Consider the following 56,307-nt stretch of genomic DNA (forward strand, 5'->3'; position numbering starts at 1 on the left):
TGCATCACCAAGACCCGCGCCCTGTCGCCGAACACCAAGATCGAAGTGCTGGTGCCGGACTTCCGCGGCCGCCTGGAAAAGGCGCTGAACATCTTCGCCGACGGCTTGCCGGACGTGATGAACCACAACCTGGAAACCGTGCCGCGCCTGTACAAGGAAGCGCGTCCGGGCGCTGACTACAAGCATTCGCTGGTGCTGCTGCGCGACTTCAAGAAGCTGTACCCGAACGCGGTCACCAAGTCGGGCATCATGGTCGGCCTGGGCGAGAACGACGAAGAGATCCTGCAAGTGATGCGCGACATGCGCGAGCACGACATCGACATGCTGACCATCGGCCAGTACCTGGCGCCGTCGAACTCGCACCTGCCGGTGCGCCGCTACGTGCACCCGGACCAATTTAAAAAGTTCGAGGAAGCGGCCTATGAGATGGGCTTCGTGCATGCGGCCGTCGGCGCGATGGTGCGCTCGTCGTACCACGCGGACCAGCAGGCGCATAACGCGGGTGTGGCAGCCTGACCAGCCGCAGTGCCGTCGAGCGGTGGGTTCGAGAACCCACCCTACCGGCTGAAACGCATGACGTAGGGTGGGTTCTCGAACCCACCATTGCATTCACGACCCTGAACGAAAATGGCCTCCGAGGAGGCCATTTTTCATGGGGCAGCTGCTTTTACTTCTGCTTGCGGCGGCGTGCCGCACCTGCACCCAGCAGGCCCAGGCCGAGCAAGGCCAGCGATGCCGGCTCCGGCACTTCACCCACCGCAGCAATGCCGACACCGCGTTCCGATTCCAGTGCGCCCTTGCCCAGGCTCAGGATGCCGATGCCGGTGCGGGTGTTGTAGTTCCAGTCGGCGCTGACGTAGCCGTAGCTGCCGCTGCGCGTCATGAAGCCGAGGTAGCGGTCGTTGAAGGATGCTTCCCAGCCGCTGGCCGCCCAGCCTTCGTACAGGGCATAGGCCCAGCCGTTCGGGTCGGTATTTTCGCCGATGCTGCCGTCGCCGATGATGTCGCCCCGGTTGAACAGCTTGAGCGCATTGCCTTCGGTGGTGGCAAAGATGCCGCCGCCGAGCAGGGCCAGGCTCAGATCGTCGCTCGAGCAGTCGGGGTCGAGGTCGATCCCGCCGCCGTTGGGGAACAGGCTGACGGTTTCAACCGCACCGCAGTCGCCGTAGTCGGCCTGGGCACGGCCCTGCATGATGCTGGTGTCCACCGTGAACGTGACCGGCGCCGCGCTGGCAGCAACGCTGGCCAGGGCGAGCATGGAAGCAAGAAGTGTCTTTTTCAGCATGATAGATATCCCTGGTAGTTGTTGTATCTATCGGCTGAGCAATGTTTGTGCCAGTTAAATAAAACTTAACGAAAACAAACACTTAGCATTTACAACCAGAAGTCGTTATCCGCCACTGTAAAGTTTGGCGACAATTTCCCTTGTCAGTTCTGGGGCACGCCGCTTCACTTCAGCTTTGCCGGCCCCTGGAACGCACCCTGGATCTCGCCCGCCGCTTGCTGCACCCGTTCGATTTCCTGCATGTCGGCGCCGCCTGGCCGGGTCGGCACGATGCGCGGCGTGATCAGGACGATGGTCTCGGTCGAGGTGCCGGAGTGCTCGTTGTTCGAGAACAGCTTGCCGACCACGGGCACGTCGCCCAGCAGCGGCACGCCGATGCGGCGCTGGCCCGCGGTCGCCTTGATCAGGCCACCGATCAGGATGGATTGCCCGTTGTCGGCCACCAGCTGGGTGTTCACCTCGGTGGTCTTCTTCGACGGGATGCCGCCCAGCAGGGTGCCCGAGCTGACTTCCGGCCGCACGCGCAGGGCGATGCGGCCATCGGCGTCGACCGAGGGCGTCACGCGCAGGATCACGCCGGTCTCCAGGAACTCGATGGTTTCGCTGGTGACGTTGTTGATGGTGGTGGTCACGCGGTAGCCCAGCTTGTCCCCGATATTCGTCGTCGCTTCCTGGTTTTCCAGGGTCAGCAGCTTCGGCGTGGCCAGGGTGCGTACCCGGCCCTTGTTGTTCAGCGCGTTCAGGAAGACGTCGACATTGTTGTTCACGAAGTTGAACACCAGCCCGGGCGTGGTGCGCTCGAGCAGGCGGCTGGTGCCGATGCGGTTCACGCCGTCGCCGCTGAAGACCTTGTTCCACTCGATGCCGAAGTTCTCGTTCTCGTCGAGCGTGATCTCGAGGATCTTCGCCTCGATCATGATCTGCTGCGGCTGGGTGTCGATCTCGCGCAGCAGCGCCACGATGCGCGCCATGCCTTCCGGCGTGTCTTCCACCACCAGGGTGCGCCGCGAGGGCAGCACGGTGACCTTGCCGCCGCGGCTGACGTGCTTGGACAGGATGTCGGCCACCAGCTGCGGCTCCGAATACAGCACCTTCAGCGCGCGCACTTCCATGTTGGCGGAGACGGGCGCGCCGGCCGCGGCGCCGTCGGCCGGGTTCACGATCATGTAGCCGTTCTCGCGCGTGAGCACCTGGTAGCCGCCCGCCTCGGCGATCGCGAAGATCGCCTGGCGCGGCGTCATGTCGTACAGGCTGACGGCCACGTTGCCGGTGACGCCCTTGCCGAGCATGATGTTGACGCGCTCGTGGCGCGAGATCATCTCGAACAGCTCGGCGATCGGGGTGTCGCGGAACACAAAGGAGGTCGGCGCACCGAGCGGCGCCACCGTCGACGAGACCGCGGTGGCCGGCTGGGCCGGCGTTTGCGCCGGCGTGCGTTGCGCTGCGGCGTGCGCGGGGTTCGCAGCCAGGGCGGCGGCGCCCAGCAGAACGGCCATGGTGTGTGTGATGTGCTTCATTTGCGGCTCTCGTCCAGCAGCAGGACGCTGGTCACGCCACGCTTTTTCAGCGTGACGCCGCGTTCCTCCACCTTGATCAGTTGATAGTCGCCGAACCACTCGCCGCTGGCGAGGATCTGGCCATTGATGTTTGCCAGCGCGCGGCCGGGCGTGACCATCACGGCGCGCAGCTGGGGCGCTGGCGGCGGCGCGGGTTCCTGCGCCGGCTCGGCGGCGTCCGGCGCCTGTACCACCCGTGCCGCGGGCGCCGGGCGTGCGAACGGATCGCGCAGCGGCTGGGCTTGCGCCACATCCAGCAACGGCGGCAAGCAGGCGATAGCGATCACGAAAAGGAAGCGTTTCACGGCGCGTTCTCCTGGGTCTGGTAAGCCGCGATGCGGATGCGGATGGCTACCTGGCCGGGCGCGGTGCCGGTGCGCATGTCGAAGCCGGCGATCGACAGGTTCGGCTGCGAACGCTCGATCGCGTTCATCCAGGCCAGCAGGGCGCCATACGGGCCGCTGGCGTCGACGTCGAAGCCCAGGCGCACGAAGCCGAGCGCCATCTCGTCGGGCGCCGGCGCGACGCCGTGCACGGTCACGCCCTGTTCGCGCGCCAGCGCACCGAGGCTGCCGACCAGGCGCACCTGGGCTTGGGCCGAGGTTTGTGCCGACGTTTGTGCCGATGCGTTGCCTGGCCCGGCGCCCAGCCGCTTCTCCAGTTGCCGGCTGTCGGCGGCCAGCTGGGCCAACTGGGCGGCGAGCAGGCGCGGATCGCCGGCCGCCTGCGCCAGCTGCGCCTGTTCGGCGCGTACCGCGCGCAGGGCCGTCAGCGGCGCGCGCAGCGCATAGAACCAGAGCGCGGCGCCGGCGATCAGCAGCAGGCCGGCGCCGGCCAGGTGCAGCTGGCGCGCCGGCAGCGCGGCGGCCTTGCGGATCCAGTCGGGATTCATGGCGCCTCCTGGCGTTTGACGAGCGATGCGGAAGCGCTGAAGCCGACGGCGCCGCCCTCTTCTTCCGCGGCGGTACTGCTGTTCAGGAAGCGCACCTCCGACAGCGCCGGGTCGGCGGCGAGGGCGGCGAGGAAGGCCGTCATCGCCGCGTCGTCGAGCGCGCCGCCGGTGATCTCGACCTGGGTGCCGAGGCGCCAGGCCTGGGGCGTGCCGGTCTGCAGCGCGCGTGCCTGCACCGTGCCCGGCGGCAGCGGCGACGGCGGCGCCTGCAGGGTTTCCTGGGTGCGCGCCAGGCGCAAGGTCTGGAACCAGACCCGCTCGTTCAGGGCATGGTCGAGCACCTGCGCCAGCGCCGCCACTTCGCCGGTGCCGCGCAGGCCGGCCAGCGCATCCAGGTTCTCGGCCAGCGCATCCTTGCGTGCCTGCGCACCCGTGAGCTGGGTGCGCATGGCGCCGGCCTGCAGCGAAGCGGCGCGCTCCTGTTCCAGGCGCGGCGTTTCCACCGCCAGGCGCCAGTGCAAAAAGGCGCTGGCGCCGCCGCCCACGAGCAGCAGCGCCGCCAGCGCCGCGCCATAGGCGGCCAGGGTACGGCGCACGCGCAGGCCTTCGCGCCAGCTGCGCGGGATCATGTCGATATCAGCCACGGGCGCCTCCCCGCAGCGCCAGGCCGGCGGCCAGGGCGATGGCGTGCGCCTCGCCCACCGCCGCCCCCGGCGCGCCATGGAAAGCCTTGAACGGATCGAGCAGCTCGACCGGCAGGCGCACCAGTTCGCCGATGCGCTCGCCGATGTGGCGGTAGCGCGCCACGCTGCCGTTCAGGTAGACGCGGCTGATGCTGCTGCCGCGCGTGCGCGACGCCACGTACACCTGGGTGCGCACCAGCTCCTCGGCCAGCGCCGCGAATTCCTGGTACAGGATCTCGCGCACGGTACGGCCGATGTCGGGCTGGGCGCCGCCGCCCTGGGGAGCGCCGGCCGGGGTGCCGATGCCGTGCTCGCGCAGCAGCGCCAGCGCCACCTCGTTGTCCAGCCCCAGCGCGCGCGACAGGCGCTCGACCAGCTGCTGCTCGCCGAAGTCGATCTCGCGGTCGAGCATCAGGCGCCGGCCCCAGATCACGGTCAGATAGCTCTTGCTGGCGCCGAAGTTAATCAGGAGGACCGACTGGTCGAAGTCTTCCTGCATTGCCGCCAGCAGGCGCGCGATCGCGGCCGGGCCGATGTCGAGCGCCACCGGCTCCAGGCCGGCGCCGCGCAGGGTGTCCAGGTAGGCCAGCACGTTCTTCGACGCCGCCACCGCCGCCAGCACCTGGCGTTCCGATCCCGCCGCCTCCACGCTGCGCACCTGGTAGTAATCGACCACCGATTCGGCGGCGGCCGCACCGAGCTGCTCGCGCACGGCCTTGGCTACCGCCTGCCCTTCGTTCTGCCCGTTCGGCACGTGCACCGTCAGCGGCAGGATCCGCACTTCGCTCGGCGCCAGCACCGACACCACGCGCCGTCCGGCAAACGGCGCGGCGTGCAGGGCGTCGCGCACGAAGCGCTTCAGGCGCGGCGCATCGGCCAGCAGCTGCGCACGCTCCACCGGGTAGGGCAGCGAGACGGCTGCGCGCACGCCTGGCCCTGCCGGCGACGGCATGGCCTGCAGCAGGTTCAGGCGCTGGGCCGCGAAGTCGAGGCCGATCGGCGCCGGCGCCGCGGCGCCGCGCTCCTTCAGCGATGCGAGCCAGGCCTTCATGCGTTGCCGCCTTCCGTGCTGCTGCGGATCGCGTTGCCGCCGGCGTGCTTGGCCGCGTACAGCAACTCGTCGGCTGCCTTGTAGGCGGCGTCGAAAAGGAGGCCCTGCGCCGGCAGGCGCACCAGGCCCAGGCTGACGGTCGGCGCCAAACCCGGAGCGATATCCGAAGCGAAACCCGCGAGCAGCGTGCCGTCCGCCACCTTGGCCAGCGCCGCTTCGATGCGCGCCGGCGTGCCGGCGCCGTACATCAGCAGCGCGAATTCGTCGCCGCCCAGGCGCGCCAGGTATTCGGCCTCGCCGTCGAGGTGGGCAAAGGCGGCCTGCACCGCGCGCAGGACCGCGTCGCCGCAGCCGTGGCCGTGGTTGTCGTTGATGGCCTTGAAGCGGTCGATGTCGAACAGGGCGAACCAGCTGTCGGCGCCCAGCGCACGGTGGCGCGCCAGCGCGTGCTCGAAGTCGCGTTCGATGTGGCGCCGGTTCCAGGCGCCGGTCAGGTGGTCGCGGTTGGCCAGCTCGGTTAGCTCGCGCTGGGCTTGCTCCAGGTGAAAGCGCAGCGCCAGGTCGTGCTTGCGCAGCTGCAGGGCGCGCGCCACCAGGGCCAGCGAGATCACCGCGGCCACCAGCATCAGGCATTGCAGCACCCACAGGTCGAGCGCGGCGAAGCGGTAGCGGCCCAGCCAGGTCGAGACCGTGAACATCAGGTAGATGGCGCCGGTGGTCGCCGCCGCTTCGCGCAGGCCCCAGGGCACGACCGGCACCAGCATGATCAGCACCGCTACGCTCAGGAGCAGCATGGCGTGCAGCTGGCCCGAGCGCTGCGCCAGCAGCACCAGCGAGGAACCGCAGACCACCAGCAGCAGCGTCGCCAGCAGATACAGGGCGCGCAGCTGCTCGACCTTCGCGCTCGACAGGTAGACGTGCAGGGCCAGCAGGCACAGCAGCGAATAGGTGTAGGTGTAGGCGCTGCCGAGGTCGAACGCGGCCGACATGGCGGCGGCCAGGCCTAGGAACAGCAGGGCGACCAGGCTGAGCAGGGCCACGCCGCGCCGGGTTTCGCGGGTGATGACGGGGGCAGCATAGGCGCGCAGCTCCGGCGCCCCGAAATCGAGGCAGGACCAGGCGCTGGCGACGTTGCCGGCGAGGGTGAAGGCAGGTGTATTCATGGCCAGTGGTGTGGATCAGGTACAGCGCTTGTAATAGCGCAGGGACAGTTCGGGCTTGTTCGAACCGTCGAAGCTGATGAAGGGGACGTTCGACAGCGCTGTCGGTTTCAGCAGCAGGCCGTAGTTGGTCTTGGCATTGCTGGCCCAGCCCTGCACCAGGGTGTCGATGCGCAAGGTGTAGGTGCCGTTGTAGGCGCCGCTGCCCGGATCGATGACGACGCTGGCGGCAGGCGTTTCCACGTAGTCGCCGCCCGGAGTCGCCCAGGGCGTGGCATCGCCGCGCGGGCTGGTCCAGCTTGCGTTCTTGGTCCACTCGCGGGTGAGGCGGTGCACCGACAGCAGGCGGCCCGGCTGGCTGTTGTTGCCCGATTTTTTGGTGAGCTTGAGGTCGGCCTGGATGATCGAGGCGCGGTCCAGTTCCGGCGACAGCTTGAACAGTATTAGCGGATGCGCCGCGTCCTCGGTGGCGGTGAGGGTGTCGGCGTTCGCCAGGTTGACCGTGCCGTTCTTGACGATGGTGGTGTCCTCGTCGCCCTTGCCGATGAAGGTCGCCGCCTTCGGGTTGTCCAGGTCGATCATCTGCATGGCGCGCGTGAGCGCCACTACCGACTTGCGCTCAGTGGTGGCGGTGATGCTGACGGTGAGGATGCCCTTGCTTTCCCTAGCGCTGCCGACGGTGACGCTGCCGCCGGGGAGTTTCAAGGTGCCGTAGGCGGCTTCGTCGTCGTCGCAATCGTCGACCGAGCCGCGCCATTTGGCCACTTGCAGACCGCTGGCGGCGAGGTAGCGCGCCACCTCGACGTCGTACTGGGCATCGACAGTGGACACGTTCATGCTGCCTTCGCGCGCCATCGTATACGCGAGCGCGCCGATCACGGCCAGCGTCAGTGCCACGGGCAGCAGCAGAATGCCGCGCTGGGGCATGGCGGCCGTCACAGGTCGGACCCCATACGCACGCTGGCGGCGGTGCTGGTGCTGGCGCTGCCGCGCGCCAGGTCCAGGCGCACGGTCAGCAGCGGCTGGCCGGCTTCGGTACTGGACGCGGTGAGGGAAAAGCTGTTCACCGATTCAGCCAACACATAGCTGTCCTTGCCTTGCTGCTCGACCAGCATGCCGTCGGCCACGCTGTAGACGGCTGGTTTCAGCCATTCGCTGCTGGGTTTGTCGGTCAGGGCGGGACCGGCGGCGGTGCTGCGGATGCGCGCGGCGATGCGGTCGAGGGCGAAGTCGGCGTCGCGTTCCAGCGCCACCTGGTCGGCGGCCACGCGCGCGGCGGCGCCGGCGCTTTGCAGCATCGGCCCCAAAGGCGCCAGCACCAGTGCGCCGATGGCCAGCCCGAGCAGCAGTTCGGCCAGGCTCAGGCCGCGCGCACGCAGGAGGCGCCGGGTCACCGCGCCACCATCGTGGTGAAAGAATAGCCCTTGTCGGAACTGAGGGCGATATGCAGCATGGCCGCCTCGCGCCGGTTCTGGGCGCTGCCGGAAGTCAGGAACACGGTGTTCGTACCAGTCTGCTCGCACAGCGAAATGACGAGCTGGCGCGTGACGCCGGCGCAGGCGGCATCGGCGGGCAATGCGTAGCTGGCCGCATTGTCCTGCGCGGCAGCCAGCCACAGCGTCTGGTAGGGTTCGGCCAGGATCGCTTCCATCGTGTTCTTCATGCAGCGCAGTTCGCGTGCCTTGTCGACGCTGGCGGCCGATACCATCAGGCCGTTCGTCAGCGCGTCCATCATCGGCACCGCGCAGATCGCCAGCACGAGTACGGCGACCATGACTTCCATGAACGAGAAGCCATGCTGGCGCAGGCGCGCCGTCACAGGCTCACCCGCCCGGTGACCGGCGCCACGCGCACCACGCGTTCGGCATTGCCGTAGCGGATGGTGATGCGGGCTTCTTCCTTCAGCGGGGAGATATCCTTGGTACCCAGCAGCAGGCCGAGCGGCAGGCCGAGTATCTTGGCGGGGGCGATATCGACCGGCACGCCGTCCGGACCGAAATAGGCGCCGTTGGTCACCGCGCCGCTCTGGTACTTGAATACGGAACTGACGACGGTTGCCAGCGGCATGCCGTCCCTGGAAAAATTGAACTGGTAATCGCGCTTGTCGATGGGGTGGGCCGCCGTGGTGCCGCTGCCGGAAGCTGCCGGCTGGTAGACGCGTAGGGCCTGGCTGGCGGCATCGACGACGACGATCTGGTAGGTACCGGTGCGCACCGCCTCTCGTTGGGCGAAGCGCACGGCCTGGGCGATGTCGCCGGCGGCCGCGTCAGCGGCAAAGTCGGCCTGCGGATCGGCCTTGGGAACGACGATGGCGGCCGCGACGCCGAGAATGGCAACGACCACCAGCATCTCGGCCAAGGTAACACCTGCATACCGAAGGGCAGGGCAAACCGTCACCATGGCCCGGCTGTGTTTATTTTGCCGACAAGGCAGTCGTGCCGTCACGTGCCATGTTGCTGCTGTTGATCTGCAGCGTGCCAGTGTCGTTGACGAAGCGCCAGCCAACGGTGGCCGCGCCAGGCGTCGGCGTTGCCGTCGCTGCCGTGGCGACGACAACCGCATTCGAGCCGGTGATCGGCTCGGACGGGATCGCGCGAATGTACGGGCCAAAGCTGTAGCCGGCGGCGGCAGTTGCGCAGGTGTGGCCACTCAGGCTGCTGTACTTGGTCAACTGGTCGGTGAAGGTGGTGGCGTTGTTGTCCGCCGTCGAGCCACCGCCACTATCCGGGCAGGTTGGTGCGGTGCTACCGGTCACCGGCGCCTTCGATGGATAACGGCCGTTGTGCTGGACACGGTAGAGTTCAATCGCCGAGCGCATCGTAGTCAGGTTGGCCAGGGCGGCCGATTCCTGGGCATCGCCCGAGGTATTCGAAAACTGCGGAATCGCAATCGCCGCCAGGATGGCGATGATGATCACGACGATCAGGAGCTCGATGAGCGTGAAGCCTTTGGCGGCGTATTGGCGAATGATAGTGGTCATTTTAGTAAGTGGATGGGTTAAGGAGCGTTTGCTTAACGGCAAATTCTTAACGTGTGGCAACGAAGAGTAACATGAACGGCAAGCATTTTAATTGCCACCGCGCATTAACTTTTGCAAATTGTTGCTTTTCAGTGAACCGCGCGTGACATTTTGAAAATCGGCAGGATGATCGAGGTCACAATCGTCCCCACCAGCACGCCCATCACCATCAGCATCACCGGTTCGGCCATCTTCGCCAGGCGGTTCAGCTGGCGCGTCAGGTCGCGTTCGTAGAAGTCGGCGACACGCGCCATCACCTTGCCCAGCGAGCCGGTGGCTTCGCCGGTGTCGATCATCTGCTTCACGCTGCTGGGAATCAGCGGGCTGTCGCGAAAGCCGGCGGCAATGCCCCGCCCTTCGGTCACCTGCACCTCGAGCTCGCCCAAAAAGCGTTGGAACTCGGCGTTCGGGATCACGTTGCGGCAGGCGCCCAGCGTGTCGAGGATGGTCACGCCGCGTTCGAGCGAAATGCCCATCACGCGCATCAGGCGCGTCAGGTAAATCTTGATGAAGATGTCTTTTACGTAGGGCAGGCGCAGCTTGGCGCGGTCGAGCCAGAGGCGCGCGTCCGGGCGGCGCAGGGCCACCAGCGCCGCGCCGGCCAGGCCGAGGACAAGCACGCCGAAGACCACGCCATGCTGGATCAGGAAGTTACTGGCGCCAATAAAAATCTTGGTGGTGAACGGCAGCTCGGCGTAGATCGAGCCGAACATCACCGAGAATTTCGGGAACACGACCACCAGGATGAACAGCACCACGAGCACCGAAAACACGATCAGGAAACCGGGATAGGACAGCGCCGATACGATGGTGCTGCGCAGCCTTTCCTGTTTCTCGTCCATGTCGACCAGCTGTTCGAGCACCTCGGGCAGGAAGCCGCCGGCCTCGCTGGCGCCGATCAAATTGATGTAGGTGGACGGGAACAACTCCGGGTGCTTGGCCAGCGCCTCGGAAAAACGCTCGCCGCCGACGATGTCGTCCGCCACCTGGCCGATGATGGCCTTCAGGCGCGGCTTGTCGCTCTGCTCGTGCAGCGCGCGCAGGGCGTCGTGCAGGGCGACGCCGGTTTCCAGCAGCAGCACCAGGCGTTCGGTGAAGAGCACGCGGTCGGCGCTGCCGATGCGGGCTTCGCCGCCAAAGGCAAAGGCGGCGCGCTTCGGCGCCGGTGCCGAAGCCGATGCCGGCGTTGACGAAGATGCGGCCTCCGCGTCATCCCATTCGATTGCCATCCTTGGCTCCCTTTACAGCGAATGCACGACGCGTGCGATTTCCTCGGGCGTGGTGTCGCCGCCAAAGGCGCGCTCCATGCCGTCGGCGTACAGATCGCGGTGACCCTTGCCGGCCACGTGCTGGACTAGCGCATCCTTGCTGGCATTCGCCACGATCATGCGCTGCAAATCCGAACCCACTTCCAGCAGTTCGTAGATGCCCAGGCGCCCCTTGTAGCCCGAGTCGTAGCAGGACGGGCAGCCGCGGCCCTTTTGCAGCTTGAGGTTGCCCTCGCCCTTCCAGCCGTAGGCCAGGGCCGCGCCGGGCGGCACCAGGTAGCCGGTCTTGCAGGCCGGGCAGATGCGGCGCACCAGGCGCTGCGCCATCACGCCGATCAGCGCCGACGACAGCAGGTAGGGCTCGACGCCCATCTCCACCAGGCGCGCCACCGCACCCAGGGTGTCGTTGGTGTGCAGGGTGGTGAGCACCAGGTGCCCGGTCAGCGCCGCCTGCACCGCGATCTCCGCGGTCTGGCGGTCGCGGATTTCGCCGACCATGATGATGTCCGGGTCCTGGCGCAGCACGTGCTTCAGGATCTTCGGGAAGGTCAGGCCGATGGCATCGTTCACCTGGTTCTGGTTGATGATGTCCAGCTGGTACTCGACCGGGTCCTCGATCGTGACGATGTTCTTCTCGATGCTCTTCAGGTAGTTGATCGCCGCGTACAGGGACGTGGTCTTGCCGCTGCCGGTGGGGCCGGTGACCAGGATCAGCCCGTGGCTGCGCCCGAGCAGGCGCTTGAAGGTCTCGACCGTGCCGCGCTCCATGCCCAGCTTGTCCACGTCCAGGATCGACTGGTTTTTATCCAGCACGCGCAGCACCACCTTTTCGCCGTAGATGCCGGGCAGCGAAGAGAAGCGCAGGTCGACCGTGCGGCCCTGGGTCATCACCTGGATGCGGCCGTCCTGCGGCAGGCGCCGCTCGGCGATGTCGAGGTGGGCCATCACCTTCAAACGCGAGACGATGGCCGGATGCAGTTCCACGCGCGGCGACATCACTTCGTACAGGATGCCGTCGATACGCAGGCGGATGCGCGACTTGTTGCGCGAAATCTCGATGTGGATGTCGCTGGCGTTGTCGTGGATGGCGCGCTGGATCACGGCGTTGACCATGTTGATGACGGGGCTGGCGCCGGCCATCTGGTCGATCTGCGTGTAGTCGTCCGGGATCTGGCTGTCCACCAGTTCCAGGTCGTTCGCCTCGCTGTGGATAAAGTCCGGCATGGTGCCGCCGTAGGCATCGTCGCGCACGCGGTTGATGTCCGCCGGCGGCGCCATCGCCACGCGGATGCGGCAACCGGTGCGGGCGCGAATCTCGTCGATGCTGTGCACCGCCTGCGGTTCGCCCGTGGCCAGCGTCAGCGTGTTCTCGACCACGAACAGCGGAATCACGTTCAGGCGCTTGGCCACGTCGCGTTCCAGCAGCGAGACGGCCACCGGGTCGTACAGGCCGGCGCGCAGGCTGACAAAAGGCAAGTCGAGCTGCTCGGCCAGGGCCTGGAACAGCGCCGCTTCGGTAAGCCACTTCTTCTCGACCATGATCAGGCCCATGCGCTTGCCGGTCTGCTCCTGCAGGCGCGCCGCTTCCGCCACCTGGGCGGCGGTGACGACGCCGCGTTCGACCAGGATATCGCCCAGCTTCGGCTGGCCGGCGCCGCGCGGCGCTTTCGATGGCGCCTGCGGTGCGTCGTACAGCGCCACCTTGTCGGACACGCCGGTCACGTTCAGGATGTCGAGCAGCAGCGGGCTCGGATAAGCCAGCTTCAGCCAGCCGCCGAGTGCGCCCAGGCGGCTGGCGGCGCGCGTCATCATTTCCAGCGCGCGGCCCGAGAGCAGCGCCACCTTGCCCAGGTCGAGCACGATGCTGACCTGGTGCTGGGCGATGCATTCGTTGATGGCGTTGTCCACCGCATCCACGGCGTCGGCGGCCACCAGCGCCATCGACGGCGCCAGGTAGGTCATCGAGCCGATGCGGCTGCGGGTGACGGCATCGCTCATGCCTTATGCCGCCTGCTGTGGTAAATCGCGTGCGATGTTGAAGCGCGCGATCCATTCAGGCTCGGCGGCGCAGACTTCCTCGAATACCTTGATGATGGTCGGGTCGAGCTGGCTGCCGGCCACGCGTGCGATTTCCGCCATCGCCACTTCGTGGCTGCGGCCGGCGCGGTAGGCGCGCGAGCTGGTGATCGAGTCGTAGGTGTCGGCCACGGCGATGATGCGCGCATGCAGCGGAATGTCGTTGCCCTTCAGGCCATGCGGGTAGCCGGTGCCGTCGTACTTTTCCTGGTGGTGGCGCGCGCCCGGCACCGCGCCCTTCAGGCGGTCGATGTGGCGCAGGATTTCGTAGCTGCGCTCGGGGTGCACCTTGATGAAGGTGAACTCGTCGCTTGTTAAGCGGCCCGGCTTGCACAGCACCGCGTCGGGGATGCCGATCTTGCCGACGTCGTGCAGCAGCGAGCCCCAGAACAGGTCGTCGGTGTCGCGCGTGCCGAGGTTCATCGCCTTGCCGATTTCCATGGTGATGTAGTGCACGCGTTCGGAGTGGCCGCGCGTGTACGGGTCCTTCGCTTCCACCGCTTCGATCAGGGCGTTCGCCATCTGGTCGTTGAACTTCTGGGTTTCGGCCAGCATGCCGTACATCTTGGAGAGGCCCGACAGCTGGTTGGCCAGCAGCTCGCCGAGTTTACGGTCGCTGTTCGAAAAGTCGGGTTTTGCCAGGTGGTTCGCCAGCACCAGGATCGCCACCACGCTGCGGTCGTGGATCACCGGGCAGCACAGCAGTTTAAAAGGCAGGTCGGTGAAGATGTAGGCGCGGCGCGGGTCGTTCACGTCGTTGATGACGATCGGGGCGCGTGCCGAATGGGTAAAGCGGTACAAGTCGCCGCGCATCTCGACCAGCACCAGGTCCAGGTTGTGGATCGGCGCCGACAGGTTGGTCGCGTGCACGCACAGGTTTTCGCCCGGTTTCACGAAGGCGGCGACGTCGGCGTCCATGTGCTCGGCCCAGCTCCCCAGCAGGCGCTGGAACAGGTCGGCGCCGGGTTCGAGCTGCTGCACGGTCTTGTCGATGGCGTAGACCAGGTGCAGTTCCTCGTAGCGTTCGGAGAGTTCGATCGCCATCGAGTCGAGCTCGCGCCGCGATGCCACTTCGTCGCCAATGCCGGCGCCGATGTCCTCGAAGGTTTCGGCCAGCGCGTCCCAGGCGGTGGGCGCCTCGGCCACGGCATCGACCCGCACCGCCAGGTAGCCGAGCAGGCCGGTCTTGCCGTGCATGGCCATGTAGAGCAGCGTGGCGCCGTCGCGGTCGTGGCGCTGCATGCCGTCGCCGTCCTGGGCCCAGGCCAGGCCGGCCGCCATGCTCGCGGCGATCCAGGCGCCGATGTCGCTGCCGGCCTGCTGCTGCCAGCGCACGGCGCCATCCGGCCCGCAGACCGCGAAGTCGTAGTCGACGCCGGTGGTGCGGCGCAGCCAGCGCGCATGGCGGGAAAAGTCGAGGTCGTTCAGGACATCATGCATGCGGGTTCTCCTGCGTGGCCGCGTTGGTGAAGTAGGTGGTGAGGCGGGCGATCAGCTGGCGCGGGCTGAGCGGCTTTTCGAGGAACTCGACGTTCGCCAGTTCGCGCACCCATTCGCGCTCCTGCGATGCCGTCATCGAGGTCATCACGAAGATCGGAAAGGATTCGTCGGGATAGCGCGCACGCGCGGTGCGGCACAGTTCGCGGCCGTCCATGCCGGCCATCTGGATGTCGCTCACCATCACGTCGGGGCGGCGCGCGGCCATCTTGTCGAGGGCCTCGACCCCGTCGTTGGCGCTGGCCACCTCAAAGCCTTCGCGTTCCAGCATCAGGCGCAGCACGCGGATCACGTGCGGTTCGTCGTCCACCAGCAAGATCGATTTCTTCATAGGACTTGGCTTCCTTCTGCCAGTGCCGGCATTTTCTTCAGGTGGATGGAGAACACGCTGCCGTGTCCGAGTTCGCTCTCGATGGTCAGGCGGCCATGGTGCAGTTCGACGATCTGGTTGCTCAGGTACAGGCCCAGGCCGTGGCCGCCGCGCTGCTCCTCGCCGGTCTCGCGCACGCGGAAGAACTTTTCCGTCACGCGCTCGCGGTCTTCCGGCGTCATGCCGATGCCGCTGTCGCGCACGGCGATGACGACGTCGCTGTCGCCCTCTTCCGCGCTCAGGGTCACGCTGCCGCCGGCGCCGTTGTACTTGATGGCGTTGTTCAGCAAATTGTTCAGGGCGATGCGGAACATGTCCTTGTCGACCGATACCGCGGCCAGGTCGCGCGCCACTTGCAGGTCGAGGCGGATGTTCTTCGCGTCGGCGCGCGAACGCGCCTGCTGCCAGGCGTCGCGCAGCAGATCGTCGAGTTTCACGCGGTGGCGCTCGGGGCGCATGCTGCCCATCTCGAGCTTGCTCACGTTGAGCAGGTTGTTCACCAGCGAAGTCATGCGCTCGACCTCGTCCTGGATCACGTTGATGGCTTCCACGCGCACGGCCGGGTCGTCGATGCCGACGTCGGCCAGCATCTCGCCATACATGCCGATCACGTTCAGCGGCGACTTCAGTTCGTGCGCCACGTGGGCCACGAAGTCGTTGCCGGCCTGGCGCGCCAGGTGTTCGCGGGTGGCGTCGCGCAGCACCACCAGGGTGCCGTAGGCCATCGAGTGCCCGGTCAGGGCCTGGGCCGTGGCCCACAGGCGCTTGCCCGGCACCCCGAGCGGATTGAATTCGATCGTCATCTGGCTGCGCGCATCCTGTCCGGCGCCGCGAAAGCGCGCCAGCATCGCGCGCAGTTCCGGGTCGCGGCACCAGGCCTCCACCGGTTGCGACAGCACCTCGGCCACCGGCACGCCGAGCAGGGGTTCGATCTTCCCGGTGGCAAACGTCACTTCGCCGGCCGGATCGAGCACCAGCAGGCCGTCGGGCAGGCATTGCAGCACCGCCTGCATCTTGTTGCTGCCGTATTCGAGCAGGCGGCCGCTGGCCATGCTGGCGATGCTGTCCTGTTCCAGCTCGCGGATGCGGGCGCTGGTATGGTCCAGGTAGCGATTGAGCTTGCCGGCCAGGCCGCGCACGTCCTGCCCCGCGTCCAGCTCGGACGCGGATTGGGCCTGGGCCTGGGCCGCGCCGAGGGTCTTGAGCTGTTCGCCGAGGGCGGCCAGCGGCGCCATCTCGCGCTTGATCACGATGTAGATCAGGGGCACCAGCAGGAACACGGCCAGCGCGATCAAGGCGTAGAAGGGCAAGTCCTTCAGGTCGAAGGGGCCCTGCGGTTCGAAGTAGCCGATGCGCAGCTGCAGGCGCCCGTCCTGGCTGGCGAGCGGACCTCGGAATTCGCGGATCGCGCGTGCGTTCTGGCCGGCGGCCACGCTCCGCTCGTCGAAACTGGCCAGGGCCAGCGGCGCGGCCGGCGGCACGATGGCGCCGGGGCTGGCCACCTCGAACAGGTTGCGGCCATCCTCGCCGCTGATGGCGGCGTAGGCGACATCTAGGTTGCCGCGCATGGCCAGCAGCGAGGCCAGCACGCCCGGCTGGCCCTGGGGCGGCAGCAGGACGCTGGCCGGCAGCACCGCCAGCGAGCGCACCGTGCCCAGGCCCTGGGCGCGCAGCTGCTCGAGCTGCTCGGTATGCTGGCGTTTCAGCAGCAGGGAGACCACCAGCGCGATGACGGCCAGCGAGGAAACGACGAGGATAAGGCCGATCCGGTTATTTTTCATGGTGGGGCGGTCCTTGGGGCCGTGGAGAACGGCAAACGGAATGCGGCAGGTCTAAAGCGCTAGACTATAGTTGAAAATTTCTTATAGGAAAATAACATTCTGCACGCAAATGTGAACTGGTCAAATATTTGAGCCGACTGCAACACATTTGTATGCACAGAGCCTGTGCACTGGCGCGCGGGGCAGGTTTCGGAACGGGACGACGCCGGCATCCGCGATATAGTGGTAACAACCAGACATCGCCTTTTCACACATGAGCAATTTTCGCAACGACCATTCCGATAACGATTCCGACACCGGCGACGACGCCTTCCTGGTACAGGACCTGAAACTGGCCGACCGCGGCATCGAGCTGGTCAAGATGGAAGGCCGCGTCTTCCTGCGTTTTTCCGGCGAAGTGAAATACCACGGCCTGCGCGTGCGCTATGCCCTGGTGCCGGCGCGCGGCGTGCTGGCCAAGCCGAGCAAGTGGCGCAAGATGGACCCGCTGGCGCGGCGCGACCTGATCGAGGAACGCACCGGCGACAAGGCCCTGGCCGAACTCCAGATGGATGCCGAGGAATTCGTGGCCGAGATCGCCGAGCAGGCCGACGACGCCGGTTTCGATCCGCGCGTCTTCCTCGGTGTGCTCGAGGAACTGGAAACCTCGGAGCCGGCCGAATACGTGTTCGAGCGCATCCGCCAGCGCGTAGAGCACGCCATCGAGCGCGAGCAGGAAGAGCGCCACGCCGCCCGCACCAAGGAAAGCATCAACCTGGCCGAGTACCCGGAATCCTTCGAGGTCGCCAGCCGCATGCCGCGCAAGTTCATCGCCCTGCTTGGGCCGACCAATTCCGGCAAGACCCACCGTGCGATGGAAGCGCTGGCGAAAGCCGCCAGCGGCGTGTACCTGGCGCCGCTGCGCCTGCTGGCGCTGGAAAACTACGAACGCCTGCAGGCGGCTCGTCCGCACGGCGAGGAATTGAAGGTGAGTTTGATCACCGGCGAGGAACGCCGCATCGCCGAGGGCAGCACCCACGTTGCCAGCACGGTCGAGATGCTGGATACGAAAAAAGCGGTGGAAGTGGCGGTGATCGACGAAATCCAGATGCTGTCCGACCGCGACCGCGGCGCCGCCTGGACCGCCGCCGTCTGCGGCGCACCCGCCAGCACCGTCTACCTGGTTGGGGCGCCGGAAGCGCGGCGCGCCATCGAGGCCCTGGCCGAGCGGCTTGAAGTGTCCTTGGAAGTGCACGTGCTGAAACGTATGGCGCCGCTGGCGATGGAACCGTCGCCGGTGCGCAAGCTCGGCAACCTGCGCCGCGGCGATGCCGTGATTGCCTTCTCGCGGCGCGACGTGCTGATGTGGCGCGACATGATCACCGAGAAGGGCCTGTCGGTGGCCACCGTCTACGGCAATCTGTCGCCCGAAGTGCGCCGCGCCCAGGCCGAGCGCTTCCGCGAGGGGCAGGCCGACATCGTGGTCGGCACCGACGCCCTCGCCATGGGCCTGAACATGCCGATCGCGCGCATCGTGATGACCACGGCCGTGAAGTACAACGGCTACGAGGAAGAAGAGATTTCGGCGGCGCTGGCCAAGCAGATCGCCGGCCGCGCCGGACGCTATGGCGTGCACGAGGAAGGTTTCGTTGCCGGTTACGACGACGACACCCACGAGGTGATGCGCGCGCTGATGAAGGAAAAGATTCCGCCGGTGCCGGCCAGCGGGTTTGCGGTGGCGCCATCGCTGGAACAATTGCACCGGATTTCGTCGGTGACCGGGGAAACGTCTCTGGTGAAACTGCTGAAGCGCTTCGTCCACAACATCGACGTGCCGGACGGCTTTTTCTATCCGCGCATTACGGAAGAGCAGAACGAGCGTGCCGAATGGCTCGACACCCTGCCCCTGTCGGTGGCCGAGAAGTTCATGCTGTCGCTGGTGCCGATCTCGACCAAGGTGCCGGTGCTGCAAAGCGCCTGGGAGCACTGGTCGCTGTCGCTGGCCAAGAAGAAGATCTGCAAGCTGCAACCGCATACCCAGGAACTGTTCTTCATGAACTTGCAGGAGGTGGAAGACACCTGCCGCATGTACTCGGCCTATGCCTGGCTGGGCTACCGCCAGCCGGACTTCTTCCCCAGCATCGAGGAAGCGCAGAAGCTGGCGCGCGAAGCGGCGGAGCGGGTCGATTCGATGTTGCAGCAGCAGAATTCGGCGACGCGCAAGCGGCATGCGGGTGGGGGTAGCGGCAAGCAAAAGCGCCGCGCGTAAAGGACACGCAGCCTCAACCGTACGGTGGGCACTCCGTGCCCACGCGGAACGTCGCACCGTGTTGGCCGAGTTTGAATGTAGCCGCCTGCTTTAAGATGCGGCATCAGAATGCGGGCCACGCGGCTCCAACAATGCCAACGTTATGCAGGCTTCCGCGTGGGCACGGAGTGCCTACGCCGGCCGCGCCCACCGTACCGTTTCCGCCGCAGGCCTGACGCGCGGTGTACGATGACGAATTCTCATCCGTCATCACACAACATGAACAACCAGCTCACCCCCGACGTCTTCAACGAACGCGGCGCCAACACCCTGCCCGGCTACCTGGGCATCGAAATCCTGGAAATCGCCGAAAACCGCGTATCGGCGCGCCTGCCGGTGCGCCAGCAACTGCTGGCGCCGAACGGCTACCTGCACGCCGGCAGCGTGGTCACCCTGGCCGACACCGCCGCCGGCTACGCCTGCATGGCCCACCTGCCCGAAGGCGCGCACAGCTTCACCACCATCGAACTGAAATCCAACCACCTCGGCACCGCGCGCGAAGGCGCGATCGCGGCCGTGGCCACGCCGGCCCACCTGGGCCGCACCACGCAGGTCTGGGACGTCACCGTCACCGACGAGGCGAACGGCAAGACCATCGCCCTGTTCCGCTGCACCCAGATGATCCTGTATCCGAAAGCCGCCTGAAGCCTGCCGCGGCAGGCGCCTGGTCAGGGCGGCAAACAGGCCGCCGCCACCCCGGCCGCCGTGCCGCCCACGGCCGGCAGGTCCGACGGCGACTTGCCGTTGCCGACCAAAATCGCCGGCTGGCCTTTGTAACTGAGCTGCAATTGCTCGCCCGCATAGCCGTCCAATGCCTTCGGGATGAACACGGCGAAGCGGTAATTCAGCTTGGCATAAAAGCCGCTGTGGAAAATCTGGGCGGGCGGCCCTTCCTGGATTTCGGCGGCAATCGCATCGAGGATGGGCAGCCGGTCGCCGGCATTGTTGAGGTCGGCCTGGCCCTGGTAGCGCAGGCTGTAGGGCGGCAAGCCGCCATACTCGCGCCCCTCGTACGCAACGCGGAATTGCTCGACGTTGTACTGGAAGCCGCGCCCCGCCCCTTCGGCGACGTCGACATTGCACAGCAAGAAAATCGCCCAGAACCCCTGCGAATCCACCGGCGCCAGGTAGCCCACCCGGTACAGCGCCGCCGACAAGGCGATCGGGTTGGTGAAGTGGATTTCGTGCGCATTGGCCACGTGCTGGTAATGCAGGACAGCATCGGCATTGCGCGCCTGTCCTGCGCACCCGGCCAGCGCACAGAGCGCGGCAATGCTGCTTATCCTGCGAAGTAAGTGACCCATTGAAACTCCTTTGCGAGCCTGCGCGCCCGTCCAGGCGCTTGCGACCGCATCAAGCTTGGACGAATCGAGTGCTCCAGGCTTGAGCTAAGTCAGGCGTGCTGTGGCATTGGCGCATAGATCGTCCAAGGCGCCAGTTTACTCAGGGAGAAGAAGGGCGGCAAGGCGAGCACGGCCGCGGGCCGGCGTATTCCCTACCGGGATAGGTCGTCAGAGTGCTTTTTGCAGCAGGGTATGCAGCTGGGCAAAGTCGGGTTCGCCCACGTAGCGCTTGAGGATGGCGCCGTCCTTGCCGATCACAAAGGTGGTCGGCGTCAGCGTCACGTCGCCGAAGGATTTGGCGATGTCGCCGCCCGAATCGAGCGCCACGATGAACGGCAGCTTGCGCGTTTCCGTGAAGTTGACGACGTAGTTCGGCGGGTCGTACTGCATGGCCACGGCCACGAATTCCAGGCCCTGGCCCTTGAACTTGTTGTAGGTGTCGACCATCGCCGGCATCTCGTGCACGCAGGTGGTGCACGAGGTGGCCCAGAAGTTCACCATCACCACCTTGCCGCGCAAGCCCTGCGTGCTGATCTTGTCGCCGGCAATGCTAATGAAGGTGACGTCGGGCGCCGTTTCCTTGCTGCTGAAGGTGGCGTAGCCGACGCCCGCCAATGCGAGCACGACCGCTGCGGCGGCAGCGGGCTTGATCCAGGAGCGGGAGGCGGCGGTGGTCATGGGCTTACAGGGCAACCGACGAGGATTGCGGGTACTGGGTGCGCAGTTCTTCTTCGGTGATGTATTCGAAGATCTTCACCACGCGCTGGACGCCGGACACGCTCTGGGCGATCTTCGCGCCCAGATCGCCTTCGCGCTGGGTCACGCGGCCCATCAGGTACACAGTGCCGCGCTCGGTGACGACCTTGAACGAGGTGGCCGAGATGGTTTTCATTTCGACCAGGCTGCCCTTGACGTTGGTGGTGATCAGGGCGTCCGAGGAGCGCGAGGTGTAGCTCGACGGGCCGGCGATCGCCAGTTCGTTGATGACCGACACCACGTTCTCGATGCGGCGCACTTCGGCCTCGACCCTGGCCTTCATGGCTTCGTCGCGCACTTCGCCGGTGAGCAGCACCTTGCGGTTGAAGCTGGCGATGTTGACGTGGCCGGCGTCGCCGACGATCTTCGGAATCTGCACTTCGGCTTTCACCGTGATCGACTTGTCCTCGGTCTGCGCACCCAGCGTGCGGCGGTCCATGGTGGATGCCGCGCCAAAGGCGGCGCCGCCCACGACCAGCGGCACGCAGCCTTGCAGCGCGCCCAGCAGGGCAGCGCCCAGCATCACTTTGGTCAACGACCCCTTCAGGGCCTGGCCAGCTTTACTCATTCTCGTCTCCTCCGAAAAGCGCAACGTCGATGCCGTCGCAAATGCAATGGATCGCGACCAGGTGGACTTCCTGGATGCGCGCGGTACGGCTATGCGGCACGTTGATGTGCACGTCGGCATCGGTCAGCAGCTTGGCCAGCGCGCCGCCGTCCTTGCCGGTCAGCGCCACCACGCGCATTTCGCGTTCGAGCGCCGCTTCGACGGCGGCCAGCACGTTGGCCGAGTTGCCCGAGGTCGAGATCGCCAGCAGGATGTCGCCGGCCTGGCCGAAGGCCTGCACCTGCTTCGAAAACACTTCGCGGAAGCTGTAGTCGTTCGCAACCGCCGTCATGATCGAGGTATCGGTGGTCAGCGAGATGGCAGGCAGCGGGAAGCGCTCGCGCTCGAAGCGGCCAACGAGTTCGGCAGCGAAATGCTGGCAGTCGGCGGCGGAACCGCCATTCCCGCAAGCCAGGATCTTGTTGCCGTTGGACAGGGCGCTGAACATCAGTTCAATTGCCTGCGAAATAGGGGAAGACAGAGCCGCGGCCGACTTCAATTTGAGATCGGCGCTCTCCTGGAAGTGAGCGAGGATGCGTTGAGTGTTCATAGCCGGGGATTATAGTGCAGTGGAAAGGGGGGACGGACAAACCGTTTTTAAAATTGCTTACATTTCATGCAGGCTTAAGCTTCGATGGCATTGCGCAGCCATGCGAGATTGTCGCCATCGATGGCGATCACGTCGAAGCGGCAGGGAGGCACACGGGGAAAGCGGAGCAGATACACCTGGGCGGCGCGCACCAGGCGGCGGATCTTGGCGGGGGTGATGCTGGCGGCGGCGCCGCCATGTTTGCTGTCGGCACGCTGGCGCACTTCGACGAAGACGATAGTGTCGCCGTCCTGCATGATCAAATCGATCTCGCCGCCCTTGCAGGTGAAATTGGCCTCGATAAAGGCGAGGCCCTGGCGTTTCAGATAGCGCAGCGCCGTTTGCTCCCAGTCGCGGCCCTGGGACTGCTTTGGGGAAAGGCGCGTCGGCATATCATGGCCTGGTTGCCACCGCTTCGAAACCGAGGCCGTCGCGGTAGACGGCGGCTGCTTCCTGGCGCTTGACGGCATATGCGCCATTGTTCATGCGCACCGACAGGCGGCCGGTGACGCCGTCGAGCTCGAAACCGCTGCCCGGATGCTGGGCCACTTCGCGCGCCACGCGGAAGGCGTCGATGCCGAGCGCGTACAGGCGCTGCATGTCGAGGGTGTCGGCATCCACCGGACGCGGATACACCATCACTTGCGGATGTTCGGGCTGGATGGTCCAGGGCAAGTCGAGCATGCGCACGCCGTCGAGTTCCGGCCAGCCGGCGCCCGCAGTGCGGCCCGGATTCGCGGCCGACACGCCATAGGTCGGCAGCGAGGTGCCGATCGCGCTGCGCACCTGGCGCAATTGATTGGCGTCGAGTGCGGCGAAGACCAGGTCGGGGCGGTCGATTTCCAGGCGCTTGCGCAAATCGGCCAGGGCGTTCGCATCGACGTAGCCGTCGAGCACCGGCAAATCGACCGTGGCATTGTTGCGGCCCAGGCGCGCCCAGTGCGAGGTAAAGGCGCCGACCACGCGCTGCTGCCAGGCGGCGCTGCCGCCCAGCACCAGGACGCGGCCGCCCGGCTGTTCCTGGGCGGCCCAATCGGCCACCTGGCGTGCTTCTTCTTCCAGCGACAGGCCGATCACCAGCATCTGCGCCGGCAGCGGGCGGTCGATCTGCGGATGGTTCAGGGCCACGGTTGGTTTCGTGACGACATTGCTGGACGCCACGGCGGCAACGGCGGAGCGGGCCAGCGGGCCGACCACGATGTCGTTCTGTTCGGCGGCGCGGGCATAGGCGCGCAGCGTGTCTTCGGCCGAGTCGCCGCTGGGGACGACCTGGACCTCGATGCCGGCGCCGTCGCGCTCGTGGCCGGCCATGAAGCCGGCGCGCACCGACTCGGCGGCCTTGCCCAGCGCATTCGATTCGAGCGGCAGCAGCAGGGCCACGCGCGCCCGTGCGCCGGGCGCGGCGGCCTGGGCGCCATCTTCGCGCGGGTACAGCTCGATCGGTATCGTGCGGGTTTCCGAGCGCGGCGCAGGGGCGGGTTCGGCAGGGGGCGCAGGGCGTGGCGCACTTGTGTTTGGCTCTGCGGGCGCGCACAATCCGCCCGGTACGCCGCATCCCAGATCGGGTGGCAGGGGCGTGCTGGCGCAGCCGGCCACCATGGCGGCGGCAGCGGCTGCAGTGGCAATCACGCGCAGGCCTTTCAGATAATTCACGAGCATCGTATCTCCAACATGACCGACAACCAGTCCATCGACATTGCCAAACTGCCAGTAATGGCCGAGGCAGCTCAGCAGTCCTATCCTACCGCAACGCTGTACGTCGTGGCCACCCCGATCGGTAATGCAACCGACATCACCCTGCGCGCATTGCACCTGCTGGCGCTGGCAGACGTGGTCGCCTGTGAGGATACGCGCAAAACCGGCGCACTGCTCACCCGTTACGGCTTGAACAAGCAGATGGTCGCCGCGCACCAGCACAACGAGCGCGAAGCGGCCGATAAATTGATCGCAAGATTGCAGGCCGGCGAGCGTGTGGCGCTAGTCTCGGATGCCGGCACGCCGGCCGTCTCCGACCCGGGCGCGCGCATCGTCGACGCCGTGCGCGAGGCCGGGCTGCGCGTGCTGCCGTTGCCGGGTGCGTCGGCGTCGGTTACGGCACTGTCGGCCAGCGGGCTGGTGAATGACCGTTTCAACTTCGTCGGCTTCCTGCCGGCCAAGGCCAAGCAGCGCGAAGCGGCCCTGCAGGAACTGGTGCGCGAGCCGGCCACGCTGGTGATCTACGAGGCGCCGCACCGCATCGTCGATTGCGTGGAAGGTTTATTGGCCGTGTTCGAGCCGACCCGCCAGGTGGTGTTTGCGCGCGAGCTGACCAAGCTGTTCGAGGAAGTGCACCGCTGCCCCTTGAGCGAGGCGCTGGCCTGGGTGAAGGCCGACCAGCACCGCGAGCGCGGCGAATTCGTGGTGCTGGTCGAAGGCGCGACGCTGGAAACCGATGCGGCCGACGCCGAAGCCGAGCGTATCCTGCAGATCCTGCTGACCGAATGCTCGGTGAAGCAGGCGGCGAACCTGGCCGCGCAGATTACCGGGCGCAAGAAGAATGCGCTATATGAGCGCGCCTTGCAGATCAAGGGCGAATAGGCGTTCGCTTGCCGTGAGGCTGTGCGCACGCTTGCCGAACGCATGCGCCGCCCACGCGTTCAACGACTATCTGCGCAGCGGCATCACCACTTGCAACCGCTGTCCTTCTTGTCCGCCAGAAGGAAGAGCGGCGCCAGCAAGCCGCCCGGCAAGCCATCCTTGCAATTGCGCCGTTTCGCCGCGCCGATCATGCGTGCCGCCTTGGTTTCGGATTCCAGCGGTTTCTCGGGGAACTGGCCGACGGCGGTGCCCTCCTTTGCCGGATCGCGCATGTTGGCCAGGGAACGGGCGCTGCGCTTGGCGGCGTCGAGGTCGAAACGCGGCGTCTCCGTTGGCGCCGCCGGCGTCTGCGGCTGTTCGACAACGAAGGGATCGGGTTCCGCAGCCTTGCCGGTGTCGGGCGGGACGGCGATGACGGGCCGTGGCGCAGCCGGTTTCTTCACGCGTGCGGGCCGCTCGGCCCTGGGCACTGGTGCAGGCGGTAGGGGTGGCGCCAGGGTCTCGACGCGCGGCGGTGGCGGGGGCGGCTGGATCCGTACTGCGATCGAACGTGGCGGCTCGGGCAAGTCGTCGGGACGGCCTGCGCTGCGCCACATCGTCAACAGCGCCGTGTGTACCAGGATCGACAAGACAACCCCGAAGCCCACGCGCTGCATGCGGCGGCTGTCCTCGGCGGACATTGCTTCGAATCCTGTCAGTGCCACATTCACCATCCCTGCTCCTGTTGCGCGAAAAACCGGAAAGATCATCTATTTTCCCACATCAACTTGACCGAAAGCCTGGGGACCGGTATTATTGATGTCTTCGGAGTGTAGCGCAGCCCGGTAGCGCATCTGGTTTGGGACCAGAGGGTCCAAGGTTCGAATCCTTGTACTCCGACCAGTATTAAGAAAGAAGCCGACAGCGAAAGTTGTCGGCTTTTTTCGTTTACGTGCCTGTTTTTTGGCGATGTTATTCGTAAGGTAGACGGCCATGCCGTCCACCTTACGATGACGTTTCGATCAGTTCAACCCGCCCGCTTCGCCAGCAAGGCATTCCCGACACGGCTCGCGCCCTTGCGCCCCAGCTGCTGCGAAATGAATTGCCCCGCATCGACCACCTGGTCGAGGTCGATCCCGGTCTCGATGCCCAGGCCATTGAGCATATAGACCACATCTTCGGTCGCCACGTTCCCGGTCGCGCCTTTCGCATACGGGCAGCCGCCGAGGCCCGATACCGAGGAATGGAAAATCTGCACGCCCACTTCCAGGCTGGCGTAAATGTTGGCCAGCGCCTGGCCATAGGTGTCGTGGAAGTGCCCGCTCAGCTGCTGCAACGGGAATTCGCGGCTTGCCGCCAGCATCACTTCCTGGGTCTTGCGCGGCGTCGAGACGCCGATGGTGTCGGCAATGTCGATCTCATCGCAGCCGAGGTCGCGCATGCGGCGCACCACGTCGGCCACGGCATCGAGTGGCACCTCGCCCTGGTAAGGGCAACCAAACGCGGTGCTGATGCTGCCGCGCAGGCGGATGCCGTTCGCCTTGGCGGCTTTCGCCACCGGTTCGAAGCGCGCGATCGATTCGGCGATCGAGCAATTGATGTTCTTTTGCGAGAAGGCTTCCGAGGCCGAGCCGAAGATCACGACTTCATCGGCTTTCGCCGCCAGCGCCGCTTCGAAGCCCTGCATGTTCGGCGTCAGCGCCGAATAGATCGTGCCCGGCAGGCGCGTGATGCGCGCCATCACCTCGGTGCTGGTCGCCATCTGCGGCACCCACTTCGGCGACACGAAGGAAGCCGCCTCCACGTTGGCGAAACCGGCGCGCGACAGGCGGTCGACCAGCTCGATCTTGACCTCGGCGCTGATGGTTTCCTTCTCGTTCTGCAGGCCGTCGCGTGGACCGACTTCGACGATCTTGACCTTCTTTGGTAGCGTATTCATGTCAGTATCCCAGTTGGCGGTCGACGATGTCCGCGACCGGTTGATCCGCCTCGAAGGCGGAAATTTTATCGATGATCTGGCGCACGGCGTCCTCGCGCACGGTGAGCGCGGAGATGTGCGGCGTGATCGTGATGCGCGGCTCTTCCCAGAACGGGTGCGGGGCCGGCAGCGGTTCGTTGCGGAACACGTCGAGCGTGGCGCCGGCGATGTGGCCGGAGCGAATCAGCGTCAGCAGGTCCGGCTCGGCCACCTGGGCGCCGCGTGCGACGTTGATCAGATAGGCGCCCTTGGGCAGCGTGGCCAGGCGCCGGCGGTCCAGCAAATTATTCGTCTCCGCCGTGAGCGGCAGCAGCGACACCAGCACCCGCGTGCCGCTTAAAAATTCATCGAGCGACGCCATGCCGGCGAAGCATTCCACGCCCGGCAAGTCCTTGGCCGTGCGGCTCCAGCCGCGCACCGGAAAGCCGAAGCCGCGCATGGTCTCCACTACGCGCAGGCCCAGCTTGCCGAGGCCCATGACGCCGATCGTGAAGTCCTTTTTCTCGTGCGCCGGCAGCGGCGCCCACAATCCGTGGCGCGCCTGCTCCTCGTACTCGTCGAAGCGGCGGAAGTAGCGCAGCGTCGCATATGCCACGTATTCCGCCATCTGCACCGCCATACCGGCGTCGCCCAGACGCACCAGCGGTACGTCGGGCAGCGCCTCGCCGAACTTCAGCACCGCATCGGCGCCGGCGCCCATCAGGAAGATGGCTTTGACTTGTGCAAGCTGCGGCAGCAGGCCAGCGGCCGGGTTCCACAGCACCGCATAGTCGCAGGCGGGCAGCGTTTCGCCTTCACGCCAACTGAGGGTCTCGACGCCGGGCAGCAGGCGTGCGAAATCCTCGGCCCAGGGCCCGGTCTGGCCATCACCCCGGTACAGCAGGATGCGTACAGCGGACGTCATATTACGCAGCCTTGAAAGCCAGCAGCGGCGCGCCGTCCGCCACCTGGTCGCCGACCGCGTACAGCACTTCTTCCACCAGGCCATCCGACGGCGCGGCGATGGTGTGCTCCATCTTCATCGCTTCCATGATGACCAGCGGCTCGCCCTTCTTCACTTCCTGGCCGGCGTCGACCATCACGGCCACCACCTTGCCCGGCATCGGCGCGGTCAGGCGCCCGCCCGCTGCTTCCGCCTCGCCGGCGTGGGCCATCGGGTCCTGGTAAGACAGCGTGTGGTGCTCGCCGTTCGTGAACACGTGGAACAGCTCGCCATCGCGGCGCACATTTCCGTGCATCGATTGTTCGCCCAGGCGAATCGAATAGGCCGCGTCTTCGTGCGCCAGCAGCGTCAAGGCCTGCTTGTTGCCCTCGATGTCGAGCTCCCAGCCTTGCGGGTGGTACACCAGGCCGACGTTGTAGGCGCCGCCTTCCTGGCCGGCCGCATGCTCGTCGGTGAACGACAGGAAGCGGCGGTAATCGCCGTTCAGGCGCCAGCCCTGGGCCTGGCCCCACGGGTCGGCCGCAACGCGCGAGGCGCCGCGCGATTGATTCTTTTCTGCTTCGGTCAGCGCCACCGCCGCCAGCGCCAGTGCGCCAGCCGGCGCTGCTTTCGAGGCCGGGAACAGCGACTCCTGGTTACGCTCGATCAGGCCGGTGTCCAGATCGGCCGTCGAGAAGGCCTGGCCTTCGACCAGGCGCTTCAGGAAGGCGATGTTGGTTGCCAGCCCGACGATCTGGAATTCGCTCAGCGCCTGCGACAGGCGCGCCAGCGCCTGCGTGCGGTCCGCGCCCCAGACGATCAGCTTGGCGATCATCGGATCGTAGAAAGGGGAAATGGCATCGCCCTCGCGCACGCCGGAATCGATGCGCACCGCAGCCGGCTCCACGCCCGCCGTGCCGCCCAGCTCGAAGCTGACGGCGCCAGGGGTATCCATGTGGCGCAGCGTGCCGATCGACGGCAGGAAGCCCTTCTCCGGGTTCTCGGCATAGATGCGCGCCTCGATGGCGTGGCCGTGGATGCCCAGTTCGTGTTGTTGCTTGGGCAGCGGCTGGCCGGACGCCACGCGCAACTGCCATTCCACCAGGTCGGTCCCGGTGATCATTTCCGTCACCGGGTGCTCCACCTGCAGGCGGGTGTTCATCTCCATGAAGTAGAACGAGCCGTCCTGGTTGGCGATGAATTCGACGGTGCCGGCGCCGACGTAGTTCACCGCGCGCGCCGCGGCCACTGCCGCTTCGCCCATGGCAGCGCGGCGTTTCAGCGTCATGCCCGGCGCCGGTGCTTCTTCCAGCACCTTCTGGTGGCGGCGCTGCACCGAGCAGTCGCGCTCGTGCAGGTAGACGCAGTTGCCCAGCTTATCCGCAAACACCTGGATTTCGATGTGACGCGGACGCGTCAGGTATTTCTCGACCAGCACCTTGTCGTCGCCGAAAGAGCTGATCGCTTCGCGCTTGCAGGAGCCGAGGGCGGCGACGAAGTCTTCGCTGCGCTCGACCACGCGCATGCCCTTGCCGCCGCCGCCGGCGCTGGCTTTCAGCAGCACCGGGTAGCCGATGCGGTCGGCCTGCTCGCGCAGGAATTCCGGGTCCTGGTTCTCGCCGTGGTAGCCCGGCACCAGCGGCACGTTCGCGCCTTCCATCAGCTGTTTCGCGGCCGACTTCGAGCCCATGGCGCGCATCGAGGAGCCCGGCGGGCCGATGAAGACCAGGCCGGCCGCCTCGACGGCCTCGGCGAATTCCGCGTTCTCCGACAGGAAGCCGTAGCCCGGGTGGATGGCCTGGGCGCCGGTGGCCAGCGCGACCTCGATGATCTTCGATCCGCGCAGGTAGCTTTCCTTGGCCGGCGCCGGCCCGATCAACACCGCCTCATCGCAGACCGCCACGTGTTTCGATCCGGCGTCCGCTTCGGAATACACGGCGACGGTGCGGATGCCCATGCGGCGCGCGGTGGCGGCGACACGGCAGGCGATTTCGCCACGGTTGGCGATGAGGATCTTGGTGAACATGCGTTTGTCTCGCTTTATATATTCTTGATGTTGATCGGGGTTAGCGCAGGCCGAAGCGGCTTAGCAGCCGCAGGCTTCCTTCGGCGCCGACTCCAGCGTGGCCGAGCGCGTTTTCAGGCCCAGCTTGGCCAGCAGCGCGCGGTCGTCTTCGGCTTCCGGGTTGCCGGTGGTGAGCAGCTTGTCGCCGTAGAAGATGGAGTTGGCGCCGGCCATGAAGCACATCGCCTGCACCGCTTCGCCGAGCTGGCGGCGGCCAGCGGAGAGGCGCACGCGCGCTTCCGGCATGATGATGCGGGCGACCGCGATGGTGCGCACGAATTCCAGCGGGTCGAGCGGGTCGAGGCCGTGCAGCGGAGTGCCTTCGACCTGCACCAGGTGGTTCACCGGCACCGATTCCGGATACGGGTTCAGGTTGGCCAGCTGGGCCAGCAGGCCGGCACGCTGTTCGCGCGTTTCGCCCATGCCGACGATGCCGCCGCAGCAGACCTTCAGGCCGGCGTTGCGCACGCGGCCCAGCGTATCCAGGCGGTCCTGGTATTCGCGGGTCGAGATGACGTTGTTGTAGAAGTCCGGGGCGGTGTCGATGTTGTGGTTATAGAAGTCGAGGCCGGCCTTTTTCAGCTGTTCGGCCTGGCCTTCTTCCAGCATGCCGAGGGTGGCGCAGGTTTCCATGCCCAGCGCTTTTACCTCGCGCACCATCTCTTCCACTTTGTCCATGTCGCGCTCTTTCGGGCTGCGCCAGGCGGCGCCCATGCAGAAGCGGGTGGCGCCGTTGGCTTTCGCCTGGCGGGCGGCGTCGAGCACGGTGTCGATGTCGAGGATCTTCTTGGCTTCGACGCCGGTGTCGTAGCGCGCGGCCTGCGGGCAGTAGCCGCAGTCTTCCTCGCAGCCGCCGGTCTTGATCGACAGGAGCGTGGCCAGTTCGACGTCGCCGTCGGGGAAGTGGGCGCGGTGCGCCTGCTGGGCGCGGAACATCAGGTCGTTGAACGGCAGTTCGAACAGGGCCAGGACGTCGGCCAGCGGCCAGGTGGCGTCGGGACGCTCCTTGATGGCGGCGGTTGGGCGATGCAGGGCGACGGTGTTGGTTGGTGCGTTCATGGTGTTTCCTTAATGTGGTGCTTTGTTTCGATATTCAAGCGCGCGGCGACCGCCAGCCAGGCAGTCCCGTGAGATCGATGTAGTGGGCCGCGTTGGCGGCAGTGGGTTCTTCCAGGCGCGGCACGACGCCGAGCAGCGGCGCGGGGATGCGCGCCTCGAGCGCTTCGACATTCTCGTCGAAGAAGCGCATGTCCGGGTCCGCCGTGTTGGCGACCCAGCCGTCGAGCACCAGCCCGCGCGCGACGATGGCTTCCACCGTCAGCAGGGCGTGGCTGATGCAGCCCAGGCGCATGCCGACCACCAGGATCACCGGCAAGTTCAGCTGGGCGGCCAGCTCGGCGCTGTCGAAGGTGTCGTTGAAGGGCACGCGGAAACCGCCCACGCCCTCGACCACGACGGCGTCGGACGCGGCCAGGATTTCGGTGTAGGCGGCCAGGATCGGCACCGCCTCGATGGTCACGCCTTCGAGCGCGGCGGCGATGTGCGGCGCCGCCGGTTCGCGCAGCATGAAGGGCGTGGTGATGTTCCGGGGCAGGTGCACGTTGCCGGCGGCGATCAGCATGTCGGCGTCGTCGTTGTGCAGCTCGCCGTCACGCAGCTCGGCGCCGGCGGCAACCGGCTTCATGCCGCAGGCGCGCTGGCCGCTTTCCACCAGCTTGTGCAGGATCGCGGCGGAGACCAGGGTCTTGCCGATCTCGGTGTCGGTGCCGGTGACGAAGCAGGCGAAGCGCGAAGGAATGCCTTCGGCGGCCAGGGCTTCCGACACGGCAGGCGCCGGTGCATCGGCGGGTTTCGGTTGCGCCAGCACCGGCGCGATGGCGGTTTCGACCGCCGGTTCCTGCGGTTCGTTCAGGTTGCGGCTCACATCGCCTCCAGTTGGTTGATGGCCTGCGCCAGTTGCGTGACCTGTTCGGGAGTATGCGCGGCAGACAGCGTGATGCGCAGGCGCGCCGTGTTCGCCGGCACCGTGGGTGGACGGATCGCCGGCACCCACAGGCCCTGCGCATGCAGGCTGGCCGCCACGCGCAAGGCTTCGTCATTCGCGCCGATCACGATCGGCTGGATTGCCGTGTGCGAGACCGGACGCTGCCAGCGGGTCAGCGTCAGCTCGTCGTCCAGCTGCGCGATCAGCGCCGCCAGGTGCGCACGCAGGCTTGCACCCTCCTCGCCTTCGATGATGTCGAGGCTGGTGAGCAGTGCATGGGCGATGGCTGGCGGCGAGGCCGTGGTGTAGATGTAGGACCGCGCGCGCTGGATCATCAGTTCGATCACGCTCGCATGCGCGGCGATGAAGGCGCCCGAGACGCCGGCCGCCTTGCCCAGCGTGCCGACGTAGACCAGGTTCGGCGAGCGCAGCGCGAAGTGTTCCAATGCACCGCGGCCGTGCGCGCCGAGTGCGCCGAAGCCGTGGGCATCGTCGACCACCAGCCAGGCGCCGTGGCGCTCGCACAGGGCCAGGAGTTCGGGCAGCGGCGCCAGGTCGCCATCCATGCTGAAGACGCTGTCGGTGACGACGATCTTCGTGCAGGTGCTAGTACATGCGCTGCTCGCTTCCAGCTGGGTTGCCAGTGCCGCCACGTCGTCATGCGGATAGACGCTCACATTCGCGCGTGCCAGGCGGGCGCCGTCGATCAGCGAGGCGTGGTTCAGCGCTTCCGAGAAGATCATCGCGTCCGGTTCCGCGCCGAGCGCGGTCAGTACGGCGAGATTGGCCATGTAGCCGGTGCTGAAATACAGGGCGCGTGCATCGACCAGGTTCGGCGCCACGAAGGCGGCGAGGCGCTCTTCCAGCAGCGCATGCGCGCGGCTATGCCCGCTGATCAGGTGCGAGGCGCCGCTGCCGGCGCCGTACAGGCTCGCGCCTTCGCGTAGCGCTTCCACCACGCGTGGATGCGCGGCCAGTCCCAGGTAGTCGTTGCTGCAAAAGGCCAGCATGGAACGGCCATCGACAAGCTGCTGCGGCGCGCAGGCGGATTCTGCGATACGGCGCCGGCGCGTCAGGCTCTGCGCTTCCAGCGCCGCCAGCTTGCCCTGGACCTTGTCGATCAGGTCCATGTTCACGACCCGATCACCGACTCGAACACGCTCTGCGTGCGGATCGCAAGGAGCTCGATGTCCTCGTCGCTCAAGACATACGGCGGCATCATGTAGACGGTACGGCCGATCGGGCGCAGCAGCAGTTCCTTTTCGGTGGCCTCGGTGAAGAAGCGGCGCGAGAAGGTCGAGGCGCGCGCCGCATCCGGCTCGATGGCGTCGAACGCGAAGATCATGCCGCGCTGGCGGAAGTGGCGCACGCGTTCGTGCTCGGCCAGTGGCGCCAGCGCCACGGTCAGCTTGGTTGCCAGCTCGCGGTTGCGGTTCAACACGTCATCTTCCTGGAAGATCTGCAGCGTCGCCAGCGCGGCGCGGCAGGCCAGCGCGTTGCCGGTGTACGAGTGCGAGTGCAGGAAGCCGCGTGTGATGTCTTCGCTGTAGAAGGCTTGATAAATCTCGTCGGTGCACAGCACCAGCGACAGCGGCAGGTAGCCGCCGCTGATGCCTTTCGACAGGCACAGGAAGTCCGGCCAGATCGCCGCCTGCTCGCAGGCGAAGAAGGTGCCGGTACGGCCGCAGCCAACCGCGATCTCGTCGGCGATCAGGTGCACGTGGTGGCGGTCGCACAGCTCGCGCAGCAGTTCCAGGTAGAGCGGGTCGTACATCGCCATGCCGGTGGCGCATTGCACCAGCGGCTCGACGATGATGGCGGCGATCTTGTCGCCGCGTTCCTCGAACAGTTTTTCCACGTCCTTCAGCGCGCGGCGCGCTACGTCCTGCGACGATTCACCATCAGTCGCATTGCGCGCATCGGGCGAGGCCACCACGTGCGAAGCGCGCAGTAGCGGGCCGTAGGCATCCTTGAACAGCGGGACGTCGGTGACGGACAGGGCGCCGATGGTCTCGCCGTGGTAGCTGCCCTGCAGGCAGACGAATTCCTGCTTGGCCGGATAGCCGGCGTTGCGCCAGGTATGAAAACTCATCTTCATCGCGATCTCGACCGCCGACGCGCCGTCGGACGCATAAAAGGCGTGGCCGAGCGCGTGGCCGGTGAGCGCGGCCAGTTGTTCCGACAGTTCGATCACCGGCTCGTGGGTGAAGCCGGCCAGCATCGCGTGCTCGAGCTTATCGAGCTGGTCTTTCAATGCCGCGTTGATGCGCGGGTTCGCGTGCCCGAACAAATTCACCCACCAGGAGCTGATGCCGTCCAGGTAGCGTTTGCCCTCGTGGTCGTACAGCCACGGACCCTTGCCGTGGCTGACCGCGATCAGCGGCACTTCCTCGTGGTGCTGCATTTGCGTGCAGGGGTGCCACACGCTGCGCAGGCTGCGTGCGATCCAGTCGGACGATGTTTGATGCTTCAAAATGAATCCAATACTTCTCTAGTTCAGCCATGACGGCTTGCGCTTCTCCAGGAAGGAAGAAACGCCTTCGCGTCCCTCGTCCGAAGCGCGGATGGCCGCGATGCGCTGGGCGGTGTCCAGCACCATCGCCTCGTCGGCCGGCTTGCCGACGACTTCGCGCACCAGCTTCTTCGCTTCCACCACGGCGTGCGGGCTGTTCGAGACCAGCGACTTGACGATGCCGGCCACGGTCGTGTCCAGCGCCTCCATAGTCACGACTTCGTGGGCAAAGCCCATGCGTGCGGCCGCGGCGGCGTCGAAACGCTCGGCGGTGATGAAGTAACGGCGCGCGGCCTGCTCGCCCATCGCCTTGATGACGTAGGGCGAAATCGTCGCCGGGATCAGGCCCAGCTTCACTTCGGACAGGCAGAAGTTTACTCCTTCGGCAGCCACCACGATGTCGCAGGCCGCAACCAGGCCCATGCCGCCGGCGTAGCAGTCGCCCTGGACCTTGGCCACGGTCGGCTTCGGGCACAGGTAAATCGTGCGCAGCATGTCGGCCAGGCGCGCCGCATCAAGCTCGTTCTCGCTGTGCGAGTAGCCGGCCATCTTCTTCATCCAGTTCAGGTCCGCGCCGGCGCAGAAAGCCGGGCCGTTCGCGGCCAGGACGATGGCGCGCACCAGTTCGTTGCGGCCGAGTTCATCGAAGGCGAGCGCCAGTTCGGCAATCGCTTGCTCGTTGAAGGCATTGCGCAGCTCGGGGCGGTTCAGGGTGACGGTGGCGACCTTGTCGGCAATCGCGATGCTCAGGGTTTGGTAGTCCATGTTCTTGTTCCTTTACATGCGGAAGACGCCGAACTTCGTTTCTTCGATCGGCGCGTTCAATGCCGCCGACAGGCCCAGGCCCAATACCATGCGGGTATCGGCCGGATCGATCACGCCGTCGTCCCACAGGCGCGCCGACGCGTAATACGGGTGGCCCTGGTGCTCGTACTGGTCCTTGATCGGTTGCTTGAAGCTAGCTTCTTCCTCAGTAGACCACTGGCCGCCCTTGGCTTCGATACCGTCGCGCTTGACGGTGGCGAGTACGGATGCTGCCTGGTCGCCGCCCATCACGGAAATGCGCGCGTTCGGCCACATCCACAGGAAGCGCGGCGAGAAGGCGCGGCCGCACATGCCGTAGTTACCGGCCCCAAAACTGCCGCCGATGATGACCGTGAACTTTGGCACCGAGGCGGTGGCGACAGCGGTGACCATCTTGGCGCCGTTGCGCGCGATGCCTTCGTTTTCGTACTTGCGGCCGACCATGAAGCCGGTGATGTTTTGCAGGAACACCAGCGGAATCTTGCGCTGGCAGCACAGTTCGATGAAGTGGGTGCCCTTCAGCGCCGACTCCGAGAACAAAATGCCGTTGTTCGCGATGATGCCGACTTTTACCCCGTAGATGTGGGCGAAGCCGCAGACCAGGGTGGTGCCGTAGCGCGCCTTGAATTCGTCGAACTCGCTGCCGTCGACCACGCGCGCGATCACTTCGCGCACGTCGAAGGGCTTGCGGGTGTCCACGGGAATCACGCCGTACAGTTCCTGCGGCGCGTACTTCGGCTCCACGACTTCGCGCGTCGCGCCCTGCACCGGTTTCACCCGGTTCAGGTTCGAGACGATGGTGCGCGCCAGCGACAGCGCATGCAGATCGTTCTGGGCCAGGTGGTCGACCACGCCCGACAAGCGGGTGTGGACGTCGCCGCCGCCCAGGTCTTCGGCGCTCACCACTTCGCCGGTGGCCGCTTTCACCAGCGGCGGGCCGCCCAGGAAGATGGTGCCCTGTTCCTTGACGATGATGGATTCGTCGCTCATGGCCGGTACGTAGGCGCCGCCGGCGGTGCAGGAACCCATCACGACCGCGATCTGCGGAATGCCTTTCGCGGACAAATTCGCCTGGTTGTAGAAGATGCGGCCGAAGTGGTCGCGGTCGGGGAAGACGTCGTCCTGGTTCGGCAAATTGGCGCCGCCCGAGTCGACCAGGTAGATGCACGGCAGCTGGTTTTGCTCGGCGATCTCCTGGGCGCGCAGGTGTTTTTTGACCGTCATCGGGTAATAGGTGCCGCCCTTGACGGTGGCGTCGTTACAGACGATCACGACTTCCTGGCCGGCGACGCGGCCGATGCCGGTGATGATGCCGGCCGCTGGCGCCGCGCCGTCATACATTTCGTAGGCGGCCAGCTGGGAAAACTCGAGGAAAGGCGTGCCCGGATCGAGCAGCATCTGCACGCGGTCGCGCGGCAGCAGTTTGCCGCGTGCGACGTGCTTGGCGCGCGCCGCTTCGCCGCCGCCTTCGGCAATTGCCGCCACCTTGGCACGCAGGTCGTCGACGATGGTTTGCATGGCGGCGGCATTCGCCTTGAAGTCGTCACCGCGCGGGTTGAGTTTGCTCTCGATATGGGGCATTGCCGTCTCTCTTAATTATTCGGGAAAGGTGCCGTCCAGGTAGAACCAGCGCGGCGTGCCGCCGATGGCCGGATCGGGCTCGCGCAGGAAGCGGCTGGTTTCGTGCAGCCGGTGTGCGCGGCCACCCACCTTGAAGCGGGCGACGAATTCGACCGTATCACGATCCGGACTGCTATCTGGATGACCCGGTAATTCTGCTTTACGTTGACGTAAACGTAAAGCAGATTTTATCTCCAGGCCGAGCCAGCGCAGGTGCTCGTCTTTATCGAGAATGGCGTCCTGCGGCCGGGTGCTCGGGTGCCAGGTGGCGCGCAGGTAATCCTCGTTGCGCTGGGTGTAGGCGGTGTAGCGCGAGCGCATCAGGGCTTCGGCCGTGGGCGGCAAGCTGTCGCCAGCAATGTAGGGGCCGCAGCAGGCGGCAAGCGAAGGACCGCCGCAGGGGCAGGTTCCAGGCGATTTTTTCGAAGTAGACATGCGCGGATTATCCGCGATTTCCATGGAGCGGCGCACTCGGCGTGGCTGCGGGGCCGATGACCGGACAAACAAATGTTTGTCCTACAAACAAATGTTTATGGCCCAAACAAATGTTGGTGCGGCAGCACATGCCTGGCCGGATATCCTGGCTGACTGGGCAGCTTCAGGGCAGGCGCACGCCGGCGGCGCAGGCCTGCACCAGCTTCGCCAGGCGCGCCGCCCGGGTTTCCGGCTTCTTCGCCGTGGTAATCCAGTGCAGCACCGTTTTGCGGTAGCCCGGCGGCAGCTTCTCGAAATAGGCCCAGGCCGTGGCGTCGCGCCGGAATGCCTGCAGTTCGGATTCGGCCAGTTCGGCCGCCTGCGCCTGCTCGTGCGAATAGATGCCGGACTTCGCTTCGGTACGCAGTGCAAAGGCACGCTCGCCTTCAGGCCGCATTCGGCCGGCGGCGCGCAATGCGTCCATCTTCGCGATGTTCACCGCGCTCCAGATCGAGCCCGGCCTGCGCGGCGTGAATCGGATCGAATAGGCCGTATCGTCGATGCGCCGGCGCTGGCCGTCGATCCAGCCGAAGCACAGCGCCTCGTCGACCGACTCCGGCCAGGACATGCTGGGCTGCCCGCTGCCGACTTTGTGGAAGCCGACCAGCAGTTCGCTCGCCGAATCGGCGTGCATTTCCAGCCAGCCGCGAAATGCGGCGGGGGTAGCAAAGAAAACGGGTTCGGTCATGGGCGATCGGCTCGGCTTGGCGATCCGGACATTCTACTGCCGAGCAGCCCAGGAAAATCAGCGCCGCAGCGCCAGCATCTCCAGCGCGAACGGCGGCGCCTTCCCCTGCATCAGGCTGGTGAGCAGTTGGGCAGTGCCAGCCGCGAAGGTAAACCCGAGCGGCCCGTGCCCGACGTTCAGCCATAAATTGGCCAACGGCGTGGCGCCGACGATGGGCGCGCTGTTCGGCGTGGCCGGGCGCAAGCCGGCCCAGGCAGTCACCTGGCTGTAGTCGGCCGCGTGCGGCATGGTTTCTTGCACCTGGCGCGTCAGGCTGCCCACGCGTTTCGGGTCCAGCGTCAGGTCTTCGCCGACCATGTCGACCATCGCCGCCACGCGCAGCTTGTTGCCGATGCGCGCGTACAGCACCTTGCGTTCGAAATCGGTCACGCTGATCTGGGGGCCGGTGTCGGTGGGGCGGATCGGTGCGGTCAGGCTATAGCCCTTGAGCGGATACAGGGGCAGCCTGATGCCGGCGTACTCGGCCAGCGCGCGGCTCTGGATGCCGGCCGCCAGCACATAGGCGTCGGCGCCGAGCGCACCGATGCTGGTGTCCAGGCCGGTCACGCGCCCGCCGGCAACGGCCAGGCCGCGCACCTCGGCATGGACGAAGCCGGCGAAGCGCGGATGCGCGCGTACGCGTTCGGCCAGGGCCACGCAAAAGGCATAACAGTCGGCCACCGCTTCGCCGGCGTTGTAGATGCCGCCGGCCAGCAGGCTGCGCGCCGCCGCCAGCGAGGGTTCGCGCGCGGCGCATTCGGCGCCTGTCCAGATCTCGCCGGCGGTGGCCTTGCCGGCGGCCTGCTCGAAGATCTTCGAGGAGCGGTAGACCACCAGCTTGCCGGCGTCGCGCCAGTCGAATTCGTCGGGAGAAATGATGGCGCCGAGCTGCTGCATGCCGGTGCGCGACAGCTCGCCCAGTTCCAGCAGCTTGGCGGTGGTGCGGCGGTTCGCGGCGGCCGTGCACTGGCCGAGGAAACTGGCCAGCCAGGTCCATTGGCGCAGGACGGTCTCAGGCTTGAAGCGCAGCGGGCCGTGTTCCTGGAACAGCCATTGGATAGCCTTCAGCGGCACGCCGGCGTCGGCCAGCGGCGACACGTAACGGTAGCTCAGCTGGCCGCCATTGCCATGGCTGGCGCCGCTCGCCACGTCGGACGCGCGGTCGACCAGGGTCACCTTGTAGCCGGCCTCGAGCAGCCACCAGGCCGAGGTCAGGCCGACGACACCGCCGCCGATGACAATTACTTGTTGCATCCCGCCACACTTTTATTTGCTGACATAAGGGAAGAGCTTAGGCGCTCGGCCCGGTTCCAAGCCAATGAAAGTGACAAGCCACGCCATAACCGGCAGTCATGCATCCCATGCAAGATGCATGTGCTCCCTGTCTCAGCTGGCGACGGCATGCTGAAACATGCTCGTAAGAATGTTCTCCTCGAAGCTGGCGAGTGCCGAGTAGCGTCCCTTGCGCGTACCCGGGTCGCTTGAGGTGCCGCCCACCAGCACCACCAGGCCATTGCGGCGCTTGCGGTCGAACGCGAATACCGAGCGCAAGCCGTAGGCGTCGCCCAGGTGGCCGACGGCGTCAAAGCCTTCCACCAGGCGCATGCCCGGCTGGTCCGGGAACTGGGCATTGCCCAGGCCCCAGGCATTGAAGAAGCCGTTCATGGTGTCGCCATTGCTGCCGTTCGCGGTCCATTGGCGCGCAAAAATGCGTTCCAGCGTCGCGGCTTGCAGGATGCGCTTACGTTCGTGGACGCCGCCGTCCATCAGCATGCGCATGACCACGCCCAGGCCGCGCGCCGAGATGCGCAGGCCGCCGGTCGGGCTGAAGGGCGTGGCGTTCTCGCCGGTCACATAGTTGGCGAGGCCGGGCGGCGGCGCTGGCGGACGCACATCGTCGGCCTGGGCGATCCAGGGGCCGTCCGCATTCCACACTTCGGTATCGATCGTGCGCTTGCGGTACAGGGTGGCAAGGTTGGCCAGCGCCGCGGGCGGCAGCTCGGCCGGGTTGTAGCCGGCGTCCAGGCCCAGCGGACCGAGCAGCAGGCGCCGCATCAGGCGGTCGAAGCGTTCGCCCGTGGCGCGCTCCATCATGGTGCCGATGAGGCCCCAGCCGAGGTTGCAATAGGTGAACCAGTCGCCGGGGCCGGCCTGCTTCGCATACGTGGCGGGTGCCCCTGGCACCAGGACGCTGCGCAGCGAGGTGCCGGCCGGGAAGGAATAGCCGGCCTCGTCGCGCAGCGAGGAAGTGTGCGTCAGCAGGTGGCGCAGGGTGATGGCGCGCCCCGGGAAGTGCGGATTGCGCAGCGTGAAGCCGAGGTAGGCGGACACGTCGGCATCGAGCTCGAACTTGCCTGCTTCCACCAGCCGCATCAGGCCGAGCGTGGTCATCAGCTTCGAGACCGAGGCGATGCGGTACAGGGTATCCGGCGTCGCCGGCAGGTCCGCCATAGCGCCATTACCGATCCTGCGCCGGCCAAAGGCGCCTTCGTACGCCAGCTCCCCGCCGCGGATCGCCAGCGCCGACAGGCTGGCCAGCTCGCAGGCCGGGTCCGCGGCGATGGCCGCCAGCGCCCGGTCCAACCCTGCTTGCGATGAGCCGCCGCCCGGCGCTGCCGCCCACACGGGTTCGAGCGCGCCCAACAAGGCCCATCCCAATACCGTTCGCCTGCCCTGGTTCATGCCTGTCCTTTCCAAGTAGTGGTTCGAGCATAGGCAGCGATTGCCCCGCTCGCCAATGAAATGCCGTGGCTGCATCATAAGTTTTCGCTATGGCGCTTGCGCACAACTCGACAAATTTCGCCGCTGCGAGCGCGGCGCTGGCTTACACTTGAACGCATGAACCAGCCTTTCAACGACTTCAGGATCGACCTGAACGACAATTCTCCCCTGTACATGCAGCTGGCGCGCAAGCTCATGCAGGACGTGCGCGAAGGCCGCTACCAGGCCGACCAGGCCCTGCCGTCGGAGCGCACCCTGTCGGAAACGCTCGACGTCTCGCGCGTGACCGCGCGCAAGGCCATCGACCAATTGGTCGAGCAGGGCCTGGTGGTGCGCCGCCGCGGCTCGGGCAACTATATCGCGCCGCGCATCGAGCAGCCGCTGTCGAACCTGTCCAGTTTCTCCGAGCAATTGCAGCAGCGCGGCTACACGCCGAACTCGCACTGGCTGAAGCGCGAGGTGGTGGCGGCCGACGCCGACGAGCAGCTGGCCCTGGGCCTGTCGCCGGGCGCCCGCGTGGCGCGCCTGGAGCGCCTGCGCCTGGCCGACGAGGTGGTGATGGCCTACGAAACCAGCGTGATCCCGGCCTCGGTGCTGCCGCAGCCGCAGGAAGTGTCGCACTCGCTGTACGCCCACCTCGAGCGCGGCGGCCAGGTGCCGGTACGCGCCTTGCAGCACATCCGCGCCATGAATGCGCCGAAGGAACTGGCCGAGCGCCTGGGCGTGCCGGAGGGCCAGGCGGTGCTGTTCATTACCCGCGTCGGCTACCTGGAATCGGGCGTCGCCGTCGAGCTGACCCATTCGTATTGCCGCAGCGATTATTACGATTTCGTGGCCGAACTGCGGCGCGCGCCCAATTGATGGCCGCATAACTTTTCGGAATGATGACGGCCTTTCCTTTCATGGGAGGGCGTCCGTAATTGGTATTACACTGGTTTTATCGACAATCCCGCCAAACGGCCGCGACCATGCTCAAGACCGAAACACCCGCCCTGGACCATGCCCAGCTCGACCAGTATCCGACCACGGAGCTGGTGAATGCGCTGGTCGATGACCAGCTGAACGCGGTGAACGCGGTGCGTGCCGCCGCGCCGCGCCTGGCCGCCGCCGTCACCGCCGCCGTGCCGCGCATGGAAGCGGGCGGACGCCTGATCTATGTGGGCGCCGGTACTTCAGGCCGCCTGGGCCTGCTCGACAGCGTGGAACTGTATCCCACCTTCTCCTGGCCGCATGGCCGCGCCGTGGCCCTGTTGGCCGGCGGCAGCGACGCCATGTTCGTGGCGGTCGAAGGCGCCGAGGACGATATCGTCCAGGGCGCGGCCGATCTGCAGTCGGTGAACGTGATGGCGAACGATGTCGTGCTCCTGATCGCCGCATCCGGCGCCACGCCCTACGTGCTGGGCGCCCTGCGCGCCGCGCGTGCGGCCGGGGCCCTGACGATCGGCTTTGCCAACAATACCGATGCGCCGGTTGCCCTCGAGGCCGAGATCGGCATCACCCTCGACACCGGCGCCGAGATCATTTCCGGCAGCACGCGCCTGAAAGCCGGCACCTCGCAAAAGATTGCCCTGAACAGTTTTTCGAGTGCCTTGATGGTGCGTTTGAACAAGGTTTACGGGAACCTGATGGTAGACTTGAAGGCTACCAACGCCAAGCTGGTACGCCGCGCCATCCGCCTGACCTCGTTCGCCACCGGCGCCGATGAAGAGGCCGCGCGCGCCGTGCTGGAACAGTGCGATTTCCACGTCAAGACCGCCATCGTGGCCTTGTCCAAACAAACTGGTGTCGAGGAAGCACGCGCCGCCCTGGACGCGGCGCGCGGCAGCGTGCGGCAAGCCCTGGCCGGGTAAGAGCAGGCCGGCGCGAGCGTTGCCGGGCACAGCGGTTCTCTTCACCCGATCACGAAAGAGTTATGCAAACTTCGCAAGCGAAAAGTCCGTGGCTGTGGGTGCCCTCGCTGTATTTTGCCCAGGCTATTCCCTACGTGGTGGCGATGTATTTGTCGGTCATCATGTACAAGGACATGGGGATCTCGAACACCGACATCGCCTTCTACACCAGCCTGCTCTACCTGCCCTGGGTCATCAAGCCGCTGTGGTCGCCCGTGGTCGACATGTTCGGCACCAAGCGCGGCTGGACGGTATGCCTGCAACTGGTGATTGCCGCCTCGCTGGTGGCGGTGGGTGCGGTGCTGCATTTGCCGGCGTTCTTCAGCGTCAGCCTGGCCGTGATGTGGCTGATGGCTTTCAGCTCGGCCACCCACGACATTTCCGCCGACGGCTTCTACATGCTGGGCCTGCGCCAGAAGGATCAGGCCGCGTTTGTTGGCGTGCGCAGCACCTTCTATCGCCTGGCGACGCTGGCCGGGCAAGGCCCGCTGGTGGTGCTGGCCGGCTACCTGGCGGTGTCGCTGGGCGATGCGCATCAGGCCTGGTCGATCGTGCTGTTCGTGCTGGCGGGCTTCTTTGCGCTGGCCTTTGCCTGGCACCAGATGGTGCTGCCGCGCCCGAAGGAAGACCACGCCGTGGCGCGCGGCGCCAATCCTCTGCGCGAATTCTTCGGCACCTTTGGCGCCTTCTTCGGCAAGCGCGATATCTGGCTGATCCTCGGTTTTATTTTGACCTTCCGCCTGGGCGAGTCGCAATTGCTCAAACTCGTGGCGCCCTTCCTGAAAGACCCGATCGAACAGGGCGGGCTGGGCTTGACGACGGCCGAGTACGGCATCGCCTACGGCACCATCGGCATCATCTTCCTGACCATCGGCGGACTGGCCGGCGGCTACCTCATCTCGCGCCTGGGCCTGAAGCGTTGCCTGTGGCTGATGGTGTTTGCGGTGCACTTGCCCGACCTGGTGTTCGTGTATCTGTCGCAGGCGCAGCCGACCAACTTCTACCTGATCTCGGCCTTCCTGGCCGTGGAGCAGTTCGGCTACGGCTTCGGCTTCACGGCCATGATGCTGTACATGATCATGGTGGCCGAGGGCGAGCACAAGACGGCGCACTACGCGATCTGCACCGGCTTCATGGCGCTGGGCATGATGGTGCCGGGCATGTGGAGCGGCGCCCTGCAGGAATTCCTGGGGTATAAAAACTTCTTCATCTGGACCTGTTTGGCCACGATCCCGGCTTTCATCATGGCGGCATTGGTGAAAATCGATCCGGAGTTCGGCAAGAAGTGATAACGAAAGCGTCGACTCCATGAGCGGCCAGGGTGACATGACGCCTGGCCGCCTCGATGCGCTCGACGCCTTCCGTGGCTTCACCATCGCCGCCATGGTGCTGGTGAACAATCCCGGCGACTGGGGCAACTTGTACTCCCAGCTGGCACACGCCAAGTGGCACGGCTGGACCTTCACCGACACCATCTTCCCCTTCTTCCTGTTCATCGGCGGCGTGGCCATGGCCCTGTCGCTGGGCCGCCTGGCCGCCGCTGGCGCCGACAAGCCGCAACTGCTGCTGAAGCTCGCCAGGCGCGCCTGCCTGATCTTCCTGATCGGCTTCCTGCTGAACTTCATTCCCCGCTTCGATCTCGATACCGTGCGCATCCCCGGCGTGCTGCAGCGCATCGCGCTGTGCACCCTGCTGGCCGCGCCCATCGTGGTGTATTGCGGCTGGCGCATGCAGCTGGCCATCATCGCTTTCCTGCTGACCCTGTACAGCGCGCTGATGCTGTTCTATCCCGTGCCCGGCATCGGTGCCGGCGTGCTGGAACCGGGCCAGGACTTCGGCGCTTACGTCGACCGCATGCTGCTCGACGGCCACATGTGGGTGCAATCCAAAACCTGGGACCCGGAAGGCTTGTTCAGCACCCTGCCCGCCCTGTGCAGCCAGCTGTTCGGCGTGCTGGCCGGGCGCTTCCTGCTGACGAAGCTCGACCGCACCGAGCAAATCGTCTGGATGCTGCTGGCCGGTCTGCTGTTCGTGTGGCTGGGCGTGGTGCTCGACGCCATCCTCATGCCGATCAACAAAAGCCTGTGGACGCCGTCCTACTGTTTCCTGATGACGGGCTGGGCTTTGTTACTATTCTGCGCCTTCTTCTGGCTGCTCGACGCCAACCCCTACCGCGCACTGCGCGAGGCGGCGGCGCGCTGGGCCAGGCCGTTCAAGATCTACGGCATGAATGCGCTGTTCATTTTCGCCTTGTCCGGCCTGCTGGCCAAGATGCTCGGCTTCATCAAGCTGACGGCGGCCGATGGCGGCGCGGTGTCGCTCGGCCGGGCTCTGTATGCGCCGCTGCGCGGCTTGCCGATCGGAGCGGTGAACAGCTCGCTGCTGCATGCGCTGCTGTTCAACGCCTGCATGTTCGCGGTGGCCTGGGTCATGTGGCGCCGGAAGTGGTTTGTCAAAGTATAGAACTCGAAACACTGGAAAGAATAAAGGGGACTGGTAGTGCAAGCTGATAAGAAACGACGCGCGTTGACGCTGGCCGGCATGGTGGGCGCATTGGCCATGGGCGGCTTCCTGGGCGCCTGCTCGACGCCGACCACCCAACACGCCACCCTGCCGGACGGCAGCATCATCGGCAGCAGCGATACGCCGCCGGCCGCGCCGCGCGAATTCCGCGCCGCCTGGGTCTCGACGGTGGCCAACATCGACTGGCCGAGCAAGCAGAACCTGAACGCGGCCCAGCAGCAGGCCGAAGCGATCGCCATCCTCGACCGCGCCAAGCTGATGAACATGAACGCCATCGTGCTGCAGGTGCGTCCGTCGGCCGACGCCATCTACGCATCGACCATCGAACCGTGGTCGGAATACCTGACCGGCGCGCAGGGCAAGCCGCCCCAGCCCTGGTACGACCCGCTGAAGTTTTGGGTCACCGAAGCGCATGCGCGCGGCCTGGAGCTGCACGCCTGGTTCAACCCCTACCGCGCCCGCCACGACGGCGCCCGTTCGCCGGCGGCCAGCAACCACATCACGCGCACCAATCCGGCCGCGGTGAAGCGCTACGGCAAGTTCATGTGGATGGACCCGGGCGAGGAGTCGGCATCGAAGCAGACCCTGGACGTGATCCTCGACGTGGTGCGCCGCTACGACATCGACGGCGTGCACCTCGACGATTACTTCTACCCTTACCCGATCGAGGCGACCCCGGCCGTGGCCGGCAACCAGGCGGCGCTGGACGGCAAGCCCGCCACCAAGGCCGAGCTCGACTTCCCGGACACGCCGGCCTGGGACCGCTACCTGGCCGGCGGCGGCAGGCTCGACCGCGCCTCCTGGCGCCGCCAGAACGTCGACCACCTGATCGAGGACATGTACAAGGGCATCCACCGCGAAAAGAGCTGGGTGCGCTTCGGCATCAGCCCGTTCGGTCTCGGCCGCCCGGACCGCCGCCCGCCGGGCATTGCCGGCTTCTCGCAGTACGACAAGCTGTATGCGGATGCCGAACTCTGGCTGCAGAAAGGCTGGCTGGATTACTTCACGCCCCAGCTGTACTGGGCCCGTGCGCAGAAGGCGCAGTCGTATGACGTGCTGCTCGATTACTGGATCGGCCAGAACACCATGGGCCGCCACATCTGGCCGGGCCTGTTCACCAGCCGGATCGGCGCGCCGACCAAGGATTACCAGCCGCAAGAGATCCTGGACCAGATCGGCGTTACCCGTTCGCGTCCGCAGGCCGGCGGCCACGTGCACTTCAGCATGGTTGCGCTGATGCAGAACCGCAAGGGCATCGCGGACCAGTTGCGCACCCAGTCGTATGCGAGTCCGGCGCTGGTGCCGGCCACGCCCTGGCTGGGCAGCGCCAAGCCGGGATTGCCGACGGTGAAGGCGACGCGCCTGGCCCGTGGCATGGCCCTGAAGTTCACGGCCGGCAAGGCGAATGCGCTGTACACGGTGTGGGAGCGGCACGGGAACGAGTGGAAGTTCCACGTGGTGCCGGCCTCGAAGGTGGACTGGACGCTGAATGACGATGGGCGGCTGGGAGCGGCGGATGCCGTGTTCGTGAGTGCCGTGGATCGCCTTGGGAACGAGAGCGACCGTATTCGGGTGTGGAGCAAGTAAATTCGTAGGGTGGACCGGGCCACGGAAGGCAGATTTGCCGTCCACGCGTTCAGCTAACGCTGGCAATCGTAGGGCGGGCGCTCCGTGCCCACGCGTTAACGAACCTTGGCACATTGCGCCGTTGATCAACCGGTGAGACCGCGTGGGCACAGGTGCCCACCCTACAACTTCAACAACTATGTCGACTCATTCAATCATCGGCCTCGGTATCGATGCCGGCGGCACCGAAACACGGTGGGCCCTGTGCACGGCCGACGGCAGCCTGCTGGCCGAAGGCGCCGTGCCCGGCCTGTCCGCCCTGCAAATGGCCAGCAACGATGGCCGCAACGCCGTCCACGCTACCTTCGTCGAACTGGCGCGGCAGGTACTGAACGTGGCGCAGCCGCAGCAGGTGCATGCCGGCCTCACCGGCTTCGGCGGCGATGGCGGGCAACTCCAGCAATGGCTGGCCGGCCTGCTCGGCATCGCCCCCGGCGCCATCACCCTCTGCAACGACATCGACATCGCCTACCGCGCCAGCTTCGCGCCCGGCGAAGGCTACCTGGTGTACGCCGGCACCGGTTCGATCGGCGCCTTCATCGACGCCGGCGGCGCCTTCCACCGCGCCGGCGGACGCGGCGTGGTGCTCGACGATGGCGGCGGCGGCTTCTGGATCGCGCGCGAAGCCCTGCGCCACATCTGGCGCAACGAGGACGAATGCCCGGGGCGCTGGGAGTCCTCGCCCATGGCGCACGCCGTGTTCGCCCACGTCGGCGGCGCGGACTGGGCGTTTTCGCGCCAGTTCATCTATGGCCAGGACCGCGGGACCGTGGGCAAGCTGGCGCTGGCCGTTGCCGCCAGCGCCGAACAGGACCCGGCCGCCGCGCAGATCCTGGACAACGCCGGCCGCGAACTGGCGCGCCTGGCGCAGGCCTTGATCGCGCGTTTCGGGCCGCGTCCGGTGGCGCTGGGCGGACGCGCCGCCGGGCTGCACCCTGCGATCGCGGCAAGCATGCGCGCCAGTCTGCCGCCCGGCACTATCCTGACGCATAGCACCACGCGCGCCCACCATGCTGCCGCCCGTTTGGCGGCCGCTGCCCGTTGACTCCGATTACTGATCCTGACTATCCGAACCTACCAATGAAAAAAATCCTTGCTGCCTTCATGATTGCCCTGCTGGCCGGTTGTACCACCCCCGGCCCGCGCATCGATAAAAGCCTGAACGCCACCGGCCAGGCCAGCCGCGTGCGCTTCCTGGTGCTGCACTACACCGTGTCCGACAAGCCGGCCTCGATCAAGATCCTGACCCAGCAGCAGGTCAGCGCCCACTACCTCGTGACCGACGATCCGCAGCCGACGATCTACGGCCTGGTCGACGAGACCCGCGCCGCCTACCACGCTGGCATCTCGAGCTGGAAGGGCTACACCCAGCTGAACAGCAGCTCGATCGGCATCGAGATCGTGAACGCCGGCTGGAAGGACACGCCGCAGGGCCGCGTGTTCGCACCCTTCCCGCAGTCGCAGATCGACGTGCTGGTGCCGCTGATTAAGGACATCATCGCGCGCCACAAGATTGCGCCGGAAAACGTGCTCGGCCACAGCGACATCGCGCCGCTGCGCAAGCAGGACCCGGGTCCGCTGTTCCCGTGGCATCAGCTGGCCCAGGCCGGCCTGGTGGTGTGGCCGGATGCGAACCGCGTGGCCGCCGTGCGCCAGGTGTTCGACATCCAGGTGCCGGACGCCGCCTGGTTCCAGAAGAAACTCGCCGCCCACGGCTTCGCCCTGGCCCAGACCGGCGTGCTCGACCAGCAGACCCGCACCGTGATCGGCGCCTTCCAGATGAAATACCGTCCGTCGAACATTGCCGGCGAACCGGATGCACAAACCGCGGCCATGCTGGAAGTGCTGACCACGCCGGCGAATGCGCCGCTGCCGCCGGTGCCGCCTGCGCCGCAGTTGCCGCAGTTGCCCACCTCGCCTGCCGTGCCGGGAGCGCCGGTTCCGGTGCCGGGCGTGCCGCCGGTCCAGGCTGTGCCGCCGGCGCCGGCGGTGCCGCCTGTGCAGCCGGTGCAACCAATGCAGCCCGTACAGCCCGTACAGCCTGTACAGCCGGTGCAACCCGTGCAGCCAGTTGCACCAACCCAACAGTAAGCATCGCCGTGCCCACTTTTAACCTGTATCCTTCGACCGACCCGCGCCTGGCGCGGGCGTCCCACTGAAGGATTGAAGCAATGCGCCTGCGCCACATCGAAGTTTTCCACGCCATCATGCAGGTCGGCACCATCAGCGGTGCCGCCCAGGTTCTCCACATCTCCCAGCCGGCGGTGACAAAAGTGCTGCAGCACGCCGAACTGCAGCTGGGCATGCCGCTGTTCGAGCGCGTGCGCGGCAAGCTGTATCCGAAGCCGGAAGCGCACCGCCTGTTCGCCGAAACCGAAAAGCTGAACCGCGACCTGCAAGGCATCCGCCGCCTCGCCGCCAGCCTGAAGGGCCGCGCGCTCGAGACCGTACGCCTGGTGTCCACGCCCACGCTCGCCATCAGCGTGCTGCCCGAAGCCATGACCCTGTGGCGCCGCGACTTCGCCGAGACCCGCTGCGAACTGGCCACCTACCACACCAGCGAAATCGTGAACGCCCTGCGCCTGGGCGAAGCCGACCTCGCCCTGTCGCTGCAGGACCCGCGCCACCCCGGCATCGTCGCCGAACCGATTGCGCAAGGCATGCTGACCGTGATGGCGCCGGCCGGCACCTGGACCGAGGCCGAATGCGCCCAGCCGATCGGCGCCGAAGGCTTGACCGGCGAACTGATCGGCCTGGCCGACAACGACCCGCTCGGCGAAATCGTGGTGGCCGCCTGCGAAGCCCAGGGCGTGCAGCCGATTTTCCGCACCGTGGTCCAGACCTACCAGATCGCGCGTTCGCTGGTCGAAGCCGGCGCCGGCACCGCCGTGCTGGACCCGTTCACGGCAGCCTCGGCCGCGCCCGGCAAGGTGCAGCGCCGCCAGTGGGCGCCGGCGATGCCGGTGCAGATGTATCTGCTCTCGGCCAGCCACGCCCCGCTGTCGCACGGCGCGCGCGAACTGGCCAACTGCATCGCCGCCACCGCGCGCGCCTGTCTCGCACGGGGAAGTGCATGAGTCTCGTTCCCGGCGCAATGCTTGCCAGCGAAGACATCGCCGCCAGCCCTGAATTCCGGCACTTGTCGTCGATTGCGGGTATCGGGGTCGACCTGCGCTACGCCAGCGCCAACAACTTCGTCGGCCGCGATTTGTACTCGCCCTACGACTGCGCCTGGCTGCACCGCGACGCCGCCGCCGCGCTGGAACGGGCCGTGGCCTGGCTGGCCGAACACGCCCCTGGCCACACGGCCCTGGTGCTCGACGCCCTGCGCCCGCAGCGCGTGCAGCAGCAGCTGTGGGACGCGCTGGCCGGCACCGGCCTGCAGATGTACCTGGCCGACCCGGCGCGCGGCTCGATCCACTCGTACGGCATGGCGCTCGACCTCACCATCCTCGACCCGCAGGGCCGCGAGCTCGACATGGGCACCGGCTTCGACGACATGACGGACTTGTCGCATCCGGCGCTGGAAGAAGGGTTTCTCGCTGCGGGCAAGTTGAGCGAGCAGCAGGTGGCGAACCGCCGGCTGCTGCGCGCGGCCATGTTCGGGGCCGGGTTCCTGGGGATACGCACCGAGTGGTGGCATTTCGATTGCGGCGACCGGGATATGGTGCGCTCGACGTTCCGGCGCGTGATGTGATTTCGCCGTCCATTTGGCTATGAGACAGCGTGGACAGTGGGGCCGGCTAAATGCCAGTACCACGAATGTCCACCCTACCAAGGCGGGCTTCGTAGGGTGGACTCCTGAGTCCACGCTGTCTCACCACATGAAAAACGGCGCATTCTCCGCTCCGCGCCCGGACTTCCGCCTACCACCCTTCCATCAAACACGCCACCGCGTCGCGCACGCGCACACTTGAGCTTTCTCATCCTTCCTCTTCATCCGCCCCGGAGAATCGTTCCATACCGACGGAAGATTTGACGCCTCCGCTTGACGCTCGAGGCCGCTTCTTCCGCGAGAACGATTCCATCTCCAACGGACAAGAGAGGTAAGTCATGAAAGCTTCGATGATGGCCGTGGCAGTCGCCGCCGCGCTCACAGGCTGCAGCACCGGCAGCGGCAACATGTTCGCCTCGCGCGACACGGCGGTCGAATACGTCCGCGTCTTCGACATCAGGACCGACGCAGCCGGGACCATGGTCACGCGCGCCGCCAGCGAAGGCATCAGCCGCAACATCAGCAACGCCACGCTGGCCACGCCGGTGCCCGACAGCGCCGAGGTGCAGGACCAGCCCGGCCGCTTCAAGCTGGCCGATCCCGCCGGTGCGCCGCCAGGCACCATCCCCGCGCGCGGCCCCAGCTGCGAAGGCGCGAGCTGGACCGCCAAGGCCACGCCCGACGTGCGCGGCAGCCAGGACATGAACATCGTCGCCTGCCTCTTCCCCTACAAGGGCGGCTACCACCTCGACATGTACGCCGGCTTCACCAAGAAGGAAGGCGGCTGGCTCGAATGGCCGCGCCGCGCCACCGGCTACGTGCTCGGCACGCCCGACAAGTACGCCGAGAAGACCATGCTCGACATCGTGCGCACGATCCGCGAAACCACGAACGCCCAGGTGGCGCTGGTGGAAGCCAGGCCCGACGTGGCGGGCGCACCCTGGCTCGAACCCTCGGGCGTGGCGCCGCGCAGCAGCCAGACCTCGAAGCCTTGATGCCTCAATGCTTTGATGCCTGAAATATTATTTCACCGAGAGAGGCAGGATGAAATAATCTTTCACCAGTGATTCGCCCCGTCCAGGCCTAGTCGACCACCATGGTCTTCGCATCCGGATCGGTCATGCGCACGAAGCGCACGACCGAATCGGTGGTCACGGTATCGATCTGGCCGGCCATGCGCCGATCGAAAGGGTGGTCGTCGAAGGCGACGTTGGCGCGGAACATGCGTCCGCCCAGGCGCGTTGCAGCCGGCACTTCCACCGTCAGCGGCTGGAAGCGGAGCGAGCGCATCCAGGCCTGGGCCTCGCCGCGGGTTTCCACCTGCCCCGGCGGCGCCATGGCGGCGGCCAGGGATTCGAGCACCCACTGGTTCGAGTTCTGGTACTTGGTCGAGTACACGTAGGCCAGCATGTTGTAGTGCCCTTCGTGCATGCGCTGTGGCGTGCGCGTGGCGAACACCTGCGCGATGCGCTCCTGCGCGGCCGGGCCGGGAATCACGAGCTGGGCTTCATGGCGGTATAAATCGGTCAGGAAGAAATTGCCCATGCCCTCGTTGTAGAGGTTCGAGGCCGCCGTGCCGCACTCGTTCAGCTCGTGCACGACGGTCCAGCGCCCTGCCGGGTGGTCGCGCACGGCGACGCCCATGTGCGAATAGCGAAGGCGGTAGCGGCTCAGGTCCTGGCCGGCGCGCGATACCAGCGCCACCTTCGCGCCGCTGGCGTCGAGCGCTTGCACGGTGCGCTGGGCCAGGTCCATCGACATCACGACCTCGGTCGGCGTGAGCGGCTTGTCGGCGCAGGCCTGGCCGGCCTGGGCGGGGGAGGCGATGGCCAGGGAGACGGCAACCGCGGCGGCGATCGAAGTGCGGGATGAGGCAGCAACCGATGCGGTAACTGAGGCAGCAACCGAGGCCGCGATCGAGGTGCGGGATGCGGCCACTGGCGAAGCGCCAGGCGCGGCGGCGAATGCATGGCGGCGCATGTCAGCCCACCCGTGCATGGTGCAGCAGGGCCTTGCCCACTTCGTTTGGGATGAAGGCAATCGCCTTACCCGCCAAGACCAGCACATGGCCGGTGGAAGCCGTTACCACCTCGACCGAGGTGCCGGCCGCCACCGACAGGCCGCCCGCTACCGCACCGGACAGGCGCAGCGTTGCGCGGCTGCCGTCGGCCAGGCTTTCGACCACGATTTCCAGTCCCTCGCCGATCGTCTTGACGCTGGCGACGACCACGCTGCCGGCCGCCGCCACGGTGAGCACGGAACCGAACACGACCACGCCGGACAAGTTGGCGCTGGCCTGCGACGGCGCGGACTGGCCGGCCGCCGACGCCGTGGCGCAGGAAAGACTGAGGACGGATGCGAGCAGGGAGGACAGCACAAGGCGTTTCATGAGATGCTCCTTTGATCAGGTGCAAGCATCATCTCGAAATCGCGGCCGCAGGCCAACCGGGGCCTGCGGAGTATTGTGTTACTGACGCAAACGTATCGCCCGGCGATACCGGGTGCGGCTAGTGCAGGGTTGGCGTTCCCGAGGCAGCGGCGGCTGTCGTGTCCGAGCCAGGGGGCATGGACGGCATCGTCGCGGACACCGCACCCGGCGCAGGTGCCGGCGCAGGCGCGCCCGAGCGCGCCACCCAGTCCACCAGCGCATCGACCACGGCCCGGCCGCGCCCTTCCCCGGCGCGCTCGTCGTTCACCATCGCCACCACTACGTTCTGCACCCCGCTGGCATCCGGCACATAACCCGCCACCGCCACCACGTTGCGCAGCGTTCCCGTCTTCAGGCGCGCACGGCCGGCTGCCGGGCTGCCGTGCAGGCGGCGGCGCATGGTACCGTCGACGGCGACGATCGGCATGCTGGCCTGGAATTCCGGCGCCCAGTTGCTGCGCAGTCCGGCCTGGAGCAGCCCACCCATCTGCAGCGGGCTGATGCGCTCGATGCGCGACAGGCCCGAGCCGTTCTCGATTACGAAGCCGCTGTCGTCGATGCCGCGCGCCCGCATCCAGTTGCGCACCACCTGATCGGCGCGGGTGTAGGTGCTCTGCCCCGGCACCAGCGGCAGCGGGCGGCTGCCCAGCACCGGATCGGCTTCCAGCGCGCCCAGGCTCAGGAACAGGGTGCGCGCCAGCGCATTGTCCGACGGTTTATTCGTATCGCGCACGACTTCCGGCAGGGCGCGCGCGCTGTGCAGGGCCAGCAGGCGCGCATCCGGCGGCGCAATGCCCTCCATCGTCTTGCCCTCGAGCGTGCCGCCGAGCTGTTTCCACTTCATGCGGAACAGGCCGTCGAGGTAATCGTCGCGGTCGACCACGTTGATGCTGTTAGTCTGGACGCAGTTTTTCGGGAAGGTCCCGCGCAGCACCACCTTGACGCGGCCATCGGCGCCTTTTACTGCTTCCGGCAATTTCCAGCCATCTTCCCAGCGCGCGCAATTGGCGTCGACCAGGGTCATTTCCGACACCACGCGCACGCCTTCCAGTTCCGGCTGCATCGTCAGTGTCAGGCTCTTGCCGGTCGAGCGCATGTCGATCTGCAGCATGTTCTTGTTGACCAGCAGCGCGTCGGGAATCACGTTGTAATAGGCTTCCGGCGACTCGTCGAAGGGCGGCAGGCCGCGGTCCTGGCGCGCCGGATTGAACAGGCTGCGGTCCAGCACCAGGTTGCCGGCGATGCGCTTGACGCCGGACAGTTCCAGCGCGCGCAGCATGGTGTCCAGCGCCTCGCCCGAGAAATCGGCGTCGGCGCCGCCGCGCAATACCAGGTCGCCCTGCAGCACGCCGTTCTTCACCTCGCCGTTGCTGAGCAGCTCGGTACGCCCGCGGAACACCGGGCCCAGCTGCTCCAGGCTCACCAGGGTCGTCACCAGCTTCATCGTCGAGGCCGGCTGCATGGGACGGCCCGCGCCGTGCGCCAGCACGGTCTGGCCGCCGCGCAGCACCAGGGCGCTCAGCGATGCCGGCGCGATGCCGTTCGCCGCCAGCAGGGTCATCACCGGCTGGGGCAGGCTGCCCACTGGCAGGGCGCCGTCCACCAGTTGCGGCATGGCGGCGGACGCTTGTGGCACAGCCACGGAAGGCTGCGCCACAGGCGGCACAGGGGCCGAGGCCCGCGGCACAGGCACGGATGCCGACGGCGCGGCGGGCGCCCGCTCCACCTGGGCACAAGCGGACAGGCAGGCAAGGACGGCGGTGGCGAGAGCGAGGCGGCGTGGCATGGGCATCCTTAACCAAAGAAGAGGTAGGCGACGAAGATGGCGGCGATCACGCCGGCCAGGTCGGCGATCAGGCCATAGCCAATCGCATAGCGGGTCTTGCGGATACCGACCGAGCCGAAGTACAGGGCGACGATGTAGAAGGTGGTGTCGGCCGCGCCCTGCAGGATGGAGGCCAGGCGGCCGACGAAGGAATCGACGCCGTAGGTGGTCATGGCATCGATCATCATCGCGCGCGAGCCGCTGCCCGACAGCGGTTTCATCAGCGCGGTCGGCAGCGCGCCGACGAAATCGGTGGGCAGGCCGAGCTGGGTGAACACCCAGGCAAAGGCGTTCACGATCATGCCCAGGATGCCGGAGTTGCGCACGACGCTGATCGCCACCAGCATGCCGACCAAATAGGGGATGATCTTCAGCGAAGTCTCGATGCCGCCCTTTGCCCCTTCGATGAAGGACTCGAACACATTCACGCGCTGCACCAGCGCCGCGACCATGAAGGCGGCGATGATCGAGAACAGGATCAGGTTGGCCGCCACCACCGAGACCAGCTCGATCTCGGCCTTGGCCAAAAAGTTCGTCAGGTAGAACACGATGCCGGCGACGATTGCCGTCAGGCCGCCGATCCAGCCGAATACCACCGGATGCAGCAAATTGATGCCCTGGCGCAGGCTGACCGCCACGATGCCGGTCAGGGTCGAGCAGAAGGTCGCGATCAGGGTCGGAATGAAAATGTCGGCCGGATTGGCCGCGCCGAGGATGGCGCGCTGGGCCATGATGGCCAGCGGAATCACGGTGAGCCCGGAGGTCTGGATGACCAGGAACATGATCTGGGCGTTGCTGGCTTCATCCTTGCGCGGGTTCAGCGTCTGCAGGCTTTCCATCGCCTTCAGGCCGAAGGGCGTGGCGGCATTGTCCAGGCCGAGGATGTTGGCCGAAAAATTCATCACCATGTGGCCGTTGGCCGGGTGGTCGCGCGGCACTTCGGGGAAGATGCGCGAGAAGAAGGGGGCGATGATGCGCGCGAACAAATTGATGGCGCCGGCCTTTTCGCCCACGTTCATGATGCCCAGCCACAGGGTCATGACGCCGGCCAGCGGCAGGGCGATGTCCATCACCGCCATCTTCGCCGAGGAAAAGGTGCCGTCGATGATGCGCTTGAAGATTTCAGTATCGCCGAGGAACAGCCACTGTGCCAGTGCTGCGACGAAACCAACGAGGAAGAAACCGGTCCAGATGTAATTTAATGCCATGTTCAGTCCGAAAGGGCGGATGCCGATACGGCGCCGCCACGCGTTCACCAGCCGCGGATGTGGAATCACGGCATTCCTGCGCACGATTGTGCAGCTGAGAGTATAGGCGCACAGCAAGCTGCAAAGATGAAAGAATGCAGCGGCGCCATGCACAAAAGTTATGGTGGACGCCGTTCATACCGCGCGCTCATTGTGGCCGGGTGCATCCCGTACGGTGGGCACCCCGTGCCCACGCGGAACGATGATCATGGTTGGCGCTCGTTTTATCGAACACGACGCCCCTCGGCGACGTGTGCAAAAGCGTCCCGCTACCCTCTGTATCCATGGTTGAGCCGCGGAGCGAATCGTCATAGCCGCAGGTGAAAGATGACGCACGTAACCGCGTGGGCACGTCATTGATGCCCCCGGCATCAATGACCCCACCGTACGGTTGATGCATCCGGCTCCGATGAAGAAGCAGGTACTCAGCCGGTATTGTCTCCGTTTGCATCACTCCACCACCCCGCCTAT

Annotated in this window: 54 protein-coding genes, 1 tRNA gene and 1 pseudogene (1 of these 56 only partly in view); 15 read left to right on the forward strand and 41 right to left on the reverse strand. The window is 66.4% G+C overall.

The features are described 5' to 3' along the window. Window positions 1-516, forward strand: partial view of a lipoyl synthase gene (gene lipA / locus LK540_RS06710; protein ID WP_374041329.1) — the 3' portion only. 492 nt of this gene lie to the left of the window's left edge; only the last 516 of its 1,008 coding nucleotides appear in the window; its start codon lies beyond the left edge, outside the window; it ends in the stop codon at window positions 514-516. Window positions 517-667: 151 nt separating this feature from the next. Here the strand turns inward: lipA and LK540_RS06715 are convergent, their stop codons facing one another. The 17 genes from LK540_RS06715 to LK540_RS06795 all read right to left on the reverse strand — a co-directional run bounded on the left by LK540_RS06715 (window position 668) and on the right by LK540_RS06795 (window position 16,638). After that, a complete protein-coding gene (locus LK540_RS06715; RefSeq protein ID WP_229436312.1) occupies window positions 668-1,285 on the reverse strand; it encodes a PEP-CTERM sorting domain-containing protein in 618 nt (205 codons plus the stop codon). 164 nt (window positions 1,286-1,449) lie between these two features. After that, window positions 1,450-2,802 carry a type II secretion system protein GspD gene (locus LK540_RS06720; protein WP_229436313.1) on the reverse strand — a complete coding sequence of 451 codons (1,353 nt, stop codon included), beginning with the start codon at window positions 2,800-2,802 and terminating at the stop codon, window positions 1,450-1,452. Continuing rightward, window positions 2,799-3,146: a hypothetical protein gene (locus tag LK540_RS06725; RefSeq protein WP_229436314.1), complete on the reverse strand. Its 348-nt coding sequence runs from the start codon at window positions 3,144-3,146 to the stop codon at window positions 2,799-2,801. The genes LK540_RS06720 and LK540_RS06725 overlap by 4 nt, the downstream gene beginning before the upstream one ends. Continuing rightward, entirely contained in the window at window positions 3,143-3,733 is a 591-nt protein-coding gene (locus LK540_RS06730) for a GspMb/PilO family protein (protein ID WP_229436315.1), read from the reverse strand. Before LK540_RS06730 ends, LK540_RS06725 begins: the two co-directional genes overlap by 4 nt. After that, window positions 3,730-4,377, reverse strand: coding sequence for a PilN domain-containing protein (locus LK540_RS25325; RefSeq protein ID WP_229436316.1), 648 nt, complete (start codon window positions 4,375-4,377; stop codon window positions 3,730-3,732). Before LK540_RS25325 ends, LK540_RS06730 begins: the two co-directional genes overlap by 4 nt. Continuing rightward, on the reverse strand, window positions 4,370-5,467 hold the full coding sequence (pilM, locus tag LK540_RS06740) for a pilus assembly protein PilM (RefSeq protein ID WP_229436317.1): 1,098 nt from the start codon (window positions 5,465-5,467) through the stop codon (window positions 4,370-4,372). Before pilM ends, LK540_RS25325 begins: the two co-directional genes overlap by 8 nt. Further along, window positions 5,464-6,630, reverse strand: a complete 1,167-nt coding sequence (locus tag LK540_RS06745) for a GGDEF domain-containing protein (protein ID WP_229436319.1) — start codon at window positions 6,628-6,630, stop codon at window positions 5,464-5,466. Before LK540_RS06745 ends, pilM begins: the two co-directional genes overlap by 4 nt. Before the next feature lie 15 nt (window positions 6,631-6,645). After that, entirely contained in the window at window positions 6,646-7,554 is a 909-nt protein-coding gene (locus LK540_RS06750; RefSeq protein ID WP_229436321.1) for a DNRLRE domain-containing protein, read from the reverse strand. An 8-nt stretch (window positions 7,555-7,562) separates the two neighbouring features. Next, entirely contained in the window at window positions 7,563-8,021 is a 459-nt protein-coding gene (locus tag LK540_RS06755; RefSeq protein ID WP_229436322.1) for a hypothetical protein, read from the reverse strand. Continuing rightward, complete coding sequence (locus LK540_RS06760; RefSeq protein ID WP_229436324.1) at window positions 8,018-8,446, reverse strand: prepilin-type N-terminal cleavage/methylation domain-containing protein; 429 nt, start codon at window positions 8,444-8,446, stop codon at window positions 8,018-8,020. Before LK540_RS06760 ends, LK540_RS06755 begins: the two co-directional genes overlap by 4 nt. After that, complete coding sequence (locus LK540_RS06765) at window positions 8,443-9,027, reverse strand: prepilin-type N-terminal cleavage/methylation domain-containing protein (RefSeq protein WP_267498693.1); 585 nt, start codon at window positions 9,025-9,027, stop codon at window positions 8,443-8,445. The genes LK540_RS06760 and LK540_RS06765 overlap by 4 nt, the downstream gene beginning before the upstream one ends. 13 nt (window positions 9,028-9,040) lie before the next feature. Continuing rightward, window positions 9,041-9,607 (reverse strand): prepilin-type N-terminal cleavage/methylation domain-containing protein, encoded by a 567-nt coding sequence (locus LK540_RS06770; RefSeq protein ID WP_229436326.1) that lies wholly within the window; start codon window positions 9,605-9,607, stop codon window positions 9,041-9,043. A gap of 128 nt (window positions 9,608-9,735) precedes the next feature. After that, window positions 9,736-10,875 carry a type II secretion system F family protein gene (locus LK540_RS06775; protein ID WP_229436328.1) on the reverse strand — a complete coding sequence of 380 codons (1,140 nt, stop codon included), beginning with the start codon at window positions 10,873-10,875 and terminating at the stop codon, window positions 9,736-9,738. Between the two features lie 12 nt (window positions 10,876-10,887). Beyond that, window positions 10,888-12,912: an ATPase, T2SS/T4P/T4SS family gene (locus tag LK540_RS06780; protein ID WP_229436329.1), complete on the reverse strand. Its 2,025-nt coding sequence runs from the start codon at window positions 12,910-12,912 to the stop codon at window positions 10,888-10,890. 3 nt (window positions 12,913-12,915) lie between these two features. Continuing rightward, complete coding sequence (locus LK540_RS06785; protein WP_229436331.1) at window positions 12,916-14,430, reverse strand: HD domain-containing phosphohydrolase; 1,515 nt, start codon at window positions 14,428-14,430, stop codon at window positions 12,916-12,918. Beyond that, the gene (locus LK540_RS06790; RefSeq protein WP_229436333.1) at window positions 14,423-14,818 is read right to left on the reverse strand and encodes a response regulator; all 396 of its coding nucleotides are present in this window, start codon (window positions 14,816-14,818) and stop codon (window positions 14,423-14,425) included. The genes LK540_RS06785 and LK540_RS06790 overlap by 8 nt, the downstream gene beginning before the upstream one ends. Beyond that, window positions 14,815-16,638 carry an ATP-binding protein gene (locus LK540_RS06795; RefSeq protein WP_229436334.1) on the reverse strand — a complete coding sequence of 608 codons (1,824 nt, stop codon included), beginning with the start codon at window positions 16,636-16,638 and terminating at the stop codon, window positions 14,815-14,817. The genes LK540_RS06790 and LK540_RS06795 overlap by 4 nt, the downstream gene beginning before the upstream one ends. 253 nt (window positions 16,639-16,891) lie before the next feature. Here LK540_RS06795 and LK540_RS06800 point away from each other — a divergent pair, with 253 nt between their 5' ends. Both LK540_RS06800 and LK540_RS06805 read left to right on the forward strand, forming a co-directional pair. Then, complete coding sequence (locus tag LK540_RS06800) at window positions 16,892-18,886, forward strand: helicase-related protein (RefSeq protein ID WP_229436336.1); 1,995 nt, start codon at window positions 16,892-16,894, stop codon at window positions 18,884-18,886. Between the two features lie 258 nt (window positions 18,887-19,144). Next, window positions 19,145-19,570, forward strand: a complete 426-nt coding sequence (locus LK540_RS06805; protein ID WP_229436337.1) for a PaaI family thioesterase — start codon at window positions 19,145-19,147, stop codon at window positions 19,568-19,570. A gap of 23 nt (window positions 19,571-19,593) precedes the next feature. Here the strand turns inward: LK540_RS06805 and LK540_RS06810 are convergent, their stop codons facing one another. The 6 genes from LK540_RS06810 to LK540_RS06835 form a co-directional block, all read right to left on the reverse strand. Then, window positions 19,594-20,229: a hypothetical protein gene (locus tag LK540_RS06810; RefSeq protein ID WP_229436338.1), complete on the reverse strand. Its 636-nt coding sequence runs from the start codon at window positions 20,227-20,229 to the stop codon at window positions 19,594-19,596. Between the two features lie 207 nt (window positions 20,230-20,436). Beyond that, window positions 20,437-20,946 (reverse strand): peroxiredoxin, encoded by a 510-nt coding sequence (locus tag LK540_RS06815; RefSeq protein WP_229436339.1) that lies wholly within the window; start codon window positions 20,944-20,946, stop codon window positions 20,437-20,439. 4 nt (window positions 20,947-20,950) lie between these two features. Further along, entirely contained in the window at window positions 20,951-21,592 is a 642-nt protein-coding gene (locus LK540_RS06820; RefSeq protein WP_229436341.1) for a BON domain-containing protein, read from the reverse strand. Continuing rightward, window positions 21,585-22,181: a phosphoheptose isomerase gene (locus LK540_RS06825; protein WP_229436342.1), complete on the reverse strand. Its 597-nt coding sequence runs from the start codon at window positions 22,179-22,181 to the stop codon at window positions 21,585-21,587. The genes LK540_RS06820 and LK540_RS06825 overlap by 8 nt, the downstream gene beginning before the upstream one ends. A 74-nt stretch (window positions 22,182-22,255) precedes the next feature. Next, entirely contained in the window at window positions 22,256-22,612 is a 357-nt protein-coding gene (locus LK540_RS06830) for a YraN family protein (protein WP_229436344.1), read from the reverse strand. A gap of 1 nt (window position 22,613) precedes the next feature. After that, on the reverse strand, window positions 22,614-23,879 hold the full coding sequence (locus LK540_RS06835; RefSeq protein WP_229436345.1) for a penicillin-binding protein activator: 1,266 nt from the start codon (window positions 23,877-23,879) through the stop codon (window positions 22,614-22,616). 12 nt (window positions 23,880-23,891) lie between these two features. Between LK540_RS06835 and rsmI the strand changes: the two genes are divergently transcribed. Then, entirely contained in the window at window positions 23,892-24,797 is a 906-nt protein-coding gene (gene rsmI / locus LK540_RS06840) for a 16S rRNA (cytidine(1402)-2'-O)-methyltransferase (RefSeq protein WP_229436347.1), read from the forward strand. An 83-nt stretch (window positions 24,798-24,880) separates the two neighbouring features. On the opposite strand, the gene LK540_RS06845 is transcribed toward rsmI, so the two are convergent. Beyond that, complete coding sequence (locus tag LK540_RS06845; protein ID WP_229436349.1) at window positions 24,881-25,477, reverse strand: hypothetical protein; 597 nt, start codon at window positions 25,475-25,477, stop codon at window positions 24,881-24,883. Window positions 25,478-25,602: 125 nt separating this feature from the next. Here LK540_RS06845 and LK540_RS06850 point away from each other — a divergent pair. Further along, window positions 25,603-25,679 (forward strand) — tRNA-Pro (locus LK540_RS06850). A gap of 124 nt (window positions 25,680-25,803) precedes the next feature. On the opposite strand, the gene LK540_RS06855 is transcribed toward LK540_RS06850, so the two are convergent. The 13 genes from LK540_RS06855 to LK540_RS06915 form a co-directional block, all read right to left on the reverse strand. Continuing rightward, window positions 25,804-26,715: a hydroxymethylglutaryl-CoA lyase gene (locus LK540_RS06855; RefSeq protein WP_229436351.1), complete on the reverse strand. Its 912-nt coding sequence runs from the start codon at window positions 26,713-26,715 to the stop codon at window positions 25,804-25,806. 1 nt (window position 26,716) lies between these two features. Continuing rightward, window positions 26,717-27,658, reverse strand: a complete 942-nt coding sequence (locus tag LK540_RS06860; protein ID WP_229436352.1) for a glyoxylate/hydroxypyruvate reductase A — start codon at window positions 27,656-27,658, stop codon at window positions 26,717-26,719. A 1-nt stretch (window position 27,659) separates the two neighbouring features. Then, window positions 27,660-29,702: an acetyl/propionyl/methylcrotonyl-CoA carboxylase subunit alpha gene (locus LK540_RS06865; protein ID WP_229436354.1), complete on the reverse strand. Its 2,043-nt coding sequence runs from the start codon at window positions 29,700-29,702 to the stop codon at window positions 27,660-27,662. 60 nt (window positions 29,703-29,762) lie between these two features. After that, entirely contained in the window at window positions 29,763-30,800 is a 1,038-nt protein-coding gene (gene bioB, locus LK540_RS06870; protein ID WP_229436355.1) for a biotin synthase BioB, read from the reverse strand. 34 nt (window positions 30,801-30,834) lie between these two features. Next, entirely contained in the window at window positions 30,835-31,617 is a 783-nt protein-coding gene (gene bioD, locus LK540_RS06875) for a dethiobiotin synthase (RefSeq protein WP_374041337.1), read from the reverse strand. A gap of 44 nt (window positions 31,618-31,661) precedes the next feature. Beyond that, window positions 31,662-32,855 (reverse strand): 8-amino-7-oxononanoate synthase, encoded by a 1,194-nt coding sequence (bioF, locus tag LK540_RS06880; RefSeq protein WP_229436583.1) that lies wholly within the window; start codon window positions 32,853-32,855, stop codon window positions 31,662-31,664. 2 nt (window positions 32,856-32,857) lie between these two features. Then, the gene (gene bioA / locus LK540_RS06885; protein WP_229436357.1) at window positions 32,858-34,198 is read right to left on the reverse strand and encodes an adenosylmethionine--8-amino-7-oxononanoate transaminase; all 1,341 of its coding nucleotides are present in this window, start codon (window positions 34,196-34,198) and stop codon (window positions 32,858-32,860) included. Between the two features lie 18 nt (window positions 34,199-34,216). Further along, window positions 34,217-35,002, reverse strand: coding sequence for an enoyl-CoA hydratase/isomerase family protein (locus LK540_RS06890; protein ID WP_229436358.1), 786 nt, complete (start codon window positions 35,000-35,002; stop codon window positions 34,217-34,219). 12 nt (window positions 35,003-35,014) lie between these two features. Beyond that, window positions 35,015-36,622: a carboxyl transferase domain-containing protein gene (locus tag LK540_RS06895; RefSeq protein ID WP_229436360.1), complete on the reverse strand. Its 1,608-nt coding sequence runs from the start codon at window positions 36,620-36,622 to the stop codon at window positions 35,015-35,017. Between the two features lie 15 nt (window positions 36,623-36,637). Next, a complete protein-coding gene (locus LK540_RS06900) occupies window positions 36,638-37,120 on the reverse strand; it encodes a YchJ family protein (protein ID WP_229436361.1) in 483 nt (160 codons plus the stop codon). Between the two features lie 139 nt (window positions 37,121-37,259). Then, complete coding sequence (locus LK540_RS06905; protein ID WP_229436362.1) at window positions 37,260-37,823, reverse strand: YdeI family protein; 564 nt, start codon at window positions 37,821-37,823, stop codon at window positions 37,260-37,262. A 57-nt stretch (window positions 37,824-37,880) separates the two neighbouring features. Further along, entirely contained in the window at window positions 37,881-39,116 is a 1,236-nt protein-coding gene (locus tag LK540_RS06910; protein WP_229436363.1) for a D-amino acid dehydrogenase, read from the reverse strand. Between the two features lie 132 nt (window positions 39,117-39,248). Beyond that, complete coding sequence (locus LK540_RS06915; RefSeq protein ID WP_229436364.1) at window positions 39,249-40,544, reverse strand: serine hydrolase; 1,296 nt, start codon at window positions 40,542-40,544, stop codon at window positions 39,249-39,251. A 156-nt stretch (window positions 40,545-40,700) separates the two neighbouring features. On the opposite strand from LK540_RS06915, the gene LK540_RS06920 reads away from it, so the two are divergent. The 10 genes and pseudogenes from LK540_RS06920 (at window position 40,701) to LK540_RS06965 (ending at window position 51,331) form a co-directional block, all read left to right on the forward strand. Further along, window positions 40,701-41,444, forward strand: coding sequence for a GntR family transcriptional regulator (locus LK540_RS06920; RefSeq protein WP_229436365.1), 744 nt, complete (start codon window positions 40,701-40,703; stop codon window positions 41,442-41,444). A gap of 59 nt (window positions 41,445-41,503) precedes the next feature. Beyond that, the gene (locus LK540_RS06925) at window positions 41,504-42,433 is read left to right on the forward strand and encodes an N-acetylmuramic acid 6-phosphate etherase (RefSeq protein WP_267498694.1); all 930 of its coding nucleotides are present in this window, start codon (window positions 41,504-41,506) and stop codon (window positions 42,431-42,433) included. A gap of 62 nt (window positions 42,434-42,495) precedes the next feature. Beyond that, window positions 42,496-43,761, forward strand: a complete 1,266-nt coding sequence (locus LK540_RS06930; RefSeq protein WP_229436367.1) for an MFS transporter — start codon at window positions 42,496-42,498, stop codon at window positions 43,759-43,761. Between the two features lie 19 nt (window positions 43,762-43,780). Further along, window positions 43,781-44,935: an acyltransferase family protein gene (locus LK540_RS06935; protein ID WP_229436369.1), complete on the forward strand. Its 1,155-nt coding sequence runs from the start codon at window positions 43,781-43,783 to the stop codon at window positions 44,933-44,935. A gap of 36 nt (window positions 44,936-44,971) precedes the next feature. Continuing rightward, window positions 44,972-46,582, forward strand: coding sequence for a glycoside hydrolase family 10 protein (locus LK540_RS06940; protein ID WP_374041330.1), 1,611 nt, complete (start codon window positions 44,972-44,974; stop codon window positions 46,580-46,582). 178 nt (window positions 46,583-46,760) lie between these two features. Then, window positions 46,761-47,666 carry an N-acetylglucosamine kinase gene (locus LK540_RS06945; protein ID WP_229436371.1) on the forward strand — a complete coding sequence of 302 codons (906 nt, stop codon included), beginning with the start codon at window positions 46,761-46,763 and terminating at the stop codon, window positions 47,664-47,666. Window positions 47,667-47,701: 35 nt separating this feature from the next. Further along, a pseudogene (locus LK540_RS06950) lies at window positions 47,702-48,472 on the forward strand (N-acetylmuramoyl-L-alanine amidase); the annotation flags it as partial. 320 nt (window positions 48,473-48,792) lie between these two features. Next, window positions 48,793-49,698, forward strand: coding sequence for a LysR family transcriptional regulator (locus LK540_RS06955; RefSeq protein WP_229436375.1), 906 nt, complete (start codon window positions 48,793-48,795; stop codon window positions 49,696-49,698). Further along, a complete protein-coding gene (locus LK540_RS06960; protein WP_229436377.1) occupies window positions 49,695-50,318 on the forward strand; it encodes a M15 family metallopeptidase in 624 nt (207 codons plus the stop codon). The genes LK540_RS06955 and LK540_RS06960 overlap by 4 nt, the downstream gene beginning before the upstream one ends. A gap of 356 nt (window positions 50,319-50,674) precedes the next feature. Further along, window positions 50,675-51,331, forward strand: a complete 657-nt coding sequence (locus tag LK540_RS06965; RefSeq protein ID WP_229436378.1) for a hypothetical protein — start codon at window positions 50,675-50,677, stop codon at window positions 51,329-51,331. An 88-nt stretch (window positions 51,332-51,419) separates the two neighbouring features. Here LK540_RS06965 and LK540_RS06970 read toward each other — a convergent pair whose 3' ends face one another. The 4 genes from LK540_RS06970 to LK540_RS06985 all read right to left on the reverse strand — a co-directional run bounded on the left by LK540_RS06970 (window position 51,420) and on the right by LK540_RS06985 (window position 55,797). After that, window positions 51,420-52,316: a DUF2145 domain-containing protein gene (locus LK540_RS06970; RefSeq protein WP_229436379.1), complete on the reverse strand. Its 897-nt coding sequence runs from the start codon at window positions 52,314-52,316 to the stop codon at window positions 51,420-51,422. A gap of 1 nt (window position 52,317) precedes the next feature. Further along, entirely contained in the window at window positions 52,318-52,725 is a 408-nt protein-coding gene (locus LK540_RS06975; protein ID WP_229436381.1) for a hypothetical protein, read from the reverse strand. 118 nt (window positions 52,726-52,843) lie between these two features. Beyond that, window positions 52,844-54,406, reverse strand: a complete 1,563-nt coding sequence (dacB, locus tag LK540_RS06980; protein WP_229436383.1) for a D-alanyl-D-alanine carboxypeptidase/D-alanyl-D-alanine-endopeptidase — start codon at window positions 54,404-54,406, stop codon at window positions 52,844-52,846. 152 nt (window positions 54,407-54,558) lie between these two features. Then, entirely contained in the window at window positions 54,559-55,797 is a 1,239-nt protein-coding gene (locus LK540_RS06985; RefSeq protein WP_229436385.1) for a nucleoside recognition domain-containing protein, read from the reverse strand. Window positions 55,798-56,307: the final 510 nt, after the last annotated feature.

The sequence above is a fragment of the Massilia sp. IC2-278 genome, from assembly GCF_020708045.1.
Lineage (GTDB): Bacteria > Pseudomonadota > Gammaproteobacteria > Burkholderiales > Burkholderiaceae_D > Telluria.

Bases quoted from the DNA above. Each gene is read 5' to 3' on its own strand.
- LK540_RS06815 (WP_229436339.1), bottom strand. From the start codon at position 20,946: ATGACCACCGCCGCCTCCCGCTCCTGGATCAAGCCCGCTGCCGCCGCA.
- bioB (WP_229436355.1), bottom strand. From the start codon at position 30,800: ATGAACGCACCAACCAACACCGTCGCCCTGCATCGCCCAACCGCCGCC.
- LK540_RS06860 (WP_229436352.1), bottom strand. From the start codon at position 27,658: ATGACGTCCGCTGTACGCATCCTGCTGTACCGGGGTGATGGCCAGACC.
- LK540_RS06810 (WP_229436338.1), bottom strand. From the start codon at position 20,229: ATGGGTCACTTACTTCGCAGGATAAGCAGCATTGCCGCGCTCTGTGCG.
- LK540_RS06820 (WP_229436341.1), bottom strand. From the start codon at position 21,592: ATGAGTAAAGCTGGCCAGGCCCTGAAGGGGTCGTTGACCAAAGTGATG.
- pilM (WP_229436317.1), bottom strand. From the start codon at position 5,467: ATGAAGGCCTGGCTCGCATCGCTGAAGGAGCGCGGCGCCGCGGCGCCG.
- LK540_RS06750 (WP_229436321.1), bottom strand. From the start codon at position 7,554: ATGCCCCAGCGCGGCATTCTGCTGCTGCCCGTGGCACTGACGCTGGCC.
- LK540_RS06955 (WP_229436375.1), top strand. From the start codon at position 48,793: ATGCGCCTGCGCCACATCGAAGTTTTCCACGCCATCATGCAGGTCGGC.
- LK540_RS06730 (WP_229436315.1), bottom strand. From the start codon at position 3,733: ATGAATCCCGACTGGATCCGCAAGGCCGCCGCGCTGCCGGCGCGCCAG.
- LK540_RS06715 (WP_229436312.1), bottom strand. From the start codon at position 1,285: ATGCTGAAAAAGACACTTCTTGCTTCCATGCTCGCCCTGGCCAGCGTT.
- LK540_RS06915 (WP_229436364.1), bottom strand. From the start codon at position 40,544: ATGAACCAGGGCAGGCGAACGGTATTGGGATGGGCCTTGTTGGGCGCG.
- LK540_RS06720 (WP_229436313.1), bottom strand. From the start codon at position 2,802: ATGAAGCACATCACACACACCATGGCCGTTCTGCTGGGCGCCGCCGCC.
- LK540_RS06805 (WP_229436337.1), top strand. From the start codon at position 19,145: ATGAACAACCAGCTCACCCCCGACGTCTTCAACGAACGCGGCGCCAAC.
- LK540_RS06900 (WP_229436361.1), bottom strand. From the start codon at position 37,120: ATGGAAATCGCGGATAATCCGCGCATGTCTACTTCGAAAAAATCGCCT.
- LK540_RS06905 (WP_229436362.1), bottom strand. From the start codon at position 37,823: ATGACCGAACCCGTTTTCTTTGCTACCCCCGCCGCATTTCGCGGCTGG.
- LK540_RS06785 (WP_229436331.1), bottom strand. From the start codon at position 14,430: ATGCATGATGTCCTGAACGACCTCGACTTTTCCCGCCATGCGCGCTGG.
- LK540_RS06960 (WP_229436377.1), top strand. From the start codon at position 49,695: ATGAGTCTCGTTCCCGGCGCAATGCTTGCCAGCGAAGACATCGCCGCC.
- LK540_RS06825 (WP_229436342.1), bottom strand. From the start codon at position 22,181: ATGAACACTCAACGCATCCTCGCTCACTTCCAGGAGAGCGCCGATCTC.
- LK540_RS06795 (WP_229436334.1), bottom strand. From the start codon at position 16,638: ATGAAAAATAACCGGATCGGCCTTATCCTCGTCGTTTCCTCGCTGGCC.
- LK540_RS06920 (WP_229436365.1), top strand. From the start codon at position 40,701: ATGAACCAGCCTTTCAACGACTTCAGGATCGACCTGAACGACAATTCT.
- LK540_RS06895 (WP_229436360.1), bottom strand. From the start codon at position 36,622: ATGCCCCATATCGAGAGCAAACTCAACCCGCGCGGTGACGACTTCAAG.
- LK540_RS06800 (WP_229436336.1), top strand. From the start codon at position 16,892: ATGAGCAATTTTCGCAACGACCATTCCGATAACGATTCCGACACCGGC.
- LK540_RS06770 (WP_229436326.1), bottom strand. From the start codon at position 9,607: ATGACCACTATCATTCGCCAATACGCCGCCAAAGGCTTCACGCTCATC.
- LK540_RS06910 (WP_229436363.1), bottom strand. From the start codon at position 39,116: ATGCAACAAGTAATTGTCATCGGCGGCGGTGTCGTCGGCCTGACCTCG.
- LK540_RS06890 (WP_229436358.1), bottom strand. From the start codon at position 35,002: ATGGACTACCAAACCCTGAGCATCGCGATTGCCGACAAGGTCGCCACC.
- LK540_RS06835 (WP_229436345.1), bottom strand. From the start codon at position 23,879: ATGCTCGTGAATTATCTGAAAGGCCTGCGCGTGATTGCCACTGCAGCC.
- LK540_RS06930 (WP_229436367.1), top strand. From the start codon at position 42,496: ATGCAAACTTCGCAAGCGAAAAGTCCGTGGCTGTGGGTGCCCTCGCTG.
- rsmI (WP_229436347.1), top strand. From the start codon at position 23,892: ATGACCGACAACCAGTCCATCGACATTGCCAAACTGCCAGTAATGGCC.
- LK540_RS06775 (WP_229436328.1), bottom strand. From the start codon at position 10,875: ATGGCAATCGAATGGGATGACGCGGAGGCCGCATCTTCGTCAACGCCG.
- LK540_RS06830 (WP_229436344.1), bottom strand. From the start codon at position 22,612: ATGCCGACGCGCCTTTCCCCAAAGCAGTCCCAGGGCCGCGACTGGGAG.
- LK540_RS06965 (WP_229436378.1), top strand. From the start codon at position 50,675: ATGAAAGCTTCGATGATGGCCGTGGCAGTCGCCGCCGCGCTCACAGGC.
- LK540_RS06935 (WP_229436369.1), top strand. From the start codon at position 43,781: ATGAGCGGCCAGGGTGACATGACGCCTGGCCGCCTCGATGCGCTCGAC.
- LK540_RS06765 (WP_267498693.1), bottom strand. From the start codon at position 9,027: ATGGTGACGGTTTGCCCTGCCCTTCGGTATGCAGGTGTTACCTTGGCC.
- LK540_RS06780 (WP_229436329.1), bottom strand. From the start codon at position 12,912: ATGAGCGATGCCGTCACCCGCAGCCGCATCGGCTCGATGACCTACCTG.
- LK540_RS06790 (WP_229436333.1), bottom strand. From the start codon at position 14,818: ATGAAGAAATCGATCTTGCTGGTGGACGACGAACCGCACGTGATCCGC.
- LK540_RS06970 (WP_229436379.1), bottom strand. From the start codon at position 52,316: ATGCGCCGCCATGCATTCGCCGCCGCGCCTGGCGCTTCGCCAGTGGCC.
- LK540_RS06975 (WP_229436381.1), bottom strand. From the start codon at position 52,725: ATGAAACGCCTTGTGCTGTCCTCCCTGCTCGCATCCGTCCTCAGTCTT.
- LK540_RS06985 (WP_229436385.1), bottom strand. From the start codon at position 55,797: ATGGCATTAAATTACATCTGGACCGGTTTCTTCCTCGTTGGTTTCGTC.
- LK540_RS06845 (WP_229436349.1), bottom strand. From the start codon at position 25,477: ATGTCCGCCGAGGACAGCCGCCGCATGCAGCGCGTGGGCTTCGGGGTT.
- LK540_RS06865 (WP_229436354.1), bottom strand. From the start codon at position 29,702: ATGTTCACCAAGATCCTCATCGCCAACCGTGGCGAAATCGCCTGCCGT.
- LK540_RS06745 (WP_229436319.1), bottom strand. From the start codon at position 6,630: ATGAATACACCTGCCTTCACCCTCGCCGGCAACGTCGCCAGCGCCTGG.
- LK540_RS06945 (WP_229436371.1), top strand. From the start codon at position 46,761: ATGTCGACTCATTCAATCATCGGCCTCGGTATCGATGCCGGCGGCACC.
- bioF (WP_229436583.1), bottom strand. From the start codon at position 32,855: ATGGACCTGATCGACAAGGTCCAGGGCAAGCTGGCGGCGCTGGAAGCG.
- LK540_RS06855 (WP_229436351.1), bottom strand. From the start codon at position 26,715: ATGAATACGCTACCAAAGAAGGTCAAGATCGTCGAAGTCGGTCCACGC.